This is a genomic window from Enterococcus sp. LJL128, assembly GCF_056924295.1.
Map to the genome: position 1 here is coordinate 57,672 of NZ_JBXPBP010000011.1, position 57,671 is coordinate 115,342.

Below are 57,671 nucleotides of genomic sequence, written 5' to 3' on the forward strand. Positions count from 1 at the left end.
CGGATTGTCGAAATACTAAGCCAATTGTGAAGGAAATCGGTGTAGTGTGTCCAGTCTGTCATGAAGGTCAAGTAATTGAACGCAAATCGAAAAAGAACCGTCTGTTCTATGGCTGCAGCCGCTATCCTGATTGTGACTTTACATCATGGGATAAACCAATTGGCAGAAACTGCCCAAAATGTGATCAGTATCTCGTTGAGAAGAAGGTTAAAGGCGGAAAGCAAGTGGTTTGTATTAATGGCGATTATGAAGAAAATGTTCAGAAATAGCCGCTTAGCAGCAGATTCAGCTGTTGTTTCAAGATAGAAATAAACTATATATCAATGAGTGAGGCTAGCACTGTCTCACTCATTTTTGAAGAAAAGAGGATATAAATGACTAAAACAGTAACGGTGATTGGCGCAGGTCTTGCAGGAAGTGAGGCAGCTTGGCAAGTCGCTCAGGCTGGCGTTCCGGTAACGCTTTATGAGATGCGCCCTGTAAAGAATACTCCTGCCCATCAAACAGAAGACTTCGCCGAACTAGTATGTTCTAATTCTTTGAGAGGGAACAACCTGACAAATGCTGTCGGTGTTTTGAAGGAAGAAATGCGTCAGCTGGACTCAGTGATTATCCATTCAGCTGATGAAACTGCTGTGCCGGCAGGAGGAGCACTAGCTGTGGATCGTGATAATTTTTCAAAGTTAATCACAGAGCGAATCAAGAATCATCCGCTGATTACGGTTAAAAATGAAGAAATTACGGATATTCCTGAAGGGATTACAATTATTGCAACAGGTCCGCTAACTTCAGAAGGACTTTCAGATAAAATTAAAGAATTTAATGGTTCTGAAGGCTTTTATTTTTACGATGCTGCGGCGCCAATTATTGATCAGTCAACGATTGATATGGATAAGGTCTATTTAAAATCCCGGTACGACAAGGGAGAAGCAGCCTATTTAAATTGTCCGATGACTAAAGAAGAATTTAATCAGTTTCATCAGGCATTAGTTGAAGCAGAAGTAGTTCCGCTGAAAACCTTTGAAAAAGAGAAGTTTTTTGAAGGCTGTATGCCAATTGAAGTAATGGCTAAACGTGGGATTAAAACGATGCTTTTTGGTCCAATGAAGCCTGTTGGGCTGGAAGATCCTAAAACAGGGAAACGTCCTTATGCAGTAATTCAGCTGAGACAGGATAATGCAGCTGCTTCACTTTATAATATCGTTGGATTTCAGACACATCTAAAATGGGGCGAACAAAAGCGTGTTTTCCAAATGATTCCAGGGTTGGAAAATGCTGAATTTGTCCGTTATGGTGTGATGCATCGAAATAGTTTTATGAATTCTCCTGAATTACTAGAGCCAACCTATCAAACAAAGAAACGTTCTGATTTGTTCTTTGCAGGACAAATGACTGGAGTAGAAGGTTATGTAGAGAGTGCGGCCAGTGGTCTTCTTGCCGGCATCAATGCTGCGCGTCTAGCGAAAGAAGCTGAGCCGGTTATTTTTCCAAGAGAAACAGCGATGGGGAGTATGGCATATTACATCACCCATGCAGAAGGTAAACACTTTCAACCGATGAACGCCAACTTTGGTCTGTTTCCAGAGCTGCCTGCACGTATTAAAGATAAAAAGGAACGCTATGAAGCTCTTGCTCAAAGAGCCTTATCTGTGCAAAAAGAAATGATTGAAGAGTTAAAACGATAAACAGAAAATAGAGCGAGAGACAAAGAATGTTATAAAAAGCATTCTTTGTCTTTTTTTCGTTATTAATTTAAAGAATCAAATAGCATGTTATTGTTACTTTTACCAAAAAATGTTTAGTTTTAAGAAAAAATTGAAAAAAATTTTTGTTTATTGTGGTAAACTATATTGTATAAAAAGAAATATTGTAGTGAGGAAGGAGCACAGAAAATGAGTGATAAAGAAAAGGAAGCGTTGGAAAGAGCCAAACGAGCTGCCAAGGAACGAAAACGGCGCGAGTTGAATGAACGGGCGGTAAAAGTACGTAAGAAAATTAATCAAGCATCTGAGTTAAAAGCTAGTTTTCAAGCAAAACAAAGCGAGCTAACCAGTGACGTGACTCAAATAACAGCGAAAAAAAATAGTGCTTTATCTAGTCAAATTGCGAAAGAGGTACGTGTCTCCAAAGTATTTGAGGGAGTGATTGCTGAGATGCAGGCCTCTAGACTACCAGAAGGCGTGACTACCTTAGAAGAAAATATTAAAAAGGTTGAAAAGGTTATCGAAGGAATTAGTGATCAGATCAGTAAACTTTCCAATTACCAACAGACGCAAGAGGGTATTTTATCAGGTATCATGAGTCAGCTGGCCAGCTTATAGAACAAAGGAGAAGAAAAAAATGAGTGGAAAAATTGCCGTAATTGATCAGGAATTCACACAGGTGGCAGCCGATTTAGAACGAAGCCATCAAGAGTTGCTTGACGCCTATGAAAAAATTATTGAGCTTACCAAGAGTTTGAGTGCAGGAGCATTAAATACAGATGCATTAACCCCGAAAATTGATGGATTAATGGAAGGGGTTAGTTCGGATGTGATTGCCCGACTAAAGGAACTATTTACCCAAACCAAAACGGTGATTCAAGAATATGAAACCGTAATTATCAATGTAGATACAAGCTGCTAAAAGGAGGCAAACAATCAATGGGTAAGATTAATATTAACCATAGCCAGGCTAGAAGTGAGATACAAGGAATTCAGGCACAGATAAGTGGAAGTTTACAAAGTGCTAAAAGTAGTATGAGTCAAATGAACGGCATATTACAAGAATCTGAAGGAGCCTTTGTAGATGCTTTAAAACAGCAATTTCAATCTGAAGAAGCGATTGTAACCGCTTCTGAAGCTTTTTTTAATGAGGTGTGTCAATCCTTGTTGAATGCAGTCGATGTGTACGAGGAACAAGACCAGAAACTATCACGGAGTAGAGATCAGATTGTGTCGTAAAAGGACGAAAAATAAAAAGAGTAGGAGAATCAAGTATGAGTGTTGGAAAAGATCGCGTATTTTTATTATCTGCTATCGCAGAGTTAAAAACGGCCTATGAGCAATTGTTTCAGGCGGCCAAAGAATTTAGTACAGAAGCAGAAAGTAAGGCTAAAGGCCTTCAGTCTTTACTTGGCCAAGTTCCTTCTGAGGCAAAAAGCAGTCAGCTCTCTGGAAGTATTTCCGGTTTGAAATTGGAAAAGGACGAATTTCAGGAGCTGCTGGATAAGTTAACGCGTGATGTAGAAAAACTGCAGAATGACCTGCCTGCTTTGGATCAGGCAGCAGCTGCTAATGTGAATGATTTACAAAGTGCCGCAGATCAGCTGGCTAGTCTATTTAAAGAATACCAGTCCTTTATCAAGGGCGGCTTTACTGCTCAGGATGTGAATTCTTTTAAAAAATCACTCTCTAAAATGCGGATGCAAAACGGCATGCGCATGTCAGATATTGATAAGACGCTGCAGCGCGTATTAGACACATCGAAAGGGTTGGCGGTGGTCAGTGCTTATTACAGTAAAGATCCAGTAAACTTAACCACAGGTAATTTCAGTGCAGATAAAGAAGACCTGACTGTTCACGGCGAGGTACCCTTAGTATTCAAGCGCACGTATAATGCTATGGATGAGTATCGTGGGGCGTTAGGAGAACATTGGGTACATAGCTTCGAAGTACAGCTGTATCCGAAGAAAAAAGAAGGTCAGCTCAAAGTCATGATGGAAGATGGCAATGCGGTCTTTTATGAGGAACGGGAAGAAAATCACTACGTCGCTCCCATGTTTCCTGCCCATCAATTAGTGAAGACAGCGGCAGGCTATCAGTTAACGTTAGAAGACCAAACGGTCTATTCGTTTAACCTACAAGGACAATGGATTCAAAAAGAGATGGAGAATGGTCAGAAAATCCTTCTATCCTACAACAGCCAAAACCAACTGAAAAAAGTCAGCAGCTTGTCAGGATATCTGCGTTTTCGCTATCATCCAGACGGCTATTTGAGTATGGTGAAGGACCAAACGAATCGGAAGCTTCAGTTTTCCTATGCCAATAACTGTTTAATTAAAGTAACCGGTGTGACGAAAGAGACTCTGCGTTATCAGTACAATGATAAGAAGGAGTTGCTCACGCTGACGAACCCGCGGGGAATTGACTTGGTTCAAAATACGTACGATTATCTGGGACGAACCACTCGACAGGTCTTTCCTGACGGGGGCGTGATGACGTATGCGTATGAGGATGAACAGAAAACCATTACTGTGACAGAACAAAACGGCAACCAAGTCACCTATTATCGGGATAAGCAGTATCGAAACACTCGAGCGGTTTATGCAGATGGGGAAGAAGTCAGTGTCTATAACGGACAGAATCAGTTAGTAGCCTTTACGGATAAGCGGGGGAACAAGACGCAATACAGTTATGACGAACGAGGCAATCAAACGAATATCACCAACGCTTTGGGCGAAACGGTCACCCTTACGTACGATGAACAGAACCATCCAATCCAAATCAGACAAGCGAATGGCGGAACATTCCGCTTCTGCTATGAAGACAACCAACTGGTCGAGGTAAAAAATCCGTTAAATCATACCTCCAGTATCCGTTACGATGAGCAGAAACGACCGATTGAAGTACGACAGCCAGATGGCAGTCAGTTAACCTTTACCTACGATGAACGAGGGAATATCCAGACTATTGGGCAACCGAATGGCAGTCTGGCACATTATGTGTACGATGAACGCAATCAAGTCATCCAAACCACTGATCCGAACGGAAATGACAGCCAGTATAGCTATGATGAGCAAGGAAATCTGTTAACGATTACCAATGCCGCTGGAGCCACTAGAGAATACACCTATAATGAAATCAACAAAATCACACAGATAAAAGATTTTGACGGTACACTCACTATACAGGAATATAATAATTTAGGAAAAATTGAAAAAGTTGTCAACTCACGTGGCGGAATAACGGAGCTTGAGTATGATTTGATGTGGAATATTTCTAAGATTAGACAGCCCAATGGGGCTGAAACACTTTTTCAATATAATCAACTGAATCAGCTGGTGAAAACAACTAATGCTCTCGGGCATAGTACTATGGTTACTTATGATGCAGTGGGTAATCCGTTGGAAATTGTTGGACCTAGTCAATCTACAAGAAGCTTTCGTTATGATGCATTAAATCGCCCAACTAAAGTAGTCGATGCATCGGGTCATGAAACACGCTACACGTATGATCGTTCTGGGAAAATCGCGTCAATTATGGATAGTAAAGGGCAGACAACCGCTTTTCGTTATGATGCTATAGGACAGCTAGTGGAACAAGTGAACCCATTAGGACACAAGACGCGGTTTACGTATACCGCATTAGGAAAAGTGGCAGCCGTCGAGGATCCGAACGGTGGAGTGACGACCTACGACTATTATCCAGGTGGGAAGCTGAAAACCGTTCAGTACCCGGCGGGAGAGACGATTCAGTATACCTATGACAACAATGAAAATGTCATAGAAAAACAAGTAGGAATGCAAGGTCCAACCCACTACAGCTATGATCGACTCAATCAAATAACAGCTATTACAAACCCGCTTGGGCATACGAAGAAATTCAGCTATGATGAAGCTGGCAGAGTTGTTCTGTTTCAGGATGAGACAGGAGCCATTACTGAGTACGATTATCTTCCTACGGGAGAGCTAGCACAGGTTAGGGATGCATTAGGAAATGTTACCAGCTATTCTTATGATGAAGTAGGAAATCTGATTCAGATGGAACAGCCGACTATTGATAAAGACTATACAGAAGCTCAACAATTGAATCGCAGAACTATGTATCACTATGATCTTCTAGGGAATGTGACACAAGTTATTGATGCGCTCGGCAACGAAGAAAGCTATCGTTATGATGAAGAGAATCATTTAATTGAAAAGATTGACAAGGACGGGTTCCATACACGTCTTTCCTACACAGAGACAGGACGCATGAACGCCATTCGTTATGATGACGGCAAAGAGGTGCAGCTTCAATACAATGAATTGCGGCAGTTAGTAGCAGTGCAGGACTGGCTGGGCAAAACAACGATGGAACTGGATGCGTTAGGCCGAATTTTACAACTGACCACCCCGGATGACCAACAGCTTCGCTATGAATGGGACGCATTAGGGAATCGAACCAAGCTTATCTATCCGGACGGCAAAGAAGCCGCCTATACCTATGATTCTTCAAGTAAGCTAACAAGATTACGCAGTGACCAGCAAGAATATACGTATCGGTACAATGAACGTGGTCAGCTGATTGAGAAGCAGCAGCCGGCTGGGCTTACGTCTTCTTATCAGTATGATGCAGCGTATCAATTGACCGAGCTGGTTCATCAGCAGCATGGCGAGGTATTAGAGCATTATCAGTATCACTACAATGAAGCAGGGAATAAAACTCACATTGAGAAGCAGAGAAAAGGACTGTTAGAGGAAAGTGGTCAGTTCCTGTATCACTATGACCCCTTACAGCGATTGACAGAGGTTCAAAAAGACGGAGATTCTCTCAGAAGATATACGTATGATGCCTTTGGCAACCGCATTGCTAAAAGTGAAAAAGACCAAACGACACACTATACGTACAATGCGTTAAATCAATTGATACACCAAGAACAGCCAAATCAAAGTCGCACTATGCGTTATGATAAGCGGGGAAATCTAGTGGAAGAATTATTAGATAACCACCTGCATAAATCTTTTGAGTTCGATGCAACAAATATGATGACGAAGGTCATTCAACCAACGGTTGGAGAAGCCACGTATGACTATAATGGACTGCGGAATCGTGTAGGACAGACAATTGTAAAAGCAGATGAGCCGTTGAAGCAAATTCAGTATGTGTTGGATTTGACAAAGCCTTACAACAATCTATTGGAACGAAAAGTCAATGAAGACACAGAAAGCTATTTATGGGATAATCAATTATTGGCAATGGATGGGGAAGAGCAGTTTCTGCTGGATGAGCTAGGCAGTCCGTTACGTCAATTGACAGCTGGTGGCAGCCAAGAGCTGTTTGCCTATGACGAGTTTGGGGTAGCGCAGCAAAGCCAAGCGGGTGTCTTTGGTTTTACTGGTTATCAGCAGGATGAAATCAGCGGACTGAACTATGCACAGGCGAGGTATTATAATCAAGAGCAAGGGCGGTTTATTAGTGAGGATAATATTAAGGGATTTGCAGAGACCCCTCAAACATTAAATCCATATGTGTATGTTTGGAACCAACCAATGAAATATGTGGATAGAGATGGAAATTTAGGATTCTTAGCTGCCGTTGGAATAGGAGCACTTGTTGGAGGAGTTGTTGGAGGAGTATCTCAACTTGCAGTAGATGTAGTGAAAAATGTAGACAATGTTGTTAAAGGTGAAAAACTAGAGTGGTCAAAACCATCTGCTTATATAGGAGCAGTTACTGGTGGAGCACTTGCTGGGGCAACCACTGTAGCTGCTCCTATATTATTTGCTGCAAGTACAACAGTAACTGCTATTACAGCTGGTGTTGTAGGTGGTATATCTAGTAATGCTACTTCTATGCTAGTATCTAACAAATATGAAGGCACAGACTATAGCTCCTCTGATATTTTTGAGAGTTCACTTATTTCTGGTGGAATAGGTGGGATACTCGGAGGTGTCTTTGATAAGATTATTCCTAGTAAATATTTGTTAGAAATTAGCGGCATAAACAAAGGAAGAAATAGTATGGTAGCTGTTTTTAAAAGTGGTATTACAAGAATGATTAACCACGGACACAAAATGAGCTGGAAAACAATTTTTAAAGGATTACTGGGCAACTTTATAGATGGTTTACAAGAAGAAATTAGTAACTCAGCAGTAGGGGATATATACGAATACCTAAAGGAATCAATAATTAAAAGAATGAACGAGCAAAGTGAGGAGTGTCTAGAATAATGATAATTCTATCTGTACTAAGTTCACTTTTCTTCTCAATATTATTTATATCAGGATACATTAAAATAGCTCAAAGAAAAGAACTGCTATATCCAACGAAAAAGGCAACAGAACAACAGAAAAAGAATATGCACAAACTTAATATTTTTCTGAAATTAGCACTTTTATTTCTTTCCCCATATATATGGTGGACGCTAATTATTCCTGTAGCACGAGATATTCCGAATATTGTTACAGGAAATTTGCCAGAAGTAGAAGGCAGACTATTAAAGGATGCAAATTATGGTGCTTCTCCTTCAAGAAAGAAGATAGTTGTAAAAACAGTAAATGGTGAGGAAATAAAGATTATTTTGTATTCGAATCGCATGAAAAAGGGGGATTATGTAAAAATTCAGCATCTTACTTATCAAAAATCTGGAGATACTTATTATGGTAAAATATTAACCCATAAAAAAAGTGAATAAGAATTCTCGATTGCTAAGGTATACGAAAAATATTCGGTAAATACAAACTATTAAAAGAATATATCAAGTGCCTAGGATAAAAAAAGGAAAAATAATGAATAATTATCTATATTATCGTAATTTTGTGGTTACAATAGCAACATTTATCGTATTGATTTTTCTATCAGTAAAATATTTTAGAGGTGGGGTGTTATTTACTCCTGAAAGGGCAGTTTCTTCAACGAAAGATTTTGTCAGTAAATATGGCCGAATAATGACAACAGGGGTATATCTTGTCTTTTTAGTTTTATGTTTAGTTGTTCTTTCTGGTGGTGTGAATCTAATTAAGGATTTGCCTTATGTTTTAGAAAAGAAATACATCGCTATTTCAGGACCAGCAGTTAATCAATCCACCGGAAAAGAGACAAATAAAGTACGTGCAATAAAAATTAAAGATGATAAAACTGGAGAAATTATCCATGTTAGCTTTTATGGAGATAAAACAATTCATAAAGGGGATTTTTTAGAACTCTATTATTATCCCAATTCTCATATAGGAGCTTATCAAAATTCTGAAGACTAAAGGTAAAGATGAACTAAAAGAAGAACAGATTAGTAGATTGTTTGTTCTTCTTTTTACTAGAAAACAATGTTTTTGATTAACTACTATCAATTTGAGCTTTTGATTTCAGATGTATTATAGAGTAGAAGATGTCCATATTCTTAGCAATTTTTATGATGATGACGTTCCTTCAACGATATTAACATTGATATTAGTAAGCAAATCGAAGCTGGAAAAGGAGCGCAAATGAAAACTATAATTAAAATAGCTCTTGGGACCTTAGGTGTTATTGGGTTGTTGACAGCTGGTTATTTTTTAGTGGTTTTGTATCTTTTCAATCCTGCACAAGATTCAAGAAGTGAGGAAGTCTTTTCTGTCAATAGTTCTCCTTCCGGGAAATATGAGCTGCTTCAAGTAAATACAGAAGATGAGGCTGAAGTACCTGGTTATTCGTTTAATGTGTGGGAAAAAGGGAGCGGAGATACAACGACTTATGAAGCAAATGATTATTTTAGAAAGCGAGATCGTTTTATTCTTTCTTGGGGAGATAATGAAGATATCGTTTGGGTATATAGTGGTGGTTTAGGTCTTTTTTATTGGACGAATGAAGGAGATAGTTGGACCAAACATACCTTTGCTGATGAAATAATCGATAGTAATCGTATACCAGCTGAGCTTTGGAAGGATTTGCCTGATAGTTACAAGCAACAATATGGGGAGTAATTTAATTCGTGTTTATCACATCTTGAGACAGGTAGAGCAAAAAATATTTTATAAAACAGGGGTTATTGAATGAGTATTGGTTATTTACTAATTATATATGGATTGATTGTTACTTTTATAATAATTAGTGTTAAAGGATGCATGAAAATAATTAAAAATGAATACTTTATCAGTTATAAGGATGCGATACCTGCCAAGCAGAAGTTCATGAAGAAATATGAAAAGAAAACAAATATGATAATAAAGATTTTATTTCTTATTTGGATGACTGTGATGTTTGTAGAATTTATAATTCCTGGAATTTTTGATTTCCCTAATATTTTAACTGGAAAATACCAGATAGTTGAGGGTATCGCATTAAATTCTGCTGGAACAAGTGATAGAAAATTCCCAAAAATTGTTACAATCAAAGACGAGCAAACAAATCAAACAATTCGACTAAGATTTTATTCTGCTAAGTCAATTGAAAAAGGAGATAATTTAAAAGTTATTTATTTGCCTCATCTTAAAAGAGGGACACTTTTGAAGCATGAATAGTCAGAAACTATCACAAGCATTGTTATTTTGATAGTTTTTAGTTATTTTTTAATGGAACAAAAGATGTAGTAAATAAATAAACGAAAACCATAAAAATTGGAGTGAAAGCATGCGTTCTTATGAATTGACAATTCCTTATGGATTAATACTTGTATTGAAAATGATGATTTATTGTGGATTAGGATTTTTTATCCTTTTCTTACTAGTTAAACTATTTGGAAATCAAAGTGCTACCTATGGGCATCTGTATTTCTTTTTAATTTTTGCCTTAATAGGTTTTGTTGGTATGCTTGCAGCCAAAAGATGGCGCATCTATGTGAAAAATGAAGAAATCACGATAAGATACTCTGTAAAGAAGGAACGCCGACTGACATTTGCAGATATTGACTATGCTTCTATGGGACTAAAACATGAGCTTAGTCTCTTATCTAATGGAAAAAAGATGGTTACTATTGATCGTCTAACCGTTAATCGAGAGCAATTTCTTGAAGACATAAAAAAACGGCAAATAAAAATTAGCTATCAGGAATAGCTGTTATAATATCATGAATAAACAGCTTTCCTTAGAGCCCTGAACAATGTTTCGGGGTTCTTTATTTTGGCAAGAAGAACCTGCTAACGTTAGAAAAAATTATGAATTGTGAACAAATTTAGAAATATTGATTAAATTCTGACAATTCATTTGTTTTTTAATTTTGGTTATGCTAAAGTTACAGTGTAATTGCTGGAGGGGGTTTCATGGATAAGAAGTGGATTGAATTATTTTTCAATTATTTACTAGTTGAGAAAGGATATTCTGATAAGACAAAAATTGCTTATGAGAATGATTTAACTCATTTTCTGGCATTTCTAAAGGAATCCGGAAATGAGGATTATCTTTCAATAGATCATTTGGATGTACGTACTTATTTAGGTGTTTTGTACGATGAAGAGTACAGTAGAAATTCTGTCGGGCGTAAAGTTGCCAGCCTACGAACCTTTTATCAATTTTTACTGAAAAATGAACAAATAACTGAAAATCCGTTTTCCTATGTTCATTTGAAAAGAAAACAGCAGAAGCTGCCTCGTTTTTTTTATGAAAAGGAAATGGACAAGCTTTTTGAAGCAGCACAGGGAGACAAACCGCTGGAATTGAGAAATCTGGCATTGCTGGAAGTTTTATATGGCACTGGGCTTCGACTTAGTGAATGTGCGTCACTCACGTTGGAAAGAGTGGATTTTCCTATGAGCACGTTATTTATCACCGGAAAAGGAGATAAGGACAGATATGTTCCTTTTGGTTCTTTTGCTGCAGATGCTCTGACTGTTTATCTGGAGAATGGCCGAAAACCTTTGATGGAGAAATATGGTAAGGAGCACGCCTATATCTTTGTGAATCATCGGGGAGACCCTATTACACCAACAGGGATTGAGTATGTTTTAAACCAGCTGATAAAAAAGAGTAGTCTGAATATGGATATTCACCCGCATATGCTGCGGCATACCTTTGCTACTCATCTGTTAAATAATGGAGCGGACATGCGGACGGTTCAAGAGCTTTTAGGGCATGTTAATTTATCGACTACACAAATTTATGCTCATGTCACCAGAGAAAGTCTTCAAAAAAACTACCGAAATTTTCATCCGCGGGCGTAGAGCAAATCTTAATAGTATATGTTCTTTGTATGAAAATATACTTTGCCGTTCACTAGGCGGAGAGTAACTAAGGAAGCGTTCGTAAGGTTTGTTGTCATAAAAATAACATGTACGTTGTTATACTTGATTTTTGTAGTATAAGCAAGCTGAATAATTTGTCTTTGAAAAGCTTGGAGCGACAGATAATTTCAACATTAGAATAAATAGAATCTTGCATTCATTAAATTATAAAATCATCAAAAACTATGAATGAGTAACGATAACCAGGAGGATGTAGCATGGTAGAATCACAATTTCATTCAACAACCATATGTGCTGTTGAAAAAGATGGAAAATTTGCGATGGCCGGAGATGGTCAGGTAACGATGGGCGAATCTGTCGTTATGAAAGGTACGGCAAAGAAAGTGCGTAGAATCTACAACGATGAAGTTGTTGTTGGTTTTGCCGGTAGTGTGGCGGATGCCTTTACTTTAGAAGAAAAATTTGAAGGAAAACTAAATGAATACAACGGCAATCTAACTAGAGCCGCAGTTGAGCTGGCTCAGGAATGGCGGACGCAGCAGTCTATGCAAAAGCTGGAGGCAATGCTGATTGTAATGAACAAAAAAGAGATGCTGCTGGTTTCCGGAACAGGAGAAGTTATTACTCCAGATGATGGGATTTTGGCTATCGGTTCGGGCGGAAATTTTGCGCTGTCTGCTGCTCGAGCAATGAAGCATTATGGAGACAAAGAGATGTCAGCTAAGGAAATTGCAGAAAATGCACTGAATATTGCTGCGGATATCTGCGTATTTACGAACCACAATATTATTGTAGAAGAAATATAAATGAGGGATAAATAGTATGAAAGAATTAAATAAAACACCAAGAGAAATCGTGAAAGAGCTGGATGAGTATATCGTTGGGCAGACAAATGCTAAAAAATCAGTGGCAGTAGCTCTTAGAAACCGTTATCGTCGGCTGCAGCTGGATGAAAAAATGCAGCAGGATGTCACACCCAAAAATCTGCTGATGATTGGACCGACTGGTGTAGGTAAGACGGAGATAGCCAGACGACTGGCGACGATTGTCAATGCGCCGTTTATTAAGGTTGAGGCAACGAAATTCACTGAGGTTGGTTATGTGGGCCGCGATGTGGAATCAATGGTTCGTGATTTAGTCGAAAATGCAATTAAAATTGTTGAAAAACAACAGTATAGTAACGTATACGCACAAGCTTTGCGAAAAGCCAATGAGCGTTTGGTTAAAGCGCTGGTTCCTGGAATCAAAAAAGAACAAAAGCAGGCAAGCGGCAATCAGTTTGATCAAATGATGAAAATGTTTAGCGCGGGACAACAGCCTGAAGAAACACAGGAAGAGGTTACTGAAGAAATCAAGGTCAATCGAAAAACCGTTTTGGATCAGTTGGAACGCGGACTTCTGGATCAGCGTGAAGTAACGATTGAAATTGATGAACCAAAGAAAACAATGCCGATGATGAATTCTGGAATGGAACAGATGGGGATTGATTTGGGTGAAACTTTAGGTGCACTGTCTCCGAGGAAAAAAGTGGACCGCACTGTTACAGTTAAGGAAGCACAGGAGCTTCTAGTTAAGGAAGAGTCTGCCAAAATTGTTAACGATGCTGATATTCATAGTGCAGCGATTAAGCTGGCAGAATCCAGCGGGATTATTTTTATCGATGAGTTTGATAAAATCACAACAAAGAATCAGCAAAATTCTGGTGAAGTATCACGAGAAGGCGTTCAAAGAGATATTTTACCAATAGTTGAAGGTTCTCAGGTGAATACAAAATACGGAGTCATTCAAACCGACCATATTTTATTCATCGCTTCTGGCGCTTTCCATTTGGCGAAGCCGAGTGACTTGATTCCAGAGCTTCAAGGGCGTTTTCCTATTAGAGTAGAGCTGGAAGACTTAACAGCAGAGGATTTTGTACGTATCCTAACGGAACCGAACAACGCTTTAATCAAGCAGTATATTGCATTGATTGGCACAGAGAATGTTACTGTAACCTTTACTAAGGAGGCGATTGAGCGAATTGCTCATATTGCGTTTACAGTAAATCGGGAAACAGATAATATCGGTGCCAGAAGACTCCACACGATTTTAGAACGTTTACTGGAAGAGCTGTTGTTTGAAGCTCCTGATATGCAGATGGGGGAAATAACCATTACAGAAGCATACGTAAACGAAAAACTAAATGACATTGCGCAAAATGAAGATTTAAGTCGTTACATCTTATAAGTATAAGCAGGAAAAGGGGTAGAATTATGGAAACTTTATTGGAACGGACACGTCAGATTAACCGCTTGCTTCAACAGAAGAATACGTTTGATTTGGAGGCTGATTTACCTTATGGTAAAATGGCAACAATTCTCGGAGATATCTTAGTGAGTAACGCCTATATTATCAGCAGCAATGGTGAATTGCTGGGCTACAATGAAAAACTAGATGTGAACAATGCCCGAGTGAAGCATATGTTTGAAGAAAAACAATTTCCTCAAAGCTATACAGATGCTGTAGGTGTCTTGCAGAAAACAGAATCAAATATTCAAATCAATAGTGATCTGACGGCCTTTCCTATTGAGTTGCGGGCAGAATATCCCAATGGCCTAACAACAATCATCCCTATTTTTGGTGCCGGCGAGCGGCTGGGAACAATCATCCTGGCGAAGATGGAAGGTTCTTTTACAGATGAGGATCTAGTATTAGCAGAATACAGCGGAACGGTTGTTGGTATGCAGATTTTGTATCAGCAGTCCCGTAGTATTGAGGCTGAGGTTCGCAGTGCAACTGCGGTTCAAATGGCAGTGAATACGTTGTCTTACAGCGAATTGAAGGCTGTCCAGGCAATATTTAAAGCTCTTGATGGAGAAGAAGGCCGCTTGACGGCATCCAGCATTGCCGATGAAATCGGTATTACTCGTTCTGTGATTGTGAACGCGCTGAGAAAACTGGAATCAGCAGGTATTATTGAATCACGTTCCCTGGGAATGAAAGGAACATACCTAAAGATTTTGAATAAGCAATTCATTAAAGAATTAGATAAAAAGCGGAAGTAGGGATGAGATATGACAATCGTCATTGAAAATGAGAAATTGAAAGCGACAATTGCTGAAGCGGGTGCTGAGCTAGTGAGTTTACAAAGCAAAGAAACCAATACAGAATATATCTGGCAGGCTGATCCTGCCTTCTGGGGTAGACACGCACCAGTTCTTTTCCCATTTGTCGGGCGACTTAAGGATGATCGGTATACCTATCAGAATAAGGTCTATCCGATGGGCCAGCATGGTTTTGCAAGAGATAAAGACTTTGAAGTCCTTGAACAAGGCGATGGTCTGGTTTCTCTTTCGTTAAAAAGCAATGACGAGACAAGAAAGGTCTATCCATTTGATTTCGAACTAGTTATCACTTACGAGCTTGAAGATAAGGGCATCAAGGTTTCTTATCAGGTAGAGAACACGGGGAAAGAAGAAATGCTGTTCTCTGTCGGGGGACATCCCGCATTTAATGTGCCTTTAGAAAAGGATTTGGATTTAACCGACTACTATTTTTCTTTGGAACCAAATGAGGACCGTATTCAAATTCCGCTTTCTGGACCTTATCTTGATTTAGAAAATAAAACATTGGGACAGACAAGTGCGGCTTTTGATTTAAGTCGGGAACTGTTTGTGAACGACGCGCTTATTTTTGAAACACCTGGAGCAAACAAGGTGATTATCCAAAGCGACAAAGGCGAGCGAGGAATTTCTTTAAGCTATACGAATATGCCTTTTGTCGGGATTTGGTCACCGTATGCTACTGAAGCACCGTTTGTCTGTATTGAACCATGGTGCGGAATTGCAGATACTGTGGAAAGCAATGGACAGCTAATTGATAAATTCGGCATCAATCGTTTAGCAGCAAACAAGTTATTTAAAACAGATTATACGATTGGTGTAAAATAATCGTTGAATAAGCAACTTTGCAGCTGAGTACAATGACAATGGTTTCATGACAATTGTGTTGGTAGGACAAAAACCGAATAAACTTGTAGAGCTTGAAACAAAATCAGAGGTATTCTGGTTTTGTTTCAAGTTCCTTTTTAGAACTAGGAGGACCGCTGCCAATGATTTGTGCAGCTAAGCCTATAAGTTCATTATGCTTTGCTTCTATAGCTGCAGAGCTATTGGTTGCGTATCTCCTTTTAATTTTGAGAAAAAAAGACCTTGAACAAGGTAAATACGTGAACGAAAATGATAGCAGTTGCGATACCCATAAGCTGCTCGCTGGATGTCTTTCATTTTGTTGTTCAATCCTTCTGTAAAACCATCAATTTGTGGTTCTGGCCGCTTTCATTTTATCCGTTTTTGTGTTTGAATACTCAAAAAAGTGCTGGTGGGTTTTCCTTTAGGAATTTCCACCAACACAAAATATTCTAGAACCAGTAAAATAAGACATAAGCAGCTGAATGTATCAAAAAACCAGAAACAAGCTATTTTAGCAGCTTGTCTCTGGTTTTTTTTATAATTATTTTTCTTTTTTTGCGTTAAGCCCGAAAGGCACTCTGTTTTCTGTTCCATTCTTGATTCGGCCAATGTTGTCTTTATGGCGGATGAAAATGAAGATAGTCAAGCCAGCAGCAATGGCTGTCAGCAGCCAATCAAATTGTGGTAATATTTGTGGAAAAATATAAGGTAAAAAGATAGTTGATAAGGTAATCAATACCGCACTGACCATACTAGTGACGCTAACCATACTGGAAATGAAGAGAGAAATAACGAAAATTGCTGCAGAATAAAGGAAAAACAAAGGATTATAGGCTAGTATCATCCCTGCACTGGTTGCAACAGCTTTTCCTCCTTTAAATTTAGCAAAAATCGGAAAGGTATGTCCTAATACAGCGGCTACCCCAAATATTAATGGATTGACAGCTATCGAAAATATCATTGGCAGACTAGTAGCTAGTGTTCCTTTTAAAATATCCATTAGTAAAACAACGATTCCTGCTTTTTTTCCTAAAATCCTAAAGGTATTGGTTGTTCCTGTTCCTCCACTACCATATTCACGAATGTCTTTATTAAAAAATAATTTCCCGATCCATACCCCGGAAGGAATAGATCCTAATAAATAGGCGATGAACAGTAATAGTACCAGCTTCATGTGTACGCCCCTTTCTTTTATTCAAACTAGACTTCATTTTATCATGAAAGATTTTTCCAAACAATCATGAATTCTTAATGGCTTTCAGAAAACTGGAAGGACTGACGATTGTAGCGGCATAGTCAATCTAACGTATAAAACAGATTTTTTTGATATTTAATGATAGAATAGAGAAAGATGAAGTAATGGAAAGGTGGATCAATCATGACATTTCAGAATCCGTCAGATGAACAAATTTTCTCTTATTTAAGAGAAACTAAGCGAATTGCCGTTGTCGGCTTGAGCAATAAAGAAGAGCGGACCAGTTATCAAATCGCAAAACTGCTTCAGGATAAAGGGTACACAGTAGTTCCAGTTAATCCTGTTCTTGAGGGGCAGGAGATTCTCGGCGAAAAGGTTTATAAGGATTTACAGTCTGTTCCGGGAAAAATTGATATCGTAGACGTTTTCAGAAGAAGTGAATTCCTGCCAGAGGTCGCCGAAGAATTTCTGCAAACAGATGCAGGTGTTTTCTGGGCACAATTGGGCTTGGAAAGTGAAGAAGCAGCTGAACTATTGAAAAATGCTGGACGAAATGATATTATCATGAATCGATGCATTAAAATAGAGCTAGCAAAAATGTCTTCTTAATGACTTTACGTATATTATTAAGAAAGAGCTGCCTATTTAGGTGTAGCTGAAAAAGACAGTGAAATCCGAATTTTTGAGATTTTTTGTGAAAACCAAAAAGAAAGCATAGCTTATAATGGAATAAGCGAGTATTTCTGAAGCAGAGGGACAGAAAAATTTCTAAAAAAATTCGTCACTGGTATTTTTAAGCACAACCTAGGAAAGCTCTTTTTTTTTGAGAGCTTTTAGAGTATCATTGTAATGATGTGGCTGAAGCTGCGAGAAATCCAAGTATAAGGAGTTTTTTCTTTGGTGAAAAAAGTAAACAATGAATATAACGATTCTTCCATCCAAGTATTAGAAGGACTGGAAGCTGTTCGTAAGCGCCCGGGAATGTACATCGGGTCTACTGACAGTAGAGGACTACACCATTTAGTCTATGAAATTGTTGATAATGCGGTAGATGAAGCATTATCCGGATATGGTGATGAAATTAGAGTAACGATTAATAAAGATAATAGCTTGACAGTAGAAGATTCTGGACGTGGTATGCCGGTTGGTATGCATGCATCTGGTATCCCGACTGTTCAAGTGATATTTACAGTGCTCCATGCCGGCGGAAAATTCGGCCAGGGAGGATACAAAACATCTGGCGGACTTCACGGCGTAGGGGCAAGTGTGGTTAATGCACTTTCTAAATGGCTGGAGGTTCGTATTGTTCGAGACGGTGTCGAGTACATGGAACGCTTTGAAAATGGCGGAAAGCCAGTTGGCACCTTGAAAAAAATTGGAAAAACACGAAAAAAGAATGGAACGACTGTAACATTTTTACCAGATGAAAAGATTTTTTCGACTATTAAGTTCTCTTATGAAACATTGGCTGGACGCTTACGGGAATCAGCGTTTCTTTTGAAGGGTGTTAAAATCGTTCTAAAGGATTTAAGAGAAGAGGAAACAAAGGAAGAAGTCTTTCATTATGAAGAAGGAATCAAGGAATTTGTTGACTATCTAAATGAAGAAAAGGATGTCCTTACTCCAGTGGTCTATTTTTCCGGAGAGAAAGATGGTATTGAGGTAGAGCTGGCATATCAATATAATGATGGTTTTTCAGAGAACGTATTGTCCTTTGTAAATAATGTTCGAACAAAAGACGGCGGAACCCATGAGGTGGGAATGAAGACGTCTATGACGAAAGCGTATAACGAGTACGCCCGCAAGGTGGGGCTTTTGAAAGAAAAGGACAAAAATCTTGAAGGTAGTGATTTCCGTGAAGGCCTAGCAGCTGTTTTATCTATCAGAGTTCCTGAAAATCTGCTTCAGTTTGAAGGTCAGACAAAAGAAAAGCTGGGAACACCATTAGCAAGAAATGCCGTAGATACAGCAGTAGGCGAGCAGATGGTCTTCTATCTTCAGGAGAACAACGATCTAAGTCAGATGTTGATTCGTAAGGCAATTAAAGCTCGGGAGGCTCGTGAAGCTGCCCGGAAAGCCAGAGAAGAAAGCCGGAACGGTAAGAAAAAGAAAAAAGAATCACTACTTTCTGGTAAGCTAACGCCTGCTCAATCCCGCAATCCTAAAAGAAATGAATTGTATCTAGTGGAGGGAGATTCTGCTGGAGGCTCCGCTAAACAGGGACGTGACCGGAAGTTTCAGGCGATCCTGCCGCTACGCGGAAAAGTATTAAATACTGAAAAAGCCAAGATGCAGGATATTCTAAAAAATGAAGAAATTAATACAATGATTTACACCATCGGTGCAGGTGTGGGGGCAGAATTTTCAGTTGAAGACTGCAACTATGATAAGGTAATCATAATGACCGATGCGGATACGGACGGAGCCCATATTCAAGTGCTGCTGTTAACATTTTTCTACCGTTATATGAAGCAGTTGATTAAAGCTGGTAAAGTATATATTGCATTACCGCCATTGTATAAAGTATCAAAAGGTTCTGGAAAAAAAGAAATAATGGAATATGCCTGGACAGATGAAGAATTAGAATTGGCAACAAAGAAAATCGGAAAAGGTTATATGCTTCAGCGTTATAAAGGGCTGGGTGAAATGAATGCAGACCAGTTGTGGGAAACAACGATGAACCCTGAAACAAGAACCTTGATTCGAGTGAAAATCGATGAAGATGACAAAGCGGAACGTCGGGTTACTACCCTGATGGGGGATAAAGTAGCGCCAAGACGTGAGTGGATTGAGAAACATGTTCAGTTTACCTTAGAGGAGGAAGGCAGCATCCTTGATAAGCAAGAGGATGAAACAGCTATTGCAGCACAGCCTGAGCCAGCAGCGAAATCAGAAGAACCGGTTTTTGAAGAAATTTCACTAGATTTATAATCGATGGGTTTTCTGTTTAAAGATAAGGATAAACGGGTACTTACAGCGACGATAGAAGAGCTGTTGTCTTAATGGCTTCTGTGAAGTAAAAGAAGAACTAACAGCAGATTAAATGAATTGAACCAAAAATGTTTAGCATCAAAAAAACCAGTTTGACATTTGGTTTAGTTGAAAATAGAACAAAGAAAGAGACAGGAATGATGCCCAAGTCTCAAACCTTGCAAAGGAGTGACGGTTTTGGAAGAACGTCAGGAAATTCAGGAACTGACTCTTGAAGAAGTAATGGGCGACCGATTTGGCCGCTATTCCAAATATATTATTCAGGAACGTGCATTGCCGGATATTCGAGATGGGCTAAAGCCCGTACAAAGAAGAATCCTGTATTCGATGAATAAGGACGGCAATACGTTTGATAAAGGCTTTAGAAAATCAGCGAAGTCAGTAGGAAATATTATGGGGAACTATCATCCTCATGGCGACAGCAGTATTTATGAAGCCATGGTGCGCCTGAGCCAGGATTGGAAGTTAAGAGAAGTTCTTATCGAAATGCATGGGAATAACGGGAGCATGGATGGCGATCCACCTGCTGCAATGCGTTATACAGAAGCCCGCTTATCGAAGCTTAGTGGAGAAATGCTGCGGGATATTGAGAAAGAAACCGTAGATTTCGTTTGGAATTTTGATGATACAGAAAAGGAACCAACTGTTTTACCGGCGAAGTTTCCCAATCTGCTTGTGAATGGTTCAACTGGGATTTCTGCAGGATATGCAACTGAGATTCCACCTCACAATTTAATGGAAGTCATCGATGGAACAATATACCTTATTGACCATCCCAATGCTTCACTGGCAAAAATTATGGAATATATCCCTGGTCCAGATTTTCCTACTGGGGGAATTTTGCAGGGAAAAGAAGAAATTAAAAAGGCTTACGAAACGGGCAAGGGCAAAGTAATTCTCCGTTCACAAACCAGAATTGAAGATATAAAGGGTGGTAAACAGCAAATTATCATCTCTGAGATTCCTTATGAGGTAAATAAGGCTGTTTTGGTGAAAAAAATCGATGAAATCCGTTTAAGTAAAAAAATCGATGGAATTGCTGAAGTGAGAGATGAGACTGACCGGACAGGGCTGCAAATGGTAGTTGAATTAAAAAAAGATGCAAATGCAGAAGGAATTCTTAACTACCTTTTCAAAAATACTGAGCTACAGATTAACTATAACTTCAATATGGTTGCAATCGATAAGATGACGCCGCATCAGGTAGGTCTGCTGCGCATTTTAGAAAGCTACATCACACATAGAAAGCAAGTGATTACCAATCGCAGCCGTTTTGAGCTTGAGAAGGCTAAGAAACGCCAGCATATTGTTGACGGTCTAATAAAAGCCCTTTCTATTCTGGATAAGGTAATTGCTACAATTAGAGGAAGTAAAGATAAGAAAAATGCAAAAGATAATCTAGTAGAGACCTATGCATTTTCTGAAGCTCAGGCTGAAGCAATTGTCACCTTACAGCTGTATCGCTTAACAAACACAGATATTACACAGCTGGAAGCAGAAGCAAAGGAATTAAACGAGGAAATTCAGAGCTTAAATGAAATTCTGAATAATGAAAAAACCTTGTTATCTGTCATGAAAAAAGAGCTGAGAGAAGTGAAAAAACAATATACTTCCAACCGCCTGACTAAGATTGAAGATGAAATCGAAGAAATTAAGATTGAGACAGAAGTTCTGATTGCACAAGAAGATGTCGTTGTTTCAGTAACTCAAGAAGGGTATATCAAACGCAGTAGTTTACGCTCGTATGCTGCTTCTAAACCAGAAGAGCTGGGGATGAAGGAAGGCGATTTTCCAATCTTCGTCGGCGAGGTCAACACGCTGGATCATATTCTGCTGATTACGAATAAGGCTAACGTCATTTACCGTCCGATTCACGAGTTATCTGATTTGCGCTGGAAAGACATCGGCGAACATATTTCTCAAACGATTGGGGGAATGGCAATCGATGAATCCATCATTGCTGTTTATCCGTATAAAACACTAGATGAAAACGCCGCATTTGTTTTCATTACTAAAGAAGGCATGATTAAGCAGACTAAAATGACTGAGTTTGAACCTTGGCGCACGTATCGCAGCCGTCCGGTTTCCTGTATGAAACTGAAGTCAGAAGATGATGAGCTGGTGAATGTCTGCAAAGTAGCTGAACCCTCTGGCTGGGATGTTTTCCTGGTTAGTCATCGCGGCTTTGGTTTGCGTTACTCGTTGTCCGAAGTACCAGTTGTTGGTGCAAAAGCTGCTGGAGTGAAATCAATTAATCTGAAAGAAAATGATTTTGTAGTAAATGGCCTGCTTGTTTATAAAAATGGAGATACGCCTATCACCATTTTAACTCAGCGAGGCAGTATGAAACGGATGCTTGCACAGGAATTAAATCAGCTAGGTCGTGCGAAACGTGGATTAATGGTACTTAGAGAGTTGAAGAGCAATCCTCATAGAGTAGTTTATATGGGAGAAAGCACAACCGAGACCAATCAGCAGCTGTTGATTCTCACTCAAAAAGGCAACCGTCTGACGATTAACTCTGCAGATGCTCCAATTAATGACCGTGTTTCAAATGGTTCATTTTTCATAAATGAAAAAGAGGAAACAGGCATCATAGAAGTTCATGAATTAGTTAGTCTGGAAATACCAGATGAAACTGTTCTATAAAAAATAGAAACAGGCTCGACTGTGTTAGTACAGTTGAGCCTGTTTTTTAGAACAAAAGAAACAGATGAGAAATGATTAAAAAACTATTAAGTGAAAATGTTCACAAAATTAAAATCCTTATATATCAAGGGTTATCCATAATTATTTTATAATATACCATAAATAGATAAAATAATAACAAGTAAAGGCTTGCATAAATCAGGAGATGTGTTATACTTGTCACATAAAGCTGTTATAGTTGTTAACAGCATATTCTAAGGAGGCACAACATGGAGCAATGGAAAGGCTTTAAAGGCGAAAAATGGAAAACATCGGTTGACACTCGTGATTTTATCCAAAGAAACTATACAGAATATACAGGTGATGACAGTTTCTTAGAACCAATCGCACCGAGCACTGACAAATTGTGGACAAAACTACAGGAATTATTTGAAGTACAGCATGAGAAAAATGGCGTTTACGATATGGATAACAATATTCCTGCAACTATTACGTCACATGCACCAGGCTACTTGATTGAAGAAGAAGAAAAAATCGTTGGTCTTCAAACTGATGTACCTTTAAAACAAGCATTCATGCCTTTCGGCGGGATCAACATGGCTAATCATTCATTAACTTCTAATGGTTATGAAGTTGATGATGAAATGACAAAAATCTTTACTGAGTGGAGAAAAACACATAACCAAGGTGTATTTGATGCTTACACTCCTGAAATGAGAGCTGCTCGTAAAAATAAAATTATTACTGGACTTCCAGATGCTTATGGACGCGGACGTATCATCGGCGACTACCGTCGTATCGCTCTTTATGGTATGGATTTTCTGATTGCTGAAAAGAAAAAAGACTTAAACAACACTGGTAACAAAGTTATGACTGACGATGTTATCCGTTTGAGAGAAGAAATTTCAGAACAAATCAGAGCAATGGCTGACTTGAAAACAATGGCTGCTACTTACGGCTGTGATATTTCTAAACCAGCTGCAAATGCACAAGAAGCAATCCAATGGTTATACTTTGGTTATCTTGGTGCTATTAAATCTCAAAATGGTGCAGCTATGTCTATCGGACGTGTTTCTGCATTCCTTGATGTTTATATTCAACGTGATTTAGACAATGGTGTCATTACTGAATTTGATGCACAAGAATTGATTGATCATTTGATTATGAAATTGCGTATGGTTAAATTCGCTCGCACACCTGAATACAACCAATTATTCTCAGGATACCCAATCTGGGCAACATTATCGATTGCTGGTATGGGCTTAGACGGACGTTCATTAGTTACCAAGAGTGATTTCCGTATCCTGCATACATTAACAAACATGGGACCATCTCCAGAACCAAACTTAACAGTATTGTATTCTTCTCATTTACCAGAAGGATTCAGAACCTTTGCATCTAAGATTGCAAAACAAAGTTCTTCAATCCAATTTGAAAATGATGATTTACTACGTGCTAACTGGGGTTCTGATGACTGCGCAATTGCATGTTGTGTATCTGCAACTGTAATGGGTAAAGATATGCAGTTCTTTGGCGCACGTGCCAACCTTGCAAAAGCAGTTCTTTACGCAATCAACGGCGGGGTAGATGAAAAGACTAAAATGCAGGTTGCTCCTAAATTCCGTCCAATGACTGGCGATACTTTGGAATTTGATGACTTCATGGATAAATTCAAAGATATCATGGACTGGTTAGCTGAATTATATGTAAATACATTGAACGTTATTCATTACATGCACGATAAACATGCGTATGAAGCACCTCAATTGGCATTTATGGAAAGTGATTTACAACGTACCTTTGCTACAGGTATCGCAGGAATCTCACATGCTGCCGATTCAGTAATGGCTATCAAACATGGTAATGTTCAAGTTATCCGTGATGAAGATGGATTAGCTGTGGATTATGTTCCACAAAATGAGTTCCCAACTTACGGTAACGACAACGAAGAAGCAGATGCAATGGCAAACTGGATTCTTGAGTACTTCATGACTCAAATCAAGCGTCAGCATACTTACCGCAATGCTAAACCTACAACTTCATTGTTAACAATTACTTCAAATGTTGTTTATGGTAAAGCAACTGGTAATACTCCTGATGGACGCCGTGCAGGTAAACCATTAGCTCCAGGAGCAAACCCAAGCTACCGTGACGGTAAATTCCTAGGTGAGAAAAATGGCTTGTTAGCTTCTCTTAATTCAACTGCAAGATTAGACTACACAAGTGCATTAGATGGAATCTCTAATACACAAACAATCAATCCAAACGGACTAGGTAAAGATGATTCTACAAGAATTGACAACCTGCGTAACGTAATGGACGGATACTTCGACAACGGTGGATATCATTTGAACGTTAACGTATTCACAAACGAACTATTATTGGATGCTCAAAAGAATCCAGAAAAATATCCTAACCTTACAATCCGTGTATCTGGATATGCCGTGAAATTCCGTGATTTGACACCTGAACAACAAGCAGATGTTATTTCAAGAACTTCACATGACAAACTATAATTTAAACAATTAATTGATATCGCCCGGGACAATTTTATAATTAATTTTGTTCCGGGTTTTTAAAATGAACTGGCGGATCGACCGGCATTATTAAGAATGCTTGTGTGGTTTCGACTTTTTAAAGAAATGAGAGAAGAAATATGACTGAAGCAGTTACAGGAAGAATCCATTCTACAGAAAATTTTGGTACCGTTGACGGGCCTGGTGTCCGTTTTATTGTTTTTACTCAAGGATGCCGTATGAGATGCCAATTTTGTCATAATCCGGACACATGGAAAATTGGTTCCGGCGGTAAAGTTGTTACTACAGATGAAGTATTGCAGGAAGCACTGAAATATCGTTCGTACTGGGGTGATAAGGGCGGAATTACTGTAAGTGGAGGAGAACCTTTGCTGCAAATGGATTTTCTAATTGATTTATTTAGAAAAGCCAAGGAACAAGGAATCAATACGACATTAGATACTTGCGGTAAACCATTTACTAGGGAAGAACCATTTTTCAGCCAATTCCAGGAATTAATGAAATATACGGACTTGATTTTGTTCGATATCAAACATATTGATAATGAACAGCATAAAAAACTGACTTCCTTAGGAAATGAAAATATTTTGGAAATGGCAGAATACCTTTCTGAGATTAATCAGCCAGTTTGGATTCGCCATGTTCTAGTACCAGAACGTAGTGATTACGATGAGTATTTGATTCGCTTGGACGAATACATACAGAAGTTAAACAACGTTGATAAGGTCGAAATCTTACCTTATCATACTATGGGGAAATATAAGTGGGATGATTTAGGGCTTGATTATCCATTGGATGGGATTAACCCGCCAACAGAGGAACGGGTAGCAAATGCTAAAAATCTTCTTCATGTCACTAACTACAAAGGTTATCTCACTCGTTGATAGCCTAGCTTAACCAGCTGCAGCTGATATGGATGCAGCTGGTTATTTTTCCGTGTCTTGAGAAGGCAACTGGAGTTTATGATAAAGAATAGATAAAACGGTTGTTTCTTTTCAATTTTTTGTTATTATTAATAATGAATGATTATAGAAGGAGTGAGTAAACCCATGTCAGAAATTTTTGTTTTTGGCCATCAAAACCCCGATACAGATGCAATTGGAGCTGCGATCAGCTTTGCATACTTACAAAAGGAATTAGGTAAAAATACAGTGCCGGTTGCTTTAGGTACACCTAGCGAAGAAACGCAATACGCACTGGACTATTTTAATGTAGATGCACCGAGAATTATTGAAAAAGCTGGTGACGAAACACAAGAGGTAATGCTGGTCGATCATAATGAATTCCAGCAAAGTGTTGCTGATATTAAGGATTTAACTATTCTTTCAGTTGTAGACCACCACAGAATTGCTAACTTTGAAACGGCTGATCCATTGTACTACCGTGCGGAGCCCGTTGGTTGTACAAGTACAATTATCTATAAAATGTTTAAGGAAAATAATGTTACCATTCCAAAGCAGATTGCTGGGATGATGGTCTCTGCAGTTATTTCTGATACATTGCTGTTTAAATCGCCTACGTGTACAGAGGAAGATATTCAGGCGGCTAATGCTTTAGCAGACATCGCTGAAATCAGTTTAGAAGGCTATGGACTAGATATGCTGAAAGCAGGAACAAACCTTAGTGGTAAGCCTGCTGAAGTATTGCTGGATCTTGATGCGAAGAGCTTTCCAATGGGAGCGAAAAGCGTCCGTATTGCTCAGGTAAATACTGTTGATTTGAACGAAGTGCTAAATCGTCAAGTGGAGTTGGAAGCGGCAATGAATGCTGAACGCGCTGCAAATCACTACGATCTTTTTGTATTGATTATTACAGATATTCTTGCAAGTGATTCAGAGCTTCTAATCGTTGGCGATTCAATGAATGAAGTTGAAAAAGCTTTTGATATTAAGCTGAAGAATAACCGAGCATTCTTGAAGGGCGTTGTTTCCCGTAAGAAGCAAATTGTACCTCAATTAACAGAAGCATTTAGTTAATCAACATATACGGCTGAAGCGGATTGCTTCAGCCGTTAAAATGTTTACTGTACGTATTTAAGAGAGAGGATAATTTTTTATTGTCTTCCATAAAAATTACATAGGTAATGAGAGTTGGCTAGGAAAGCTTCTCCAGCTGTCATGAACATGTTTGATTCTAATGATTCAAAATGTATCTAAATGGTAGTAGAAATGAGTGTGAAGTGATTGACAGAAATAACTTATTATTTTCAGCATAAAAAACAAGCAAAGCTAAATAAATTAGTTAATAATTCATTATTCAATGAAGTCGTTGCTTATTTTCAGAAGCATCAACAAGAGGAGATTATTCTGCGGGATTTAAAAAAGGTTTTTTCTGATAAAAGCTTTGAGCAGTTTTTAGAGGAAATGATTGATTTTAGATTAATTTCTCGTCAAGAACGTAGATATTTTTTAACTATTTCTTTTTTTTCAGCGGAAGATTTTTCAAAAGTTTCAGAGGAAAAAATAAATGAAGTAGAGAAACGCATTAATGGCTATACTGAAATAGAGAAAGTAAACTTTTATGGTGAAATGCTTTGGGATAGCCTTTTCACAGAAGAACAGGATTATTTCTTTGGTGTGGCTTCTTCAGCAGCTCCAGTTTTTTTTGAGAAAAACACTGCTGGAAATGAGCAGTTATCCTTTGTTTCCATTCATCCTAAAAACAGCTATCCTTTTGATTTGCCAAGCTATTTTACAGCAATTGCAGCATTAGGTACAGGTGGTATACCGAACAGCTATCAGCCGCTTCAACAGCTTATCGGTGATGTAGATAGCCATTATTTTGCTAGCCAGGCCTTTCGTGTCTTTCGTTCTGTTATTAAAAAAAGAAGAATAGCAGATAAACGCAACATCTTTTTAGAAGCACTGCTTTTAACAGGAGATTTATCTCAGGAGGATAATCAATGGGAGCTGAGCTATCCAGTTTTAAATAAGGAGAATCTAAAACCAGCAGTACATTATGAGGAGTTGTCTGTTTATCAAGAGGCGGCTGATGCGCAGGAACGTGTATTTATGAAGCATGTATTTTATCAGCAATGTCTGCTTAGGTTTTTAAAAACTGGCCAACAATTAAGATATTCTATATATAGTTAACGATATTTATATTATGTAAACTAGTTTGTTGTTCACACATAAATGAGAGAGGGGGCAAGTAGGATGATTGATTTGAATCAAGTGCTGACATTTACCGAGGCTGCTGAAAGATGGGGGTTAGCCAGCGGTAATACACTGCGCCAAGCTGTTTCCAGAGGTCGTTTTCAGGAAAATGAGATTCGAAAAAGCGGGACGGTTTGGCTGACAACTTACGAGGCAATGAGCAGAGTGTTTGGTCCTTTGCCGGAGCAAAAAGATAATCCTCCTCTTAAATTTGAGCAATCTATTCTTTACAGCATTATCCTTCACAAGGGAACTGATTCGATTGAGTTTTCTGAAATAGAAAAAGAAGCTGAAACGGCCTTCAAAGAAGGACGACAGCTTCAAATTTTCGAACGATTTTTTGGAAAAGAAATAACACTGTTTCTCTTTTCCTCGAAAAAAGAGTGGTCGCAATGGCTATTACTGGCAGAGCGATCATTTATTCCCAGGACACCAGACCAAACAAAGTAGATTTCCGCTGTTTTTTTGGCGGAGGGGTTTCCCATTGCGGCGGACTAATTTCTCTTGTATACTCTGAGTTAGCGACAATCTCATCAAAAATTGATGCATACTGGTGAGCTTCCGGCTCACCTTTTTTTATTGCTAAATTGCTACTGTCAAAAACATAGACTGGTATAGCATAGTCTTCAAACCAATGTCTTATTTTCTCAAAAGAAGAGTTAGCGAAAGGAACGGCTAAGACGCCATCAATTCTTCGAGAAAGCTTAGGAAACTCATCGCTGGAAAGCTGACTGGTATTACCAAAAAGAACGCGGATATCAAAATCTTTTTCTGGTTTAAAGTCAAAGAGTGCTTCTAAAGAATAACTTCCTGTTAAAACACGCAGACCAGCAGCTTCCCAAACTGAAAAGAAAGACTTAAAAAAAGCATCATTTCTATCTGCACCTAAAACCAGCAGCTCGATATTTTTGTCACCATTTTTTGTTTCAGGATGTTTGCCTGAGGTAGAAGAACGCTGGTAGTCCAAAGCAATCAGCTCTTCCAACAGATTTTCATAGGCAACCTCACCATTCATTGTGCCAAAGGTTTTCATTCCAATATCTTCAACGATGGTTGGATAATCCTCCAGAATTTCCCGTTTGTATTTAGTCATATGTCTTACTTGAGGAGAAACAAAGACTACGTCAAAGGTTGTCCCAAAATCATACGCATTCACTGGACTTATGAAGTCGATTCCCCCATAAGCAAAGACTAAGTCATAATTCCCCTCAAACTCTTTTTTTCTACGAATGATTGTCCCTACATCCTCAAAAACAGCTGTCAAAGGGGATTTTAGAGTCTCAATCGCTCGAACAATTCGCTGGCAAAACATACTAGAGGTCATTCCGCCTGCACATCCTACATATATAAACATAAAAATCACCATCCTTGTCACCAACTCGTTACATATTTAGTTTAACAGATAATTGATGATTTGAAAAGATGCTGGATTCTTAAACAGAAAACTAGTCTAATTTTTTCTATGCCGCACACCTTTCTCTACATATAGTTTACCAATTTTCTTAAGTTTAGCGCCAATTATTATTTACTTGCATTTATCTATTTCGGTTGCTTAAAACAAAAAAGTAGGGCATTGATCAGATTTTTTCTGATTAATGTCCCACTCTTCTTCTAATTTCTTTTTCTAATTTTTTTAGTCCAAAAGCCGCCGGAAATGTATTTTGGCTCATAGGAAATAATAAAAGCTCTTGGTTCAATTTCATTAATCAAATGATAAAGTTTGCGTTCATTTTTTCTGGGTGAAAGAATTTCCAAAACGATTCGTTCGCCATCTCTACCCATTGCTACACTTTCCGTAACACCATAACCGTTTTCTCTTAACCGTTCGGGAAGATTCAACTGTTTAGTTGTGGAAGGCAGGATTACAGTCACCATGATATAGCCTAAAGCTAAATAATCCTCAATTTTTATGCCGACACTAATCCCAACTGCATAGCCAAGAGCATAGACAAGCAGATTTAAAGGATCATCAAGTCGATTCAGCACCATGCTCAGTCCTAAAACATAAATTGTAATTTCAGCCATACTGACAATTGGAGCAAGTAGACGATAGCCCTTCATTGTCAGCATGAACCGAATCGTATTCAGCGTGATATAGGCAAAGTTGATTACAAAAATCATTAACAACATTTTTAAGTCAATCATAGCTATCCTTCTTTCAAATCAATTCATCATATCTAGCCATTATAGTACAAAGATGGGCGTATTTAAAGAAAAATGGGAAAAGTTTTTCAATCTGTTCTTGTTGTTAAAAAATAGAAAAGGAACATATGTGCTCGTTTTTACAAAAGTTACTATTTGAGCAATTTCGTGTAAACTTAGCGATCGAGGACACTACTTTAAATAATAAAATACTGTTATTGATGAAAGAGGGAATGAGATGTTAGCAATTGTTGGAAGTATTTTGCTTGGAGGAGTTGCCGTTCTATATGTTTTATTGGCATTAGGTGCTCCTTTAGGAGAATTTGCAATGGGGGGTGCCCATAAGATTATGCCAAAGAAAATGAGAATCACCTGTGCTGTCTCTGTTTTGATACAGCTACTTGGTATTTTTGTTTTGCTTCAATTAGGAGGGATTTTTTCTGTTGGATTTCCCCAAATTGCAGCCAAATATTTGGCTTATGGGTTCGGCTTTTATTTTGGACTTAATGTATTGATGAATCTGGCTTCAAAGAGTTCCAAAGAAAGACAGGTAATGACGCCGTTAGCTTTCATAACAGCGATTAGTTTTTTATATATGGCATTTCTCAGGCATAATGATAGCAAAATGGAGGTAATAAATACAGATAAGACAGGAATTACAAGCAGCAGCAGCTGAAATTTTTCCAAAAGAACAGGCACAAATTCTATCTTATTATCCTGATTCGTCTATTCAGGCAGATAAGATTAAGGTTCTGATGATTAATGAGGTGACTGCAGATATTCCGGAGAATGATTTTTACAGCAAAAGCAGTGATACGCCATTTTACATGACAACGACTATTCCTTTATTTAAAAAAGCGGGAATTGAGGTGGAGACCATCGATGATATTCTTGATTTAGGAATATATATCACAAATGCTGTAAAGCTTCCGAAAAAAGAAACAACGATTAGCACAGCACGGATTAAAGAAATTGTCCCATTATTAGAGAAGGAAATTGCTTTGTTTCCAAACCTTCAAGGGGATATAGCTAAAAAAGCATTTAACATGATTACAAAGCAGCAAACAGGGAAGAATGCAGTTCCTGCAACATCCACATATCGCTTACGAAACAGTGAGCTTTACTACGATAAGATTAGACTGTTTCCTGCCTATATTATGACCGGAAAAAAATCTTGATTGAAAAATCCAAAGCAGCAATGACAGCAGAGGATATCGCTAAGATGGTGGCGTATGTAAAATAAATGTATTGCTTTTTTGAATCAGTTCGGTATAATAGTGTCTGTAAATGAAATTGTTCAAAAATGAAATGAGGACTATTGATGAGTGTTTTAGGTATCTAATCTAGCAATTTAATAAACAAGTAAGTACGCTTATTTGTTATGCTTATGAGATGCCTGTCGAAATATATACGTAGATTATTCAGACGGTGGGATTTTTGCCGTCTTTTTTTGAGCAATTTTATTCGTCATTCGTCAGGTATCTTTTCTGAAAGGGATGGATATCATGGATAAAAAAATATATAACGCATTACAATTTAACTTAATTAAAGATGAAATTAAAAAATATGCCTTTAGCAGCTTTGCTAAGCAAAATATAGAAAAACGAGAACCTTCTTCTTCATTGGCAACTGTTCAAAGATGGCTGGATGAAACAGAAGAAGCAACGATTATTCTTGCCAGTGGTCAGCACGTTCCATTTATGGGGCTGACTCGAATTGAACAGCTAACCAATCAAATTACTAAAGGTCTTGTTTTAGAACCTGGTGAATTGATTGAATACGCGGACTTCTTGAGAAGCTTTCGATTAATCGCTAAGCTATTTGAGAAAAATCAGTACCAAACACCGATTCTTTATTCTTATACTAATGATTTGGCAGACTTCTCCGAGATCTCAGAAGCAATTTATGACTCTGTTCAAGGGGGCAGGGTAAAAAGTGAAAGCTCTAAGGAACTAAAACGAATCAGAAATCAAATCAGTAAGCTGGAAAAAGAAATCGATCAGCGTTTACGCAAATTTATGTCAAACAGTCAAAATCAGCAAAAGCTTCAGGATCGTCTCGTCCTTATAAAAGATGAACGTTACACAGTTCCTATTAAGACTGAGTTCAAGCAAAAGGTTGCAGGAACGATTATTGATCAGTCTTCTAAAGGAACGACTGTTTTCATTGAGCCGGATACAGTGAGAAAGTACAATGATTTACTAATTATGGAAAAAGCAGCAGAAACAGGAGAGGTTTATCAAATTCTGGCCTATCTGACTGGACTAATTGGGGAAAAAATGACTGAACTCACATACTGTATTGATGTCATCACTGAACTCGAAGTTATCTTTGCTAGAGGAAAATATAGCCGGTCCATTAAGGGTACTAAGCCTTCAGTAAATAAAGAAGAACGGATTGTTTTAAATAAGGTTCAGCATCCACTCCTGAAAGATCCTGTTCCGTTATCACTGGATTTAGGAATTGATAACCGGGCACTTGTAATTACAGGAGCAAACGCTGGCGGTAAAACGATTGTGCTAAAAACAGTTGCATTGATGTCGCTAATGACGATGTTTGGTCTTTTAATCTCAAATGGTCCTGGTACAGACATTGCCGTCTTTGACAACGTTTTTATTGATATCGGAGATCAACAAAGCCTTGAAAATTCCCTTAGTACGTTCTCTGGACACATGCAGAATTTATCCGAGATTCTAAGAAAAGCAAATCGGCATACCTTAGTGCTGCTGGATGAGATTGGAAGCGGCACAGAGCCAAATGAGGGTGCGGCATTAGCGATTGCTCTTATGGAAGAGATGTATAAAAAAGGCAGTTTGCTGATTGCTACAACGCACTTTGGAGAGATAAAAGAATTTGCCTTACAGCATGAAGACTTTATGACTGCGGGTATGGCCTTTGATGCTGAAACATTAACACCGAAATATAAATTATTGTTAGGGGAAACGGGAGAAAGCCACGCCTTCTGGATTGCTGAGAAAATGCGTATTAGTCCTCTGGTATTGAAAAATGCTGAGGCTTATCTAAACCATCGTTCTTATGATTTTGGCAGAACAACATTTGAACTTGCTGCTAAACCAGTGAAACAGACAACAGCTGCTCCAATTCAAAACTTTTCCAAAGGAGACCGAGTACGAAATAACGATACTGGAAAAATCGGCTTGTTCTATGAACCAGTGGATGACTATTACGGAAAGGTTTATGTAGAAAAGGAAATGGAAGATGTCCTGCTTAAGCGTCTGACATTAATTAGTACGGCAGCAGAGCTTTATCCTCAGGATTATGATCTGGATAGTTTGTTTGAAGCCTTTGCAGAACGAAAATATAAACGAGATTTAGTTAGAGGATCGAAAAAGGCGCATAAAAAACTAAATAAAGAAATGAAAGAGCGCCGGAATGAAAATGAATTAGGTAAATGATATAAAATTATTAAGAGACTGCAGCGGTTTAATAGACTATGGAAAAGATAAATATTGCTTTTCCTCTATTAAGTTGTTAAGCAGCTCTTTTTTCTGCAGATAAATATTGATTATCTCTCAAAAAGCATTGACCTGTACCTTACTTGACAGTATAAAATTAATAGGAGAAGAACAATAATAGGGGAGGGGATATAGTGAAAAAGACCTTTTACATGATGCGTCATGGTCAGACACTATTTAATTTAAAAAGAAAAATACAAGGGGTTTGTGATTCACCGCTGACTGAGCTCGGCATTCAACAAGCTGAAATTGCAGGAAAATTCTTTGAAACGATTGAACTTGATCATGCATATAGTTCAACAGCTGAGAGAGCAAGTGATACTCTGGAAATTGTTACAAAAAATCAAATGCCTTATAAACGATTAAAAGGTCTAAAAGAAATGAATTTCGGCGTTTTTGAAGGAGAAAGTGAGGAGCTTAACCCAGAGGATAAGGAGAAGGCGAATTTCTTTGTTCAATTTGGTGGGGAATCCAAGGCAATGGTTCAGGAGCGTCTGGTTAGAACTTGCCGAGAAATCATGAGAAATGAAGATCATCAAACGGTACTTGCAGTTTCTCATGCGGGCGCTTGTGTTTATTTTCTCGATGTCTGGCAGGATATTACTGAAGAAATGAACAAGGGGGTTCCAAACTGCCTGATTTTGAAATATGAGTATGAAACAGAAGACGAGTCTTTCCGGTTGTTGGAATCCTATCGGCCAGTCTAACGAATAAGATTGACTAGAAAAAATTATCCCTCTCAGTTGGCAGAGTAGTGAACTTCTGCCAACTGAGAGGGATTTAAAAATTTGTTTTAAGTCAAATGAACCCCTTTATCGACATAAACAATATCTCCAATAATACCACTGGAGAGAGGACTAATTAAAAATGCACAGGTATTTCCCACCTCTTCAATTGTCACGCCAACCTTATCAGGTGTTCGATCATCAGAAAGCTGGATCAGTTTTTGGTAATCTTTGACACCAGTCACTGCCAAAGTTTTAATAGCACCAGCAGAAATCCCGTTCACACGAACGCCTTTAGTTGCTAGTTCAGCAGCTAAATAGCGGATAGCTGATTCCAGGGCTGCTTTAGCGATCCCCATCATATTGTAATTAGGAATAGCGCGAACCGCACCTAGATAGGACAAGCTGACAATGCTGCTGCCTTCATTCAGTACAGGCAAGGCATACTTAGCAACTGCAAGCAGCGAGTAACTGCTTATGTCCTGTGCCAATGCATAACCGTCTCGGCTAATATCTGTTACGTTTCCAGATAACTCTTCTTTATTTGCGTAAGCTACTGAGTGGACAATGCCATCAATTTTTCCAGCTTCTTTTTCAATAAGCTGAAATGCAGCAGCTAGACTATCGTCATTTGAAACATCGCATTCCACTAGTAGAGCGGAGCCGTCAACTAAGCGCTCTAGTGATTTTTTCATCCGCTCATTTTGATAGGTATAGATGATTTCTGCTCCTTGATCAATCATTGCTGAGGCACAGCCCATAGCGATGCTGCGCTTATTCGCAACACCCATAACTACAATTTTTTTACCATTTAAAAATCCCATTCAATTGTACGCTCCTTAATCAGCAATCATGTAATTGCTAAAGTTAAACTAAGTCTCTTCAATCATTTGAAGACTGTATATCTATTATTAAATAAAATACTTTGATTGTCAAAGTATTTGTGATGAAAAATATTTTTTTAGAAGAAGAAAACCCTATGATTACAGATGTTTACTGATCCTTCATGTTAAAAAAGCATAAAAAAAGTAAGTGATATTTACTTGAAATAGCTGAATAAGAATTGCCAAAGCTCCACTTCATAAACAGTGAGGTTTTTGTTTTCTTTTAAAGAAAATTGAACAGCAAAGAAGAGAAGTGTATACTTAACAGACTATATGATAAGCAAAAAGGGGAGAGCACTTGTGAATATCAATGAACATTTAGTTTTGGTCGCTATGGAGGAATGTGCTGAGATACAGCAGGCACTATCAAAGGCTCTACGGTTTGGATTTGATGATTATCGGCCTAGTACACCTGACGAGACAAATGAAGACCAAATTTTAACTGAGTATTATCAATTAACTGCAATGATTGAAGAACTGCAGCATAAAAATATCTTAAAGTCTCTTACTGAAGTAGAAATTATGGAAATAAAGAGTAAAAAAATCAATAAGGTTTATAAGTATGCTGAGTATTCAAAACAAAGGAAGTTGTTGGAATGATACGGTTACACTGTAAAGACAGATTAGTAATTTATATGCTGATAAAATGATAATAACTGGAAATCTAAACCTTAGATATGTTTAGTTTCGGATATTAAAATAGCTAGTTTCAATAGTCGCAAGTCACACAGAAATTTTTCTCTGTGTGTTTTTTTGGCTAAAACATAGATACTAGGGTACTTTGATTCCGTCTTATTTGTGAAAAGCCAGGGCTATGATGTTTTGTATAAAATCAGAATCTAAGGCAATTCTATTCCCGCTGCTTCATATCTGATCTGAAGGAGATCCGGAAGTCAATTTTAAGTTTAAAATATCTTGTCTCAAAAACGAGTGTTTATGGGAGGAGGAACAATGAAGGATAATCCTATTGAACGATTCGAGCAGCATTTGAAAGATTTAGAGAAACAAGGAGATTTTTGAGCCTGACGAAAGAGGATATCATATTTAACAGTAGATAACATGGTGATATACTGAATTTAAAAATCTATTTAGATAATACGAATAAGGGAGTGCTTTATGGGAAAACAATGGGGGCATGGCTATCACACAAGAAAAATGAAGGGACGACAAGAAGCGTCTTGGACTGTAGGAGCTATTGGCTTAACTTATTTGGTTGCCAAAAGAGGATATAAGTATCTCGAAAAGAAGTATCCTGAAAAAATTTCAGCGGTAAAAAGAAAAAGTAACTATTTCAAAAATCAAAAAATATAGCCGTTGATTACTTAACTCTAATATGAAACATACTAAGATTAGTGGGTAGAATATCTTACCCACTATTTTCTGTTTGTAGCGTATAGTGAGAGTCAAAGGAAGCTCGAATCTTATTACTCAGAATTAGAGGATTCTTCTTATTGTTTTTAAAGCAATGATTTGTTGAAATGGGAAGCTCTTAACGGCTCTGAATAATTTCTGTCATTTTCATTTAGTGTGAGAAATGGTAACTATAATTTTGATGGAAAGGGCCAAATTTCTATCCGTTGGAAACAATAATATTTTGAAAAAACCTTAACTGAAAAAAATTTGACTATCAACCGATTATAAAACACAGACGAAAAGCAACTAATAAAGCCGGTTATTCTTCGTCTGTGTTTCTATTTACTACTGTTTATTACTGTTAAGGCTCCATACTTTTTGCTATGGTAGCATCTACTAGTTTTATCAATACCACTTGATTTCGTATTCACAAGTGACTTTATGATGAGCATACCCCATATCCTCTGAATCGATTTCGAATTCTGTATCTTTCTCGATTGTCATTAGTAATGTCTTCGCATCTGCCGGAATATTCGTGATGTAGAACATGTCATTTCTAACAACTGTAGTCACTGCCGCACCTGTATCTGTTTTGATTGTCAACTGGGCATTCGGTTGATTTGCAAAGTGAGTAGAATAAATGATTGGGTTTGCCATGACCAGTGCCCTATTATTTCTTGAAACACCAAGCACACCACTGGTTACTGTGCGGTCCTCCGATTCATTATCTAGAATGATTCGCTCAATTGTCGGAATAGAGTCAAATACCGATAGGTCCGTCACATTCATAACCATGTGGAATTTCTTCAGCTTGGTAAAGCCATCTAAAAAGCTCAAATCCACAGCATTATTGTGTGCCACCCCATCTGAACCAGAACTATAATGGTCAATTTCTTCCACACTATTTTTTGCGCCACGCAATGGTCTAAAATCAATGACCCCGCCGCCACCATTTAAGTGAATTTTATTTACATTTTTCACATAATCTAGTCCTTCAAGTGATTCACTGACTGCACCTTCTTCAGATCCTATCATGAGGAGTAGCATTTCATCTGGAATAGATTCAAGCTGAGACACTGTTGGTAGTTGGTTTTCAACATCTTCAGGGTGAAGACCTGCACCTTGCAGTAGATATTCTCTTACATATGAATTAGGAATATACACTTTCTTTTCATCTGCATTAGACAAATTTGCCAATCCTAATAGTCCAACAGCAACTAAACCAATACCCAAAATTTTTTTAAATTTCACACTATACACCTCTTTCTTTTGATAAAAATAGTATAACATTATTCTATTAAAAAAGGGGTAAATAATAGTTGAATATGAAAAATAATTATCAAATGAAGAGAAAAGAATATTTTAGATGCTAATAAGTCCTCTCAATCTGTCTATAAAATTGAAACAGATAAACCACATGTTCAAAATAAAATTTTTAAACCAATCTTCCTATAACAATTGCCGAATACATATATCCAACACCTTTTTGAGCACGACTCATAGAATGCTGAATATCGACTTCAAGATTGGAAGACTGCAATTCGTCAATAGCGATTTTAAGCTGCTCTTGATACTCTTTTGCATTGCTAGCTTCAACTAATTTTGTTTGGCTAATCTTAGTCATGAAATCACCTCCCATTTCAATTATAACAAATAATAACTAGTGTTACATAATTTGTTTATACGATTTTGAGTAGTGAAATAAATTCTCAAAAAGGATCAGTAGTTGGAACCAATCAAAATGAAGTTATTTGAATTATAGACAGTAATTAGCTGATTTAGTGCCATGATTTTGAAAATAGAAAGTAGGTAAACCAGCTAAATCGTTGTTACTAAAAAGAGGAGGGGGAAACTATTAAAAAGTTTGAACACGAGATCTTGAACTTAATAGATTCCAAAGTAGAGGGGCCATACTGGGATTTCAAAAAAATGGCATGATGATAAAGGGGCATTACTACATGATATTATGTGCATGGCAAATAATCTAGAGGACAGAGATGCATACATTATCATTGGTATTGATGAAGAATCTGATTTTAGTATAGCTTCTACGGTAAATGACAATAATCGGAGGTGTTGTCTATTTTTTAAATAAAAGTAGGAAGGTTGTCTCTAATTAAGAAGGCTTTTTTATTGTTGACTTTAATAATATTAAAGATATAATTAATATTATTAAATACATTGTTGAGGTGATTATTATAAATATTGAAGATATACCTAATTGGTTCTCGTCTTTAGAAAGTGAAGATGCAGAATTTGTGAAAAACTTTATTTTAAAATCGGGCAATATCAAAGAGGTAGCAAAATTCTATGATGTATCATACCCTACCGTTCGTTTAAGGTTAGATAGGCTGATCCAAAAAATTCAAATCAATGATAAGAGAGATGAGCAACCATTCAGATCTTTTATTAAGGAATTAGCTGTAGATGAAAAGATTGACCTTAATATCGCAAAAATAATTATTGAAAAATATGAGAAGCAAAGCAAGGAGGAAAATGTGTGAGAACTTTAGTTGTTTTTGTTATTATTTTTTTATTGATTGCCGTTCAATATCAACTAGGTTTACATCAGAAAAAGATAGTGGGTTCTTTTTTACCTATTCTTTTCCTAGTAGTATCTGGTTGGATGTATCTTGCTGATTCAACTAATTTTTCGTTAGCAGTATTAGTTGCTCCGATAGCATTTATTGGTGTGTGGTATAAAGGATATCTGAATTCTAAAAAAGAAAATCAAAAGAGAATTGACTTGATGAAAGCTAAAGACTTGTGATGGTATCATTTGGATTTTTCGAATTTAAGCAAAGTCCGTCTTTCACAAAACGATTGTTAGAGGGAAGTAGGAAATTACCTTTTCTATTTGGAAGTAAAAAAACGCATGATTTAGTAACCGTACCATTAAAAAACTGGAAATGTAGATATCCAGTTTTTTAATGGTTATGGACACTGCGAGTATATAAATAAATATCCAGATGAGTATTTAGAAAAGATTTTTTGTATATAGTGTTCCTTAGCAGTAGGTGTATCATGTTTATTATGTAAGGATAGAAAAATTTTTGCCATCCCACTTAATAGTAATAATATCGACATTTTTAATTTTAGGTTTTTTTCGCAACATTTCTTTTGAAAACAAATACATCAATGTTTTAATAGTAAAAGCATGAGTAACAATCAGGACGTTTGGATTATTCAAGTGAATAAAATTATCAGCTGTATCTTTGAGAAAACTTTCCAATCTATCCGTAATCATATGAAACGGTTCAACCATACCTGTTGTGTCGGATTTATAAATAATCTCATGAACTTCCGGCAGACGGAAATTAAGTTCTGCAAAATCATTTTGTATCTGTAATTCATTCATCATACTGGAAATAAATTTATCATTATTTTCTGCTTCCCAGCAGCCCAAACACCACTCACGGAGCCTTTCATCAGTAATAACTTGCAGTTCATTTTGCCCCTGTGCAGTTAATATGTTTTTTCCAGTCTGTAAAGCTCTGGATGTATCACTGGAAAATGCAGCCGAAAATTGGACATTTTTCAGTTGCAGTCCTAGTTGTGAGGCTGTTTGGATTCCTCTTTCAGTTAATGGGGAATCTGCCCAACCTTGTGCTTTATGTAAATAGTTAAGTAATGTTTCCCCATGTCGAGTAATATAGAAAGTAACTGTTGAATTCATGTTTTATCCTCCGAAATAATCCTATGTAATCGCTTCACCTTATCGGCAATAGTCGAACCAATAAATTATTAACATTGTACCAGAACCCCCCCGCCCAAAACAACGCTAAAGTAAAAGCGTAACGGCGGGATATAGATATTAGAAGAAGAATATACACCTTTTGTTCCTCAACTTGGCGATGTTGAAGTAAAGCTGTCTTCAAATTCAACTGACTATGGATTTGTTCCGCTACTCTCGCTGGCTGGAAAAGAACATGTAGAACATTTGGATGTTGACTTTACAAATGAGCCTGTTGATTATGAAACACTCAAACAATATATCTAAAATTTTAGGTAAGAAAATGAAGCAATAAAAGTGGCTTTAGAAAATAATTGGGATTCTCAAAAACGATAGAAATTGATGATTCAGGTAAGAGAGTCAAAAAAAAGTTAGAAATGAGGACAAAAAGAGTGAAACAATTGAATGAAAAAATATTCATAGAAGTAAATGGGAATAAACAAGGGATGTTTATACAGAGTAAAAATATTGGAAATCCAGTATTACTGTTTTTACATGGTGGCCCTGGTTCCCCTGAAATAATGTTTACTCAAGAATATCCTACCGGCTTAGAAGATTTGTTTACGGTCTGTTGGTGGGAACAGCGAGGTAGTGGTATTTCGTACCGAAAGAATGTTAGTAGAGAGACAATGACGATTAATCAAATGATAGCTGATACACTTTTTGTGGTCAGCTACTTGCGTGAAAGATTTTCTAAAGAGAAAATCTTCATTATGGGACATTCTTGGGGAACCTTACTTGGAATATTAACTGTTCAAAAAAGTCCTGAACTTTTTCAGGCATACATTGGGATAGGCCAAATGAATCAACAAATAGAGTCAGAAAGGTTGGCCTATAATTATATGTTAAATGAATTCCGTACTAGAGGTGATAAAAAAATGATAAAGAAGCTTGAGAAAGTACCAATCAATCAAGGGGCTAAAGTGGAGATTGCTTATTTATCTGTTAGAAATGCTGCAATGATGAAACTAGGTATAGGACTGATGCGACAATGTAGATCTGTGATGTCTATCGGAGGGATACTTATTCGTTTTAAAGGCTATAAATTAATGGACAAAGTTCGTTTCATGAAGGGAAATTCTTTCGCATTGAACTGCCTGTGGGATATAATACTACAAAAGAATATTGAAAAGGAAGTACCTAGATTAGAAGTTCCAATTTATGTGCTACATGGTCAGTTTGATTATCAAGTTTCTTACAGTCTGTCGAAGCAGTTTGCAAAGAACATTAAAGCTCCAGTTGTTGGATTTTATACTTTTGAAAATTCGGCACATAGCCCCTGTTTTGAAGAACCAGAAAAAATGTGTCGTATTCTTCGAGAAGATGTTTTATATAATAAAACTGACTTGGCTGATAATTTATAGAAAGCCGGTATTTAGTTCTCAAAAACGATTAGTAGCTGGAACCGTTTAAGTGAAACTCAGATAGTGTTGGAAGAAGCTGCTGATGAATTAGATTAGAAATGCACAATGAACCTGTGGAGGAATGAGTTTCAAAGAAATTGATTGCATGTTCAGAAATCAAAGTATTAGGTAAGAAGATTAACATTATAAGAAATGAGGGGGAAAATTGAAAGCTTGGAAATACCAGGATGACTATTTTTGGGGGATAAAAGTAAGGTAATCGACGATATTATTAGTTATGAATATCGCAATTATATTGTTAGGCTACTGAATAAAAAAAGGTTTAAAAGAAATCTGGAAAATGATATTAAACTAAAGAGAGCTCCTTTTTTAGACGGAAAACAGAAACAAACCTCTTTTAAAGCATGGGAAGCTCTAATTATAGAAAATGAACAGCGTGTTATTCGTTTGAAACAAATGCTTGGGGATTTCAATTCGCTTTCAGTGGATGAATTAATGACAATACCTGTTGAAGTTATGGAGGTCAGAAAATATACAACTGATGTTTTTGATGTAGAGAGAAAGGAAATACCTGTAAAGAGAATAGTGGGGATCAATAGGTTTAAAGGCTACAATAATTGGGGGGATATTTTTCTGGATTTCCTTGATGGAAAGACTACTCCGACACTGAAAGTGGAAGAGAAACTCGATAAGTTAGTTAATCTATATATAAACGATTCCGAAGGTTTCGTTAAACTACTTAAAAACCCAGCTACAGAAACTCCTATTGCTAGTTATGATATAAACTCAGATAAATATTACATAACTTCAGGAGGGAGTCATAAAGCATTTTTAGCAAAATTGATTAATTTTGATACGATTACAGTCGATTTATCGCCAATCATAACAGTGGAACAAGGAGTTATGAAGTACAACTATTATAAAAGTAAAGGTTTGGTCTAAAAAATTTAAATTTGGAATTTCTCAAAAGGATAATATTGATAAATATATGGAGGAAATATGATGAATTATTGGATTTTTTTTCATAAAGCAAGTCAAAGAGAGGCTTACGTTTTTGATGAAAAAACAATTGTTTCAGATAAACTAGATGAAAAAAGCAATTGGTGTCCTTATATTTGGAGCAAACGATTCAGGGCTACAAATTGTAAAGAAAGTCATTTGATGAAAGCAAATACAAATGACATTATTTTTTATGTGATTCCTGAACCAAGACCCAAGAACATAAAAGGAACCTATGTTGGAAATTATTTTTACTGTGATTTAGTATTTATAGTAGATGAAAGACAAGAATTCGATAAAAACAATCTTCCACAAGTATTAGATGATCCTTGTTTGAATTATTTTCACTATAAATTAGGCAAAGAGCAACATAATAAACGTATTGTTAGGAATACCTTGATTGCCAAAGAATCTAGCTTTCAACCTCAGATTAATAATAAATTGGTTGACTTATTAACGTTTAAGAATCAAGGGTTGGAAGAAGAATTGAATAGTTTACATGATAAAGTGCGGAACGGTGCTCGTACTAATTTAGAAGTGGTTAACATTCAAAATGATTTTGGAGATAAGCTTTTTGAATTACTAGCAAAAAATGATGACATAGAAAAAGTAAAACCATATAATATTTTGGGAGATATAAATGAGAAAATTAGTATAAATAACCTAAGAGAGTTAAAGATATCTGATATATCAAAAATTTACAAAAAGAAGTTATCTTTTGATGCCTATGTCAAACATTGAATAAACCCGTTCAACATTAAACTGTCAAAAAAGTTAGTTCTCAAAAAGAATTAAGATGAAATATGGCTCTATTTAGAAAACCATAGGTTTAACTATAATCCATTTGATGAGTTAGAGACATATACAAATAAAATTCATGTGGAAATAGAGACGCTATTAGAAAGAATGATTATTGATTTAAATTTTTCTTTTCTTGATTAGCAACCTTTAAACAAAATATCGTTTTTTATTCATAAGTAGAGCAGCACATACAAGAAGCTTCCTTTATATGTGCTGCTTATTTTGATTGAATTAAAAATTTGGAGAGAGTGAGAGGTTGTGTTTTGAATTATTCGTTAATTATATTTTATCTAGTTTACATAATATACATTGCACACTCGTTATGTATGATATAATGAACTAAAAACGGAGGTGTACTATGTTAGGATTTACATTTACGAACAATACACTACAACAGACTGGCTTTGTTGTTGTTTGCCTGCTGGTTTTATCAATCGTACTTTTATTATCTGCTCTGTTAGGTGTCGGAGGAAAAAAGGGTACTTATAGCTGGGAAAAAAGAAAAGGAGCTTCAAAGCCCCTTATAGTTATAGTTCTGGTTATACTGATATTCCTTATAATTTTTGTTTGGTTTAATATAGTTCAATATGCAGTGATTAAATTTTAGACAGCTCAGGCTGTCTTTTTTTATTGTGTACCTAACTGTTCTTTGAATTTTTCCTCTAGTCGTTCAACTTCGGAAGATAAGGATTTCAGCTGATTCAAAATTTCTTCGGGTGTTTCTTCTTTACTCATTGTCGTGTTGTATGGTTCAAAGTCAAAAAAATCACTAACAGAAATATCAAGGGCTTCACAAACGTTTTTTATAGTGCTGATAGTTGGATTCTTACTTTTACCTGTAAATACAGAATTTACTGTACTGGTCGTTAGTCCTGCAAGTGTGGCTATTCTATTTATAGTCAAGTTTTTTTCAGTAGCTATCAATTGGATTCGTTCGGCGATTAATTCATTGTGTTTATATTCAGACATTTCTTTCACCTCTTTAACGATATTTTAGTATTTTATTAACGATATATCAAACAGAGAGTATACGATTAATCGTTGACATTTGTTTATATATAGTGTAAAATTTATTTGTAACACGATATATCGTCAACTCTTAAGAGTTTTATAGAAAGGATATGACAAAATGAAAAAGTATAATGTTGTTTTCTGCATGCGTGATAATTGCTGGACTGGTATTGAGGGGCTTTCATTTGAAAAATGTATTGAATTTAGAAAAAAACTTGTATCGCTTCATCAGAATAAAGAGCATTGTATCGGCTTTTATATTGTTCCTTTCTCATAAAAGTTTTCTGGGAGTTTTTTGACAGTCTATTACACACTTTTAAGTGTTTAATATATATATCAATTAAGAAAGGGGAATGCTTATGTTTAAAAATACATCAAAATTAATTTATCGAGGCGTCGAGGAAAAAACAAGTAAAACAGGGAATCCGTATAAAATCGCAAGATTTGCTGACCCAGTTTCTTATCAGATTTTAGAATTTTTCTGTGACGACTCATTTGTTGCTACTGTGAAAGTAGAAGACCCTTGCACGGTCGAACTTAAGTGCGAAAAACGTGGTTATAATATGTCGTTTACTTGCCTTAGTGCTATGAGTGCTTAATTATGAGCGAACTGAAAAAAGAAGACCTCCAGGCACTCGAAAACGATTTGAAGGCACTCAAAGAATTATACGAAAAGGAGCTTCAACGTGAAAGTTCTGAACGTACTACACAAGCTACTGAGGATTCTAAACAGTCTGAAATATCTAATACGGAGAAGGTAACGGAGAAAGAACAAGAACAGTCGTTTCGTGCTTCTGTGTTAGAAGCTCTAAGCAAAATAGAAAGCGCGGACAGTTCAGCTTCTGACGAATCATTGAATAAACTCAATGAAAATCTCGAGACCTTAATAGCGTATCAGGAAGAACAAGCACAAACAAATGTCAATCAAGATTGGTTGCTATCTTCTTTACTGGTAATTGGGCTAATTGCCGTTTCAGGTTACGCCCTTTATAAGCTCGGTTCTTATATTGCCAGTAAAGTAATTTCAATAATTTTATATTAAAAGGAGGTTAATCGTATGTTTGGTTTAATTGGTGCTATTACTATGCCGACAGCTCCCAAGGTCGATTTGTCTGAGCCTGTTCAGTGGGTTGTTGATTTTGCTTCTTCAATCTTTACGGATAATGCAATTGTTATCATTACTGCTGGTTTGGTTATTGCAGCCCTTTTTGCGGCTCCTAAAATCGCTAAGCGCTTCGGTAAATCTGCGATTAAAGGTTAATGTACTCATTTGAGGCTAGGCGAAAGCCTAGCCCTTTTCTATTTTATGAAAGGAGAAAAAACATGATTGATTTAAAAAAAATAGGTAAGTGGATAGGTATAGTTTTTTTATTCTTGTTACTGTCTGTCATTGCGTTTTCATTTCTTCCCCTGTTGTCCTTGCTGACAATGTACGGTCTGGAAATGATGTGGGTAGTGATTTATATAACGCTGATAGCGGTGGCTCTGAAAGTGTGCTGGATACTTCTGATGTGGGTATTCAAGGGCAAGAACCCACTGCCGAAGAGTATGAAGAGTATCAAGAATATGCTCCCGAAATCGTCCCGATAAGTCCGCCATGGTTAGCGGATTCTGCCCTCTTTCAAGGCGCTGACGATTTAGCGAAAGTGGAGGACGGAAGTATCATAAATGTTCCATCTGTTAGACAACGTTTAGCACGTGCGACTTGGACTAATACATTTTTCGCCACTGCTCGAGGCGGTCCCGCCAATGTTGCTACGATTAACGGCGCTTTTGACGGCTGGAATATCTACGCTTGGCATTTGCCAAATGCGTTGAGTATAAACTTTGATTTGATATTGCGTGCGACTAGGAATAGTGTTTGGGCTACTAATGCTAGGATTGACGACGTGAAAAACTCGACGACTAGTCGAATGAATAATATAGACGCGGGCTGGAATAATGCAGTAAAAAATTTACAGACAAATATTAATAACGTGAATTCAAAAGCGACTAGCCGAATGGATAATATTGATAGTTACTTGCATAGTTCCGTAACGAGCTTACAGAATAATATCAATGCGTTAAATAAGAAGACCTCTGACCGCATGGATAATATCGATTCGGGCTGGCAAACAGCAGTTAAGAACTTGCAGAACAATATTAACGCAAATAGTACACGGATTGGAAACATGGATACATTCATGCATAGCTCTGTAACTAGTTTACAGAATAACATTAATGCATTGAATACGAAGACCTCCGAGCGAATGGATAATATGGATAAATTTATGCATAGCTCCGTAACGAGCTTGCAGAATAATATTAATGCCTTAAATACGAAGACCTCCGAGCGAATGGATAATATGGACAGTTTCATGCATAGCTCTGTAACGAACTTGCAGAAAAATATTAGCGCAAACAGTGAAAGAATCGAAAATATGGATAGTTATATGCATAGCTCCGTAACGAATTTACAAAAGAACATTAGTGCGAATAGTCAACGAATGGATAATATTGATTCTTTTATTCACAGCTCTGTAACGAATTTGCAGAACAATATTAATGCGTTGAGTGTTATCTCATCCGCTAAAGATAGTGACCTTCAAAGTCAAATAGACGCGATTAAGACAAACGGAGGTGGCACGAGCTGGTCGGACGTTGGTATAATTGCTGCTTTGCTCGCTGTTAAGGATTCTATCGACAAGTTCAAAATGTATTTTGAGGAGGACGGGGTATTTATGAAACTCCTTAAAGGACAGTTTGAAGGCTTAAAAGATTTGTTGAAGTCGCTGAGGATTTACACAGTCAATGACATAAGAGCTATTATTAATGATTACTTTTCTGCTGAGGACGGAAAGGGAACTGGAATTTTTTCAGAATTTCTTGATACGTTGTTGTACGGCATTAGGTACTCAATTGTTGAAGGATTCGGCGAAAGTTTAGATATGTTGTTGGATATTTTTCAAGCGTTAATTTCAACTATGCGGGGAATAAATGTTTTAATCGATTACGCTGAAACACTAACTAAGCTGGTCGATTTGCTAAAAGGTCGTCTGGATCTAATTCTTCAGTATCTCGTAAAGCTCATGAATAAAACGTTTGATTTTGACAGATTAGAAGTATTGTTATCAAAATTGAGTTTTGGAAATATCGTTAATGAAGCTGGTTCGAATATCTGGGATTTTCTTAAAGAATTGATAGGGACATTAGGCTCTTCGCTTAAGGATATTCTTGATTTTCTAAACAATTTATTAGATAAAATCATAGCTCTAATAGTTCCCGAAAATCTTGATTTCCTTGACCATGAGTGGACGGGTGTTTCTGATAAGATTCAACTGAAATTCAGTTTCATTTTTGATTCAGTTTCAAGTATTAAAAATCTTTTCTCAGGCTCTCAAAAGTCATTTGAAGACTTAGACGTCGATTTCGGCTCTAGTCAGCTTGCTGGTAACACGATTGCGATAGGGACAGTTAAATTGCCAATGAGCCACTTGAATAAATTCCTTGCAGTTGTGAAGCCATTCGCCAACGGTGGGATATTATTATGGTTTTTAATTGACATGTATCGCTGGATACATGAAAGAAACGCGGTGGTTGAATAATGCTTTTAGAATTAGTTTTTAAGCTGATTTTTGGTTTAGTTGATATTGTTATCTCTTTAATTCCTGCGTTTGATTTTGGCATAGATATGGGCATGTTGAACCCGCTTCGTGACCTGTTCGCTTTCTTAGATAATGCGGTCAGTGTTTCATTAATTTTATCGATATTGGGCTTATATATTCTAAGAGACAACTTCACGTTAATCAAAAATATTTTCTTTGCTGTCGTTAGAAAAATTCCATTTGTGAAGTAAAGAGATTCGCTTGCGAATCCCTTTACTCACAATGAATTTTTAACGAATAAGAAAATTTAGGAAAGGAGAAATTGACCTTGAAAATATTTCAATTCATAAAATATAAAGCTGTCGATTCTGCTAAACGAATCAAGTTAATGCGTGCAGGCATTAAACCGTTTCAGGAATACGGCTTGCGTTTGTACTCAGGCTGTCAAGGGAGCGGGAAAACGTCTAGTATGGTCGAGCAGCTGGAACGTTATAGAGCGCAATATAAAGATATCTTCATAGCGACGAATTTCGGTTATCGATACGAAGATATGAGTTTAAGCACGCTGGACGATTTAGTTGACTTGCCGAAGCTGGTCAGGGAACAGGGCTACAACGGGTTGGTAATCGGCTGGGACGAGATTCAAAATGATTTTGACAATACAGTGCGTACTTTTCCAGTAACGATATTGCGAACAATTACTCAACAGCGAAAACAAGCAATTAAAATATTGGCGACAAGTCAGGTATTCACTAGAGTTGCTAAGCCTATCAGGGAACAGACTTTTGAGGTCGTTCAATGTCGTACATTACTGGGGCGCTGGGTCTTTCAGAAATGGTATGACCCTGTGGAATATGAGTATTATATAGCGAATGCGAATAAAGATTCGAAGCTACCTGTCAAGTCAAAATATAACTATATTCAAACGGACGATATGAGAGAGTTGTATGATTCCTATGCGGTGATTGACAACTTATCTCGGCATCAGGAACAGCCGATTGAGGAACGTTTTGAGGAAGCTGTGAAAGTACGCAAACTCATTGACGATAATGAAGTCTTGTTGTTGATAGATTCATGATTACGCCTTATGATTTCGTGTATTTTGAACGGCTTTACAGCTATGAGGCGTTGAGAAATGAACGTGGATACTCGGAAGGTAGACAAGCCCGCATATTGCACGTTAGGCTACCTAAAACAAGTATGAAATTGAGCTTCATTCTTAATCATAAAATCGAACTGCCCGAACTGAAGAAAAATGCAAAGTTAGTTTTGACTGTTGACCTTTTTCACCGGGGAAAAAACAAACGAGCAGAAACGAAAATAATTGCTGTCGATTTATATGAATAATCAACGGTCAGGCGAATTGGGAAGGGACTTCCGAATTTGTCGGGCTGTTGCCTCGTCAAAGCGGTTGCGCTTGACGACTAAAACGGAGATAGGAAGGGCGGACAAAATGAAAAATTACGAGGAAATTTTCGCAAGTGGGGGGTCTAGTAACACCCCCCTACACTCTACATCTAGGAACCCTCTTGAGGCTTGCGTTGACTGGTTTTCTGTGACTTTTAAGGGAAATATTTTTTCGAATGGTTTATGCGATATGCTTCACCTGTCTGTTGACGATTTCGAATGTAAAAAACTTGCTGATTCTAACGAATATGAATATATGTATAAATTCGAGAACTTTATAACGGTTATGATTAGAAATGACAATCCGCAAGGCACAAAAAAAGCCCTGACACACTTGGACGTGAAAGGACAGGGCTGTCGGTTTTTAGAGAATAATTGGAAAGGTCTAACTTGGATTGATTTCTTTAATCTAATCAAATCAGCTTTCACAATTCATCACATAACACGTTTAGACGTAGCCATTGACGATTATGTGAATTGTTTAAATATTAACACATTACATCGTAAAATGCGACAAAAACATTTCAGAAGCAGTGCTGGCACTCGTTCATGGAGATACATTGAAAACGGAGATATGCAACATAAATCTGAAATTTCAGGACAAACTTTGTATATCGGTAAAGGTGACGTTGAATTTCGTTTTTATGATAAACTCGCACAACTCGTAAATTCTCAGGGTGTTGATTTAGACAAAAGTATTGATTTCTGGAATCGTTATGAAATCCAGTTAAGACAAGAACGGGCGCAAGTGGTCATGAATATGGTTGCTGCTGGTAACTTAGAAATAGGTGAGCTAGCTAAATCGATTATGGCGGAATACTTAGCGTTCTTAATTCCAAATAAAAGTGATTCAAATAAAAGTCGCTGGAAAGTGTGTGATTTTTGGTCTAACTTCTTAGGCGAAGTTAAAGGCGTACGTTTGACAATGCAACCGCTGGAAAAATCAGTCTATCGCACTAGAAGCTGGGTTGAAAGTCAAGTCTCGGTATCAATGGCAATTTTAGAGGATTGTTTTGGTAGTCAGTTCGTAACTAATATTGCTGAGGACGGGCGAAAAAGAATGACTAAACAGCACAAACAAATGATAAAGAGCTTTAGAGTAAATGAACAGGGAAAACTTGATTTTATTGAAAATGACAAGCTAGATCAAAAAAACAGGATACGTGAAGCATTTAATGAACGTGATTATCTAGAAAGCTTCGGTTAACTTTGATTGCTGACACCGTAGGTGACACATAAAGCCTATAGTGTCAGTATTTCATTAATTTACTAGTTTACATAATATACATTGCACACTCGTTATGTATGATATAATGAACTAAAAACGGAGGTGTACTATGTTAGGATTTACATTTACGAACAATACACTACAACAGACTGGCTTTGTTGTTGTTTGCCTGCTGGTTTTATCAATCGTACTTTTATTATCTGCTCTGTTAGGTGTCGGAGGAAAAAAGGGTACTTATAGCTGGGAAAAAAGAAAAGGAGCTTCAAAGCCCCTTATAGTTATAGTTCTGGTTATACTGATATTCCTTATAATTTTTGTTTGGTTTAATATAGTTCAATATGCAGTGATTAAATTTTAGACAGCTCAGGCTGTCTTTTTTTATTGTGTACCTAACTGTTCTTTGAATTTTTCCTCTAGTCGTTCAACTTCGGAAGATAAGGATTTCAGCTGATTCAAAATTTCTTCGGGTGTTTCTTCTTTACTCATTGTCGTGTTGTATGGTTCAAAGTCAAAAAAATCACTAACAGAAATATCAAGGGCTTCACAAACGTTTTTTATAGTGCTGATAGTTGGATTCTTACTTTTACCTGTAAATACAGAATTTACTGTACTGGTCGTTAGTCCTGCAAGTGTGGCTATTCTATTTATAGTCAAGTTTTTTTCAGTAGCTATCAATTGGATTCGTTCGGCGATTAATTCATTGTGTTTATATTCAGACATTTCTTTCACCTCTTTAACGATATTTTAGTATTTTATTAACGATATATCAAACAGAGAGTATACGATTAATCGTTGACATTTGTTTATATATAGTGTAAAATTTATTTGTAACACGATATATCGTCAACTCTTAAGAGTTTTATAGAAAGGATATGACAAAATGAAAAAGTATAATGTTGTTTTCTGCATGCGTGATAATTGCTGGACTGGTATTGAGGGGCTTTCATTTGAAAAATGTATTGAATTTAGAAAAAAACTTGTATCGCTTCATCAGAATAAAGAGCATTGTATCGGCTTTTATATTGTTCCTTTCTCATAAAAGTTTTCTGGGAGTTTTTTGACAGTCTATTACACACTTTTAAGTGTTTAATATATATATCAATTAAGAAAGGGGAATGCTTATGTTTAAAAATACATCAAAATTAATTTATCGAGGCGTCGAGGAAAAAACAAGTAAAACAGGGAATCCGTATAAAATCGCAAGATTTGCTGACCCAGTTTCTTATCAGATTTTAGAATTTTTCTGTGACGACTCATTTGTTGCTACTGTGAAAGTAGAAGACCCTTGCACGGTCGAACTTAAGTGCGAAAAACGTGGTTATAATATGTCGTTTACTTGCCTTAGTGCTATGAGTGCTTAATTATGAGCGAACTGAAAAAAGAAGACCTCCAGGCACTCGAAAACGATTTGAAGGCACTCAAAGAATTATACGAAAAGGAGCTTCAACGTGAAAGTTCTGAACGTACTACACAAGCTACTGAGGATTCTAAACAGTCTGAAATATCTAATACGGAGAAGGTAACGGAGAAAGAACAAGAACAGTCGTTTCGTGCTTCTGTGTTAGAAGCTCTAAGCAAAATAGAAAGCGCGGACAGTTCAGCTTCTGACGAATCATTGAATAAACTCAATGAAAATCTCGAGACCTTAATAGCGTATCAGGAAGAACAAGCACAAACAAATGTCAATCAAGATTGGTTGCTATCTTCTTTACTGGTAATTGGGCTAATTGCCGTTTCAGGTTACGCCCTTTATAAGCTCGGTTCTTATATTGCCAGTAAAGTAATTTCAATAATTTTATATTAAAAGGAGGTTAATCGTATGTTTGGTTTAATTGGTGCTATTACTATGCCGACAGCTCCCAAGGTCGATTTGTCTGAGCCTGTTCAGTGGGTTGTTGATTTTGCTTCTTCAATCTTTACGGATAATGCAATTGTTATCATTACTGCTGGTTTGGTTATTGCAGCCCTTTTTGCGGCTCCTAAAATCGCTAAGCGCTTCGGTAAATCTGCGATTAAAGGTTAATGTACTCATTTGAGGCTAGGCGAAAGCCTAGCCCTTTTCTATTTTATGAAAGGAGAAAAAACATGATTGATTTAAAAAAAATAGGTAAGTGGATAGGTATAGTTTTTTTATTCTTGTTACTGTCTGTCATTGCGTTTTCATTTCTTCCCCTGTTGTCCTTGCTGACAATGTACGGTCTGGAAATGATGTGGGTAGTGATTTATATAACGCTGATAGCGGTGGCTCTGAAAGTGTGCTGGATACTTCTGATGTGGGTATTCAAGGGCAAGAACCCACTGCCGAAGAGTATGAAGAGTATCAAGAATATGCTCCCGAAATCGTCCCGATAAGTCCGCCATGGTTAGCGGATTCTGCCCTCTTTCAAGGCGCTGACGATTTAGCGAAAGTGGAGGACGGAAGTATCATAAATGTTCCATCTGTTAGACAACGTTTAGCACGTGCGACTTGGACTAATACATTTTTCGCCACTGCTCGAGGCGGTCCCGCCAATGTTGCTACGATTAACGGCGCTTTTGACGGCTGGAATATCTACGCTTGGCATTTGCCAAATGCGTTGAGTATAAACTTTGATTTGATATTGCGTGCGACTAGGAATAGTGTTTGGGCTACTAATGCTAGGATTGACGACGTGAAAAACTCGACGACTAGTCGAATGAATAATATAGACGCGGGCTGGAATAATGCAGTAAAAAATTTACAGACAAATATTAATAACGTGAATTCAAAAGCGACTAGCCGAATGGATAATATTGATAGTTACTTGCATAGTTCCGTAACGAGCTTACAGAATAATATCAATGCGTTAAATAAGAAGACCTCTGACCGCATGGATAATATCGATTCGGGCTGGCAAACAGCAGTTAAGAACTTGCAGAACAATATTAACGCAAATAGTACACGGATTGGAAACATGGATACATTCATGCATAGCTCTGTAACTAGTTTACAGAATAACATTAATGCATTGAATACGAAGACCTCCGAGCGAATGGATAATATGGATAAATTTATGCATAGCTCCGTAACGAGCTTGCAGAATAATATTAATGCCTTAAATACGAAGACCTCCGAGCGAATGGATAATATGGACAGTTTCATGCATAGCTCTGTAACGAACTTGCAGAAAAATATTAGCGCAAACAGTGAAAGAATCGAAAATATGGATAGTTATATGCATAGCTCCGTAACGAATTTACAAAAGAACATTAGTGCGAATAGTCAACGAATGGATAATATTGATTCTTTTATTCACAGCTCTGTAACGAATTTGCAGAACAATATTAATGCGTTGAGTGTTATCTCATCCGCTAAAGATAGTGACCTTCAAAGTCAAATAGACGCGATTAAGACAAACGGAGGTGGCACGAGCTGGTCGGACGTTGGTATAATTGCTGCTTTGCTCGCTGTTAAGGATTCTATCGACAAGTTCAAAATGTATTTTGAGGAGGACGGGGTATTTATGAAACTCCTTAAAGGACAGTTTGAAGGCTTAAAAGATTTGTTGAAGTCGCTGAGGATTTACACAGTCAATGACATAAGAGCTATTATTAATGATTACTTTTCTGCTGAGGACGGAAAGGGAACTGGAATTTTTTCAGAATTTCTTGATACGTTGTTGTACGGCATTAGGTACTCAATTGTTGAAGGATTCGGCGAAAGTTTAGATATGTTGTTGGATATTTTTCAAGCGTTAATTTCAACTATGCGGGGAATAAATGTTTTAATCGATTACGCTGAAACACTAACTAAGCTGGTCGATTTGCTAAAAGGTCGTCTGGATCTAATTCTTCAGTATCTCGTAAAGCTCATGAATAAAACGTTTGATTTTGACAGATTAGAAGTATTGTTATCAAAATTGAGTTTTGGAAATATCGTTAATGAAGCTGGTTCGAATATCTGGGATTTTCTTAAAGAATTGATAGGGACATTAGGCTCTTCGCTTAAGGATATTCTTGATTTTCTAAACAATTTATTAGATAAAATCATAGCTCTAATAGTTCCCGAAAATCTTGATTTCCTTGACCATGAGTGGACGGGTGTTTCTGATAAGATTCAACTGAAATTCAGTTTCATTTTTGATTCAGTTTCAAGTATTAAAAATCTTTTCTCAGGCTCTCAAAAGTCATTTGAAGACTTAGACGTCGATTTCGGCTCTAGTCAGCTTGCTGGTAACACGATTGCGATAGGGACAGTTAAATTGCCAATGAGCCACTTGAATAAATTCCTTGCAGTTGTGAAGCCATTCGCCAACGGTGGGATATTATTATGGTTTTTAATTGACATGTATCGCTGGATACATGAAAGAAACGCGGTGGTTGAATAATGCTTTTAGAATTAGTTTTTAAGCTGATTTTTGGTTTAGTTGATATTGTTATCTCTTTAATTCCTGCGTTTGATTTTGGCATAGATATGGGCATGTTGAACCCGCTTCGTGACCTGTTCGCTTTCTTAGATAATGCGGTCAGTGTTTCATTAATTTTATCGATATTGGGCTTATATATTCTAAGAGACAACTTCACGTTAATCAAAAATATTTTCTTTGCTGTCGTTAGAAAAATTCCATTTGTGAAGTAAAGAGATTCGCTTGCGAATCCCTTTACTCACAATGAATTTTTAACGAATAAGAAAATTTAGGAAAGGAGAAATTGACCTTGAAAATATTTCAATTCATAAAATATAAAGCTGTCGATTCTGCTAAACGAATCAAGTTAATGCGTGCAGGCATTAAACCGTTTCAGGAATACGGCTTGCGTTTGTACTCAGGCTGTCAAGGGAGCGGGAAAACGTCTAGTATGGTCGAGCAGCTGGAACGTTATAGAGCGCAATATAAAGATATCTTCATAGCGACGAATTTCGGTTATCGATACGAAGATATGAGTTTAAGCACGCTGGACGATTTAGTTGACTTGCCGAAGCTGGTCAGGGAACAGGGCTACAACGGGTTGGTAATCGGCTGGGACGAGATTCAAAATGATTTTGACAATACAGTGCGTACTTTTCCAGTAACGATATTGCGAACAATTACTCAACAGCGAAAACAAGCAATTAAAATATTGGCGACAAGTCAGGTATTCACTAGAGTTGCTAAGCCTATCAGGGAACAGACTTTTGAGGTCGTTCAATGTCGTACATTACTGGGGCGCTGGGTCTTTCAGAAATGGTATGACCCTGTGGAATATGAGTATTATATAGCGAATGCGAATAAAGATTCGAAGCTACCTGTCAAGTCAAAATATAACTATATTCAAACGGACGATATGAGAGAGTTGTATGATTCCTATGCGGTGATTGACAACTTATCTCGGCATCAGGAACAGCCGATTGAGGAACGTTTTGAGGAAGCTGTGAAAGTACGCAAACTCATTGACGATAATGAAGTCTTGTTGTTGATAGATTCATGATTACGCCTTATGATTTCGTGTATTTTGAACGGCTTTACAGCTATGAGGCGTTGAGAAATGAACGTGGATACTCGGAAGGTAGACAAGCCCGCATATTGCACGTTAGGCTACCTAAAACAAGTATGAAATTGAGCTTCATTCTTAATCATAAAATCGAACTGCCCGAACTGAAGAAAAATGCAAAGTTAGTTTTGACTGTTGACCTTTTTCACCGGGGAAAAAACAAACGAGCAGAAACGAAAATAATTGCTGTCGATTTATATGAATAATCAACGGTCAGGCGAATTGGGAAGGGACTTCCGAATTTGTCGGGCTGTTGCCTCGTCAAAGCGGTTGCGCTTGACGACTAAAACGGAGATAGGAAGGGCGGACAAAATGAAAAATTACGAGGAAATTTTCGCAAGTGGGGGGTCTAGTAACACCCCCCTACACTCTACATCTAGGAACCCTCTTGAGGCTTGCGTTGACTGGTTTTCTGTGACTTTTAAGGGAAATATTTTTTCGAATGGTTTATGCGATATGCTTCACCTGTCTGTTGACGATTTCGAATGTAAAAAACTTGCTGATTCTAACGAATATGAATATATGTATAAATTCGAGAACTTTATAACGGTTATGATTAGAAATGACAATCCGCAAGGCACAAAAAAAGCCCTGACACACTTGGACGTGAAAGGACAGGGCTGTCGGTTTTTAGAGAATAATTGGAAAGGTCTAACTTGGATTGATTTCTTTAATCTAATCAAATCAGCTTTCACAATTCATCACATAACACGTTTAGACGTAGCCATTGACGATTATGTGAATTGTTTAAATATTAACACATTACATCGTAAAATGCGACAAAAACATTTCAGAAGCAGTGCTGGCACTCGTTCATGGAGATACATTGAAAACGGAGATATGCAACATAAATCTGAAATTTCAGGACAAACTTTGTATATCGGTAAAGGTGACGTTGAATTTCGTTTTTATGATAAACTCGCACAACTCGTAAATTCTCAGGGTGTTGATTTAGACAAAAGTATTGATTTCTGGAATCGTTATGAAATCCAGTTAAGACAAGAACGGGCGCAAGTGGTCATGAATATGGTTGCTGCTGGTAACTTAGAAATAGGTGAGCTAGCTAAATCGATTATGGCGGAATACTTAGCGTTCTTAATTCCAAATAAAAGTGATTCAAATAAAAGTCGCTGGAAAGTGTGTGATTTTTGGTCTAACTTCTTAGGC

The 57,671-nt window shown here is 37.3% G+C and carries 65 protein-coding genes (2 of these 65 cut by a window edge); 55 read left to right on the forward strand and 10 right to left on the reverse strand.

Annotated elements, in window-relative coordinates; genetic code table 11:
- From topA to AC1Z3K_RS13095, 16 genes are all read left to right on the forward strand, one after another.
- Positions 1-269: the end of a type I DNA topoisomerase gene (gene topA / locus AC1Z3K_RS13020; RefSeq protein ID WP_461732941.1), read on the forward strand. Its footprint begins 1,810 nt before the window's first position; only the last 269 of its 2,079 coding nucleotides appear in the window; its start codon lies off the left edge, out of view; the stop codon is at positions 267-269.
- Positions 270-374: 105 nt separating this feature from the next.
- Complete coding sequence (gene trmFO / locus AC1Z3K_RS13025) at positions 375-1,685, forward strand: FADH(2)-oxidizing methylenetetrahydrofolate--tRNA-(uracil(54)-C(5))-methyltransferase TrmFO (protein ID WP_461732942.1); 1,311 nt, start codon at positions 375-377, stop codon at positions 1,683-1,685.
- A gap of 207 nt (positions 1,686-1,892) precedes the next feature.
- The gene (locus AC1Z3K_RS13030; RefSeq protein ID WP_461732943.1) at positions 1,893-2,321 is read left to right on the forward strand and encodes a hypothetical protein; all 429 of its coding nucleotides are present in this window, start codon (positions 1,893-1,895) and stop codon (positions 2,319-2,321) included.
- A gap of 19 nt (positions 2,322-2,340) precedes the next feature.
- On the forward strand, positions 2,341-2,625 hold the full coding sequence (locus AC1Z3K_RS13035) for a hypothetical protein (RefSeq protein ID WP_426081438.1): 285 nt from the start codon (positions 2,341-2,343) through the stop codon (positions 2,623-2,625).
- A gap of 17 nt (positions 2,626-2,642) precedes the next feature.
- Positions 2,643-2,942 (forward strand): hypothetical protein, encoded by a 300-nt coding sequence (locus AC1Z3K_RS13040; protein WP_461732944.1) that lies wholly within the window; start codon positions 2,643-2,645, stop codon positions 2,940-2,942.
- 35 nt (positions 2,943-2,977) lie between these two features.
- Positions 2,978-7,912 (forward strand): DUF6531 domain-containing protein, encoded by a 4,935-nt coding sequence (locus AC1Z3K_RS13045; protein ID WP_461732945.1) that lies wholly within the window; start codon positions 2,978-2,980, stop codon positions 7,910-7,912.
- The gene (locus AC1Z3K_RS13050) at positions 7,912-8,376 is read left to right on the forward strand and encodes a hypothetical protein (protein WP_426081447.1); all 465 of its coding nucleotides are present in this window, start codon (positions 7,912-7,914) and stop codon (positions 8,374-8,376) included. The genes AC1Z3K_RS13045 and AC1Z3K_RS13050 overlap by 1 nt, the downstream gene beginning before the upstream one ends.
- A gap of 94 nt (positions 8,377-8,470) precedes the next feature.
- Positions 8,471-8,938, forward strand: a complete 468-nt coding sequence (locus tag AC1Z3K_RS13055) for a hypothetical protein (protein ID WP_426081449.1) — start codon at positions 8,471-8,473, stop codon at positions 8,936-8,938.
- A gap of 225 nt (positions 8,939-9,163) precedes the next feature.
- Complete coding sequence (locus AC1Z3K_RS13060) at positions 9,164-9,640, forward strand: hypothetical protein (protein ID WP_461732946.1); 477 nt, start codon at positions 9,164-9,166, stop codon at positions 9,638-9,640.
- 69 nt (positions 9,641-9,709) lie between these two features.
- Positions 9,710-10,177 carry a hypothetical protein gene (locus AC1Z3K_RS13065; protein ID WP_461732947.1) on the forward strand — a complete coding sequence of 156 codons (468 nt, stop codon included), beginning with the start codon at positions 9,710-9,712 and terminating at the stop codon, positions 10,175-10,177.
- Between the two features lie 109 nt (positions 10,178-10,286).
- Positions 10,287-10,709 carry a DUF6560 family protein gene (locus AC1Z3K_RS13070; protein WP_461732948.1) on the forward strand — a complete coding sequence of 141 codons (423 nt, stop codon included), beginning with the start codon at positions 10,287-10,289 and terminating at the stop codon, positions 10,707-10,709.
- 206 nt (positions 10,710-10,915) lie between these two features.
- On the forward strand, positions 10,916-11,812 hold the full coding sequence (gene xerC, locus AC1Z3K_RS13075) for a tyrosine recombinase XerC (RefSeq protein ID WP_461732949.1): 897 nt from the start codon (positions 10,916-10,918) through the stop codon (positions 11,810-11,812).
- Between the two features lie 278 nt (positions 11,813-12,090).
- Complete coding sequence (hslV, locus tag AC1Z3K_RS13080; RefSeq protein WP_426081453.1) at positions 12,091-12,639, forward strand: HslVU peptidase proteolytic subunit; 549 nt, start codon at positions 12,091-12,093, stop codon at positions 12,637-12,639.
- Positions 12,640-12,655: 16 nt separating this feature from the next.
- Positions 12,656-14,059 (forward strand): ATP-dependent protease ATPase subunit HslU, encoded by a 1,404-nt coding sequence (gene hslU / locus AC1Z3K_RS13085; protein WP_426081454.1) that lies wholly within the window; start codon positions 12,656-12,658, stop codon positions 14,057-14,059.
- A 26-nt stretch (positions 14,060-14,085) separates the two neighbouring features.
- Entirely contained in the window at positions 14,086-14,877 is a 792-nt protein-coding gene (gene codY / locus AC1Z3K_RS13090) for a GTP-sensing pleiotropic transcriptional regulator CodY (RefSeq protein WP_426081456.1), read from the forward strand.
- 9 nt (positions 14,878-14,886) lie between these two features.
- Entirely contained in the window at positions 14,887-15,762 is an 876-nt protein-coding gene (locus AC1Z3K_RS13095) for an aldose 1-epimerase family protein (protein ID WP_426081458.1), read from the forward strand.
- Between the two features lie 204 nt (positions 15,763-15,966).
- Here AC1Z3K_RS13095 and AC1Z3K_RS13100 read toward each other — a convergent pair whose 3' ends face one another.
- Together AC1Z3K_RS13100 and plsY are read right to left on the reverse strand one after the other, a co-directional pair.
- The gene (locus tag AC1Z3K_RS13100) at positions 15,967-16,131 is read right to left on the reverse strand and encodes a transposase (protein ID WP_461732976.1); all 165 of its coding nucleotides are present in this window, start codon (positions 16,129-16,131) and stop codon (positions 15,967-15,969) included.
- Positions 16,132-16,324: 193 nt separating this feature from the next.
- The gene (gene plsY / locus AC1Z3K_RS13105; protein WP_461732950.1) at positions 16,325-16,957 is read right to left on the reverse strand and encodes a glycerol-3-phosphate 1-O-acyltransferase PlsY; all 633 of its coding nucleotides are present in this window, start codon (positions 16,955-16,957) and stop codon (positions 16,325-16,327) included.
- A 204-nt stretch (positions 16,958-17,161) separates the two neighbouring features.
- On the opposite strand from plsY, the gene AC1Z3K_RS13110 reads away from it, so the two are divergent.
- From AC1Z3K_RS13110 to AC1Z3K_RS13145, 8 genes are all read left to right on the forward strand, one after another.
- Complete coding sequence (locus tag AC1Z3K_RS13110; RefSeq protein WP_461732951.1) at positions 17,162-17,587, forward strand: CoA-binding protein; 426 nt, start codon at positions 17,162-17,164, stop codon at positions 17,585-17,587.
- A 288-nt stretch (positions 17,588-17,875) separates the two neighbouring features.
- A complete protein-coding gene (gene parE, locus AC1Z3K_RS13115; protein ID WP_426081462.1) occupies positions 17,876-19,909 on the forward strand; it encodes a DNA topoisomerase IV subunit B in 2,034 nt (677 codons plus the stop codon).
- Between the two features lie 237 nt (positions 19,910-20,146).
- The gene (gene parC, locus AC1Z3K_RS13120; RefSeq protein ID WP_461732952.1) at positions 20,147-22,618 is read left to right on the forward strand and encodes a DNA topoisomerase IV subunit A; all 2,472 of its coding nucleotides are present in this window, start codon (positions 20,147-20,149) and stop codon (positions 22,616-22,618) included.
- Between the two features lie 269 nt (positions 22,619-22,887).
- A complete protein-coding gene (gene pflB, locus AC1Z3K_RS13125; protein WP_426081464.1) occupies positions 22,888-25,134 on the forward strand; it encodes a formate C-acetyltransferase in 2,247 nt (748 codons plus the stop codon).
- Between the two features lie 140 nt (positions 25,135-25,274).
- Positions 25,275-26,039, forward strand: a complete 765-nt coding sequence (gene pflA / locus AC1Z3K_RS13130) for a pyruvate formate-lyase-activating protein (protein WP_461732953.1) — start codon at positions 25,275-25,277, stop codon at positions 26,037-26,039.
- A 165-nt stretch (positions 26,040-26,204) separates the two neighbouring features.
- Positions 26,205-27,131 (forward strand): manganese-dependent inorganic pyrophosphatase, encoded by a 927-nt coding sequence (locus AC1Z3K_RS13135; protein WP_461732954.1) that lies wholly within the window; start codon positions 26,205-26,207, stop codon positions 27,129-27,131.
- Between the two features lie 207 nt (positions 27,132-27,338).
- The gene (locus tag AC1Z3K_RS13140; RefSeq protein WP_461732955.1) at positions 27,339-28,247 is read left to right on the forward strand and encodes a DUF1803 domain-containing protein; all 909 of its coding nucleotides are present in this window, start codon (positions 27,339-27,341) and stop codon (positions 28,245-28,247) included.
- 63 nt (positions 28,248-28,310) lie between these two features.
- Positions 28,311-28,760: a helix-turn-helix domain-containing protein gene (locus AC1Z3K_RS13145; RefSeq protein WP_426081468.1), complete on the forward strand. Its 450-nt coding sequence runs from the start codon at positions 28,311-28,313 to the stop codon at positions 28,758-28,760.
- Here the strand turns inward: AC1Z3K_RS13145 and AC1Z3K_RS13150 are convergent.
- On the reverse strand, positions 28,729-29,664 hold the full coding sequence (locus AC1Z3K_RS13150; RefSeq protein ID WP_461732956.1) for a PTS sugar transporter subunit IIB: 936 nt from the start codon (positions 29,662-29,664) through the stop codon (positions 28,729-28,731). The genes AC1Z3K_RS13145 and AC1Z3K_RS13150 overlap by 32 nt on opposite strands.
- 257 nt (positions 29,665-29,921) lie before the next feature.
- Positions 29,922-30,455: a DUF2179 domain-containing protein gene (locus tag AC1Z3K_RS13155; RefSeq protein ID WP_426081470.1), complete on the reverse strand. Its 534-nt coding sequence runs from the start codon at positions 30,453-30,455 to the stop codon at positions 29,922-29,924.
- A gap of 235 nt (positions 30,456-30,690) precedes the next feature.
- Between AC1Z3K_RS13155 and AC1Z3K_RS13160 the strand changes: the two genes are divergently transcribed.
- The 4 genes from AC1Z3K_RS13160 to AC1Z3K_RS13175 all read left to right on the forward strand — a co-directional run bounded on the left by AC1Z3K_RS13160 (position 30,691) and on the right by AC1Z3K_RS13175 (position 34,635).
- Positions 30,691-31,128 (forward strand): hypothetical protein, encoded by a 438-nt coding sequence (locus tag AC1Z3K_RS13160; protein ID WP_461732957.1) that lies wholly within the window; start codon positions 30,691-30,693, stop codon positions 31,126-31,128.
- Between the two features lie 79 nt (positions 31,129-31,207).
- Positions 31,208-31,630 (forward strand): uracil-DNA glycosylase family protein, encoded by a 423-nt coding sequence (locus AC1Z3K_RS13165; RefSeq protein ID WP_461732958.1) that lies wholly within the window; start codon positions 31,208-31,210, stop codon positions 31,628-31,630.
- Positions 31,631-31,957: 327 nt separating this feature from the next.
- Entirely contained in the window at positions 31,958-33,868 is a 1,911-nt protein-coding gene (locus tag AC1Z3K_RS13170) for an endonuclease MutS2 (RefSeq protein WP_461732959.1), read from the forward strand.
- Between the two features lie 191 nt (positions 33,869-34,059).
- On the forward strand, positions 34,060-34,635 hold the full coding sequence (locus AC1Z3K_RS13175; RefSeq protein WP_426081522.1) for a histidine phosphatase family protein: 576 nt from the start codon (positions 34,060-34,062) through the stop codon (positions 34,633-34,635).
- An 86-nt stretch (positions 34,636-34,721) separates the two neighbouring features.
- Here the strand turns inward: AC1Z3K_RS13175 and fabI are convergent, their stop codons facing one another.
- A complete protein-coding gene (gene fabI, locus AC1Z3K_RS13180) occupies positions 34,722-35,477 on the reverse strand; it encodes an enoyl-ACP reductase FabI (protein WP_426081474.1) in 756 nt (251 codons plus the stop codon).
- A 360-nt stretch (positions 35,478-35,837) separates the two neighbouring features.
- On the opposite strand from fabI, the gene AC1Z3K_RS13185 reads away from it, so the two are divergent.
- Positions 35,838-36,137, forward strand: a complete 300-nt coding sequence (locus AC1Z3K_RS13185; protein WP_461732960.1) for a hypothetical protein — start codon at positions 35,838-35,840, stop codon at positions 36,135-36,137.
- Positions 36,138-36,653: 516 nt separating this feature from the next.
- Positions 36,654-36,848, forward strand: coding sequence for a hypothetical protein (locus AC1Z3K_RS13190; RefSeq protein WP_461732961.1), 195 nt, complete (start codon positions 36,654-36,656; stop codon positions 36,846-36,848).
- 447 nt (positions 36,849-37,295) lie between these two features.
- Here AC1Z3K_RS13190 and AC1Z3K_RS13195 read toward each other — a convergent pair whose 3' ends face one another.
- Positions 37,296-38,141 carry a hypothetical protein gene (locus AC1Z3K_RS13195; RefSeq protein ID WP_461732962.1) on the reverse strand — a complete coding sequence of 282 codons (846 nt, stop codon included), beginning with the start codon at positions 38,139-38,141 and terminating at the stop codon, positions 37,296-37,298.
- 184 nt (positions 38,142-38,325) lie between these two features.
- Entirely contained in the window at positions 38,326-38,514 is a 189-nt protein-coding gene (locus tag AC1Z3K_RS13200; RefSeq protein WP_461732963.1) for a hypothetical protein, read from the reverse strand.
- A gap of 565 nt (positions 38,515-39,079) precedes the next feature.
- Here AC1Z3K_RS13200 and AC1Z3K_RS13205 point away from each other — a divergent pair.
- Both AC1Z3K_RS13205 and AC1Z3K_RS13210 read left to right on the forward strand, forming a co-directional pair.
- Complete coding sequence (locus AC1Z3K_RS13205; RefSeq protein WP_461732964.1) at positions 39,080-39,394, forward strand: DUF2089 family protein; 315 nt, start codon at positions 39,080-39,082, stop codon at positions 39,392-39,394.
- Positions 39,391-39,660 (forward strand): hypothetical protein, encoded by a 270-nt coding sequence (locus AC1Z3K_RS13210; RefSeq protein WP_426081493.1) that lies wholly within the window; start codon positions 39,391-39,393, stop codon positions 39,658-39,660. The genes AC1Z3K_RS13205 and AC1Z3K_RS13210 overlap by 4 nt, the downstream gene beginning before the upstream one ends.
- Positions 39,661-39,921: 261 nt before the next feature.
- Here the strand turns inward: AC1Z3K_RS13210 and AC1Z3K_RS13215 are convergent, their stop codons facing one another.
- On the reverse strand, positions 39,922-40,566 hold the full coding sequence (locus tag AC1Z3K_RS13215) for a histidine phosphatase family protein (protein ID WP_461732965.1): 645 nt from the start codon (positions 40,564-40,566) through the stop codon (positions 39,922-39,924).
- A 449-nt stretch (positions 40,567-41,015) separates the two neighbouring features.
- Between AC1Z3K_RS13215 and AC1Z3K_RS13220 the strand changes: the two genes are divergently transcribed.
- From AC1Z3K_RS13220 to AC1Z3K_RS13235, 4 genes are all read left to right on the forward strand, one after another.
- Positions 41,016-41,987, forward strand: a complete 972-nt coding sequence (locus tag AC1Z3K_RS13220; RefSeq protein ID WP_461732966.1) for an alpha/beta fold hydrolase — start codon at positions 41,016-41,018, stop codon at positions 41,985-41,987.
- 237 nt (positions 41,988-42,224) lie between these two features.
- Positions 42,225-42,929: a hypothetical protein gene (locus AC1Z3K_RS13225; RefSeq protein ID WP_461732967.1), complete on the forward strand. Its 705-nt coding sequence runs from the start codon at positions 42,225-42,227 to the stop codon at positions 42,927-42,929.
- A 60-nt stretch (positions 42,930-42,989) separates the two neighbouring features.
- Positions 42,990-43,727: a hypothetical protein gene (locus tag AC1Z3K_RS13230; protein WP_426081499.1), complete on the forward strand. Its 738-nt coding sequence runs from the start codon at positions 42,990-42,992 to the stop codon at positions 43,725-43,727.
- A 418-nt stretch (positions 43,728-44,145) separates the two neighbouring features.
- Positions 44,146-44,394, forward strand: a complete 249-nt coding sequence (locus AC1Z3K_RS13235; protein ID WP_461732968.1) for a hypothetical protein — start codon at positions 44,146-44,148, stop codon at positions 44,392-44,394.
- A 20-nt stretch (positions 44,395-44,414) separates the two neighbouring features.
- Here AC1Z3K_RS13235 and AC1Z3K_RS13240 read toward each other — a convergent pair whose 3' ends face one another.
- Positions 44,415-44,756 carry a helix-turn-helix domain-containing protein gene (locus AC1Z3K_RS13240; RefSeq protein ID WP_461732969.1) on the reverse strand — a complete coding sequence of 114 codons (342 nt, stop codon included), beginning with the start codon at positions 44,754-44,756 and terminating at the stop codon, positions 44,415-44,417.
- A gap of 160 nt (positions 44,757-44,916) precedes the next feature.
- On the opposite strand from AC1Z3K_RS13240, the gene AC1Z3K_RS13245 reads away from it, so the two are divergent.
- The 10 genes from AC1Z3K_RS13245 (at position 44,917) to AC1Z3K_RS13290 (ending at position 51,375) form a co-directional block, all read left to right on the forward strand.
- The gene (locus AC1Z3K_RS13245; RefSeq protein ID WP_461732970.1) at positions 44,917-45,075 is read left to right on the forward strand and encodes a hypothetical protein; all 159 of its coding nucleotides are present in this window, start codon (positions 44,917-44,919) and stop codon (positions 45,073-45,075) included.
- Between the two features lie 82 nt (positions 45,076-45,157).
- Positions 45,158-45,397, forward strand: a complete 240-nt coding sequence (locus AC1Z3K_RS13250; RefSeq protein ID WP_426081501.1) for a hypothetical protein — start codon at positions 45,158-45,160, stop codon at positions 45,395-45,397.
- Positions 45,398-45,399: 2 nt separating this feature from the next.
- A complete protein-coding gene (locus tag AC1Z3K_RS13255) occupies positions 45,400-45,840 on the forward strand; it encodes a hypothetical protein (protein WP_461732971.1) in 441 nt (146 codons plus the stop codon).
- A 15-nt stretch (positions 45,841-45,855) separates the two neighbouring features.
- Entirely contained in the window at positions 45,856-46,059 is a 204-nt protein-coding gene (locus AC1Z3K_RS13260) for a hypothetical protein (RefSeq protein WP_426081503.1), read from the forward strand.
- An 88-nt stretch (positions 46,060-46,147) separates the two neighbouring features.
- Positions 46,148-48,382: a hypothetical protein gene (locus tag AC1Z3K_RS13265; RefSeq protein ID WP_461732972.1), complete on the forward strand. Its 2,235-nt coding sequence runs from the start codon at positions 46,148-46,150 to the stop codon at positions 48,380-48,382.
- On the forward strand, positions 48,382-48,633 hold the full coding sequence (locus AC1Z3K_RS13270; RefSeq protein ID WP_461732973.1) for a hypothetical protein: 252 nt from the start codon (positions 48,382-48,384) through the stop codon (positions 48,631-48,633). Before AC1Z3K_RS13265 ends, AC1Z3K_RS13270 begins: the two co-directional genes overlap by 1 nt.
- A gap of 77 nt (positions 48,634-48,710) precedes the next feature.
- Positions 48,711-49,460 carry an ATPase gene (locus AC1Z3K_RS13275; protein ID WP_426081506.1) on the forward strand — a complete coding sequence of 250 codons (750 nt, stop codon included), beginning with the start codon at positions 48,711-48,713 and terminating at the stop codon, positions 49,458-49,460.
- On the forward strand, positions 49,457-49,729 hold the full coding sequence (locus AC1Z3K_RS13280) for a hypothetical protein (RefSeq protein ID WP_461732974.1): 273 nt from the start codon (positions 49,457-49,459) through the stop codon (positions 49,727-49,729). The genes AC1Z3K_RS13275 and AC1Z3K_RS13280 overlap by 4 nt, the downstream gene beginning before the upstream one ends.
- Positions 49,730-49,835: 106 nt before the next feature.
- Positions 49,836-50,996 carry a replication initiation factor domain-containing protein gene (locus tag AC1Z3K_RS13285; protein WP_426081509.1) on the forward strand — a complete coding sequence of 387 codons (1,161 nt, stop codon included), beginning with the start codon at positions 49,836-49,838 and terminating at the stop codon, positions 50,994-50,996.
- Between the two features lie 130 nt (positions 50,997-51,126).
- Positions 51,127-51,375, forward strand: coding sequence for a hypothetical protein (locus AC1Z3K_RS13290; protein ID WP_461732968.1), 249 nt, complete (start codon positions 51,127-51,129; stop codon positions 51,373-51,375).
- 20 nt (positions 51,376-51,395) lie between these two features.
- Here the strand turns inward: AC1Z3K_RS13290 and AC1Z3K_RS13295 are convergent, their stop codons facing one another.
- The gene (locus AC1Z3K_RS13295) at positions 51,396-51,737 is read right to left on the reverse strand and encodes a helix-turn-helix domain-containing protein (RefSeq protein ID WP_461732969.1); all 342 of its coding nucleotides are present in this window, start codon (positions 51,735-51,737) and stop codon (positions 51,396-51,398) included.
- 160 nt (positions 51,738-51,897) lie between these two features.
- Between AC1Z3K_RS13295 and AC1Z3K_RS13300 the strand changes: the two genes are divergently transcribed.
- From AC1Z3K_RS13300 to AC1Z3K_RS13340, 9 genes are all read left to right on the forward strand, one after another.
- Positions 51,898-52,056: a hypothetical protein gene (locus tag AC1Z3K_RS13300; protein WP_461732970.1), complete on the forward strand. Its 159-nt coding sequence runs from the start codon at positions 51,898-51,900 to the stop codon at positions 52,054-52,056.
- A gap of 82 nt (positions 52,057-52,138) precedes the next feature.
- A complete protein-coding gene (locus AC1Z3K_RS13305) occupies positions 52,139-52,378 on the forward strand; it encodes a hypothetical protein (protein WP_426081501.1) in 240 nt (79 codons plus the stop codon).
- A 2-nt stretch (positions 52,379-52,380) separates the two neighbouring features.
- Positions 52,381-52,821: a hypothetical protein gene (locus AC1Z3K_RS13310; RefSeq protein WP_461732971.1), complete on the forward strand. Its 441-nt coding sequence runs from the start codon at positions 52,381-52,383 to the stop codon at positions 52,819-52,821.
- A gap of 15 nt (positions 52,822-52,836) precedes the next feature.
- A complete protein-coding gene (locus AC1Z3K_RS13315; RefSeq protein WP_426081503.1) occupies positions 52,837-53,040 on the forward strand; it encodes a hypothetical protein in 204 nt (67 codons plus the stop codon).
- Positions 53,041-53,128: 88 nt separating this feature from the next.
- Positions 53,129-55,363, forward strand: a complete 2,235-nt coding sequence (locus AC1Z3K_RS13320) for a hypothetical protein (RefSeq protein WP_461732972.1) — start codon at positions 53,129-53,131, stop codon at positions 55,361-55,363.
- A complete protein-coding gene (locus AC1Z3K_RS13325; protein WP_461732973.1) occupies positions 55,363-55,614 on the forward strand; it encodes a hypothetical protein in 252 nt (83 codons plus the stop codon). Before AC1Z3K_RS13320 ends, AC1Z3K_RS13325 begins: the two co-directional genes overlap by 1 nt.
- Before the next feature lie 77 nt (positions 55,615-55,691).
- Positions 55,692-56,441, forward strand: a complete 750-nt coding sequence (locus tag AC1Z3K_RS13330; RefSeq protein ID WP_426081506.1) for an ATPase — start codon at positions 55,692-55,694, stop codon at positions 56,439-56,441.
- Entirely contained in the window at positions 56,438-56,710 is a 273-nt protein-coding gene (locus AC1Z3K_RS13335; RefSeq protein WP_461732974.1) for a hypothetical protein, read from the forward strand. Before AC1Z3K_RS13330 ends, AC1Z3K_RS13335 begins: the two co-directional genes overlap by 4 nt.
- 106 nt (positions 56,711-56,816) lie before the next feature.
- Positions 56,817-57,671: the 5' portion of a replication initiation factor domain-containing protein gene (locus AC1Z3K_RS13340; protein WP_426081509.1), read on the forward strand. Its footprint extends 306 nt past the window's final position; 855 of the gene's 1,161 nt are visible here — the first part of the coding sequence; its start codon is at positions 56,817-56,819; its stop codon lies beyond the right edge, outside the window.

Excerpts from the sequence above, each read along its gene's own strand:
- trmFO (WP_461732942.1), top strand. The coding sequence starts at position 375 with ATGACTAAAACAGTAACGGTGATTGGCGCAGGTCTTGCAGGAAGTGAG.
- AC1Z3K_RS13030 (WP_461732943.1), top strand. The coding sequence starts at position 1,893 with ATGAGTGATAAAGAAAAGGAAGCGTTGGAAAGAGCCAAACGAGCTGCC.
- AC1Z3K_RS13035 (WP_426081438.1), top strand. The coding sequence starts at position 2,341 with ATGAGTGGAAAAATTGCCGTAATTGATCAGGAATTCACACAGGTGGCA.
- AC1Z3K_RS13040 (WP_461732944.1), top strand. The coding sequence starts at position 2,643 with ATGGGTAAGATTAATATTAACCATAGCCAGGCTAGAAGTGAGATACAA.
- AC1Z3K_RS13045 (WP_461732945.1), top strand. The coding sequence starts at position 2,978 with ATGAGTGTTGGAAAAGATCGCGTATTTTTATTATCTGCTATCGCAGAG.
- AC1Z3K_RS13050 (WP_426081447.1), top strand. The coding sequence starts at position 7,912 with ATGATAATTCTATCTGTACTAAGTTCACTTTTCTTCTCAATATTATTT.
- AC1Z3K_RS13055 (WP_426081449.1), top strand. The coding sequence starts at position 8,471 with ATGAATAATTATCTATATTATCGTAATTTTGTGGTTACAATAGCAACA.
- AC1Z3K_RS13060 (WP_461732946.1), top strand. The coding sequence starts at position 9,164 with ATGAAAACTATAATTAAAATAGCTCTTGGGACCTTAGGTGTTATTGGG.
- AC1Z3K_RS13065 (WP_461732947.1), top strand. The coding sequence starts at position 9,710 with ATGAGTATTGGTTATTTACTAATTATATATGGATTGATTGTTACTTTT.
- AC1Z3K_RS13070 (WP_461732948.1), top strand. The coding sequence starts at position 10,287 with ATGCGTTCTTATGAATTGACAATTCCTTATGGATTAATACTTGTATTG.
- xerC (WP_461732949.1), top strand. The coding sequence starts at position 10,916 with ATGGATAAGAAGTGGATTGAATTATTTTTCAATTATTTACTAGTTGAG.
- hslV (WP_426081453.1), top strand. The coding sequence starts at position 12,091 with ATGGTAGAATCACAATTTCATTCAACAACCATATGTGCTGTTGAAAAA.
- hslU (WP_426081454.1), top strand. The coding sequence starts at position 12,656 with ATGAAAGAATTAAATAAAACACCAAGAGAAATCGTGAAAGAGCTGGAT.
- codY (WP_426081456.1), top strand. The coding sequence starts at position 14,086 with ATGGAAACTTTATTGGAACGGACACGTCAGATTAACCGCTTGCTTCAA.
- AC1Z3K_RS13095 (WP_426081458.1), top strand. The coding sequence starts at position 14,887 with ATGACAATCGTCATTGAAAATGAGAAATTGAAAGCGACAATTGCTGAA.
- plsY (WP_461732950.1), bottom strand. The coding sequence starts at position 16,957 with ATGAAGCTGGTACTATTACTGTTCATCGCCTATTTATTAGGATCTATT.
- AC1Z3K_RS13110 (WP_461732951.1), top strand. The coding sequence starts at position 17,162 with ATGACATTTCAGAATCCGTCAGATGAACAAATTTTCTCTTATTTAAGA.
- pflB (WP_426081464.1), top strand. The coding sequence starts at position 22,888 with ATGGAGCAATGGAAAGGCTTTAAAGGCGAAAAATGGAAAACATCGGTT.
- pflA (WP_461732953.1), top strand. The coding sequence starts at position 25,275 with ATGACTGAAGCAGTTACAGGAAGAATCCATTCTACAGAAAATTTTGGT.
- AC1Z3K_RS13135 (WP_461732954.1), top strand. The coding sequence starts at position 26,205 with ATGTCAGAAATTTTTGTTTTTGGCCATCAAAACCCCGATACAGATGCA.
- AC1Z3K_RS13145 (WP_426081468.1), top strand. The coding sequence starts at position 28,311 with ATGATTGATTTGAATCAAGTGCTGACATTTACCGAGGCTGCTGAAAGA.
- AC1Z3K_RS13150 (WP_461732956.1), bottom strand. The coding sequence starts at position 29,664 with ATGTTTATATATGTAGGATGTGCAGGCGGAATGACCTCTAGTATGTTT.
- AC1Z3K_RS13155 (WP_426081470.1), bottom strand. The coding sequence starts at position 30,455 with ATGATTGACTTAAAAATGTTGTTAATGATTTTTGTAATCAACTTTGCC.
- AC1Z3K_RS13160 (WP_461732957.1), top strand. The coding sequence starts at position 30,691 with ATGTTAGCAATTGTTGGAAGTATTTTGCTTGGAGGAGTTGCCGTTCTA.
- AC1Z3K_RS13165 (WP_461732958.1), top strand. The coding sequence starts at position 31,208 with ATGATTAATGAGGTGACTGCAGATATTCCGGAGAATGATTTTTACAGC.
- AC1Z3K_RS13170 (WP_461732959.1), top strand. The coding sequence starts at position 31,958 with ATGGATAAAAAAATATATAACGCATTACAATTTAACTTAATTAAAGAT.
- fabI (WP_426081474.1), bottom strand. The coding sequence starts at position 35,477 with ATGGGATTTTTAAATGGTAAAAAAATTGTAGTTATGGGTGTTGCGAAT.
- AC1Z3K_RS13190 (WP_461732961.1), top strand. The coding sequence starts at position 36,654 with ATGGGAAAACAATGGGGGCATGGCTATCACACAAGAAAAATGAAGGGA.
- AC1Z3K_RS13200 (WP_461732963.1), bottom strand. The coding sequence starts at position 38,514 with ATGACTAAGATTAGCCAAACAAAATTAGTTGAAGCTAGCAATGCAAAA.
- AC1Z3K_RS13215 (WP_461732965.1), bottom strand. The coding sequence starts at position 40,566 with ATGAATTCAACAGTTACTTTCTATATTACTCGACATGGGGAAACATTA.
- AC1Z3K_RS13230 (WP_426081499.1), top strand. The coding sequence starts at position 42,990 with ATGAATTATTGGATTTTTTTTCATAAAGCAAGTCAAAGAGAGGCTTAC.
- AC1Z3K_RS13235 (WP_461732968.1), top strand. The coding sequence starts at position 44,146 with ATGTTAGGATTTACATTTACGAACAATACACTACAACAGACTGGCTTT.
- AC1Z3K_RS13240 (WP_461732969.1), bottom strand. The coding sequence starts at position 44,756 with ATGTCTGAATATAAACACAATGAATTAATCGCCGAACGAATCCAATTG.
- AC1Z3K_RS13245 (WP_461732970.1), top strand. The coding sequence starts at position 44,917 with ATGAAAAAGTATAATGTTGTTTTCTGCATGCGTGATAATTGCTGGACT.
- AC1Z3K_RS13250 (WP_426081501.1), top strand. The coding sequence starts at position 45,158 with ATGTTTAAAAATACATCAAAATTAATTTATCGAGGCGTCGAGGAAAAA.
- AC1Z3K_RS13255 (WP_461732971.1), top strand. The coding sequence starts at position 45,400 with ATGAGCGAACTGAAAAAAGAAGACCTCCAGGCACTCGAAAACGATTTG.
- AC1Z3K_RS13260 (WP_426081503.1), top strand. The coding sequence starts at position 45,856 with ATGTTTGGTTTAATTGGTGCTATTACTATGCCGACAGCTCCCAAGGTC.
- AC1Z3K_RS13270 (WP_461732973.1), top strand. The coding sequence starts at position 48,382 with ATGCTTTTAGAATTAGTTTTTAAGCTGATTTTTGGTTTAGTTGATATT.
- AC1Z3K_RS13280 (WP_461732974.1), top strand. The coding sequence starts at position 49,457 with ATGATTACGCCTTATGATTTCGTGTATTTTGAACGGCTTTACAGCTAT.
- AC1Z3K_RS13285 (WP_426081509.1), top strand. The coding sequence starts at position 49,836 with ATGAAAAATTACGAGGAAATTTTCGCAAGTGGGGGGTCTAGTAACACC.
- AC1Z3K_RS13290 (WP_461732968.1), top strand. The coding sequence starts at position 51,127 with ATGTTAGGATTTACATTTACGAACAATACACTACAACAGACTGGCTTT.
- AC1Z3K_RS13295 (WP_461732969.1), bottom strand. The coding sequence starts at position 51,737 with ATGTCTGAATATAAACACAATGAATTAATCGCCGAACGAATCCAATTG.
- AC1Z3K_RS13300 (WP_461732970.1), top strand. The coding sequence starts at position 51,898 with ATGAAAAAGTATAATGTTGTTTTCTGCATGCGTGATAATTGCTGGACT.
- AC1Z3K_RS13305 (WP_426081501.1), top strand. The coding sequence starts at position 52,139 with ATGTTTAAAAATACATCAAAATTAATTTATCGAGGCGTCGAGGAAAAA.
- AC1Z3K_RS13310 (WP_461732971.1), top strand. The coding sequence starts at position 52,381 with ATGAGCGAACTGAAAAAAGAAGACCTCCAGGCACTCGAAAACGATTTG.
- AC1Z3K_RS13315 (WP_426081503.1), top strand. The coding sequence starts at position 52,837 with ATGTTTGGTTTAATTGGTGCTATTACTATGCCGACAGCTCCCAAGGTC.
- AC1Z3K_RS13325 (WP_461732973.1), top strand. The coding sequence starts at position 55,363 with ATGCTTTTAGAATTAGTTTTTAAGCTGATTTTTGGTTTAGTTGATATT.
- AC1Z3K_RS13335 (WP_461732974.1), top strand. The coding sequence starts at position 56,438 with ATGATTACGCCTTATGATTTCGTGTATTTTGAACGGCTTTACAGCTAT.